Annotated in this window: 51 protein-coding genes (1 of these 51 running past the window's edge); 23 read left to right on the top strand and 28 right to left on the bottom strand. The window is 67.1% G+C overall.

Annotation, left to right across the window (positions count from 1 at the left end; genetic code table 11):
* Window positions 1–57: 57 nt before the first annotated feature.
* Window positions 58–228 carry a hypothetical protein gene (locus AC07PE_RS24680; protein WP_498769499.1) on the bottom strand — a complete coding sequence of 57 codons (171 nt, stop codon included), beginning with the start codon at window positions 226–228 and terminating at the stop codon, window positions 58–60.
* A 103-nt stretch (window positions 229–331) separates the two neighbouring features.
* On the opposite strand from AC07PE_RS24680, the gene AC07PE_RS24675 reads away from it, so the two are divergent.
* From AC07PE_RS24675 to AC07PE_RS24665, 3 genes are read left to right on the top strand one after another with little or no spacing between them, the layout of a single operon-like run.
* On the top strand, window positions 332–853 hold the full coding sequence (locus AC07PE_RS24675) for a CcdC protein domain-containing protein (RefSeq protein ID WP_498769497.1): 522 nt from the start codon (window positions 332–334) through the stop codon (window positions 851–853).
* Window positions 850–1,362, top strand: a complete 513-nt coding sequence (locus AC07PE_RS24670) for a CcdC protein domain-containing protein (protein WP_498769495.1) — start codon at window positions 850–852, stop codon at window positions 1,360–1,362. Before AC07PE_RS24675 ends, AC07PE_RS24670 begins: the two co-directional genes overlap by 4 nt.
* Window positions 1,363–1,372: 10 nt before the next feature.
* Window positions 1,373–2,542 (top strand): threonine aldolase family protein, encoded by a 1,170-nt coding sequence (locus tag AC07PE_RS24665; protein ID WP_498769493.1) that lies wholly within the window; start codon window positions 1,373–1,375, stop codon window positions 2,540–2,542.
* Here the strand turns inward: AC07PE_RS24665 and AC07PE_RS24660 are convergent.
* The gene (locus tag AC07PE_RS24660; RefSeq protein WP_498769491.1) at window positions 2,539–2,889 is read right to left on the bottom strand and encodes a DUF6404 family protein; all 351 of its coding nucleotides are present in this window, start codon (window positions 2,887–2,889) and stop codon (window positions 2,539–2,541) included. The two genes, AC07PE_RS24665 and AC07PE_RS24660, sit on opposite strands and share 4 nt — an antisense overlap.
* Window positions 2,890–3,056: 167 nt before the next feature.
* On the opposite strand from AC07PE_RS24660, the gene AC07PE_RS24655 reads away from it, so the two are divergent.
* Window positions 3,057–3,983 (top strand): DUF535 family protein, encoded by a 927-nt coding sequence (locus tag AC07PE_RS24655; protein ID WP_498769489.1) that lies wholly within the window; start codon window positions 3,057–3,059, stop codon window positions 3,981–3,983.
* Between the two features lie 126 nt (window positions 3,984–4,109).
* Window positions 4,110–7,850 carry a DUF4214 domain-containing protein gene (locus tag AC07PE_RS24650; RefSeq protein ID WP_498769487.1) on the top strand — a complete coding sequence of 1,247 codons (3,741 nt, stop codon included), beginning with the start codon at window positions 4,110–4,112 and terminating at the stop codon, window positions 7,848–7,850.
* An 80-nt stretch (window positions 7,851–7,930) separates the two neighbouring features.
* Here the strand turns inward: AC07PE_RS24650 and AC07PE_RS24645 are convergent, their stop codons facing one another.
* The 4 genes from AC07PE_RS24645 to AC07PE_RS24630 all read right to left on the bottom strand — a co-directional run bounded on the left by AC07PE_RS24645 (window position 7,931) and on the right by AC07PE_RS24630 (window position 13,312).
* Entirely contained in the window at window positions 7,931–10,759 is a 2,829-nt protein-coding gene (locus tag AC07PE_RS24645) for an ATP-binding protein (RefSeq protein ID WP_498769484.1), read from the bottom strand.
* Window positions 10,760–10,764: 5 nt separating this feature from the next.
* Complete coding sequence (locus AC07PE_RS24640) at window positions 10,765–11,514, bottom strand: hypothetical protein (protein WP_498769482.1); 750 nt, start codon at window positions 11,512–11,514, stop codon at window positions 10,765–10,767.
* Entirely contained in the window at window positions 11,507–12,880 is a 1,374-nt protein-coding gene (locus AC07PE_RS24635) for a hypothetical protein (protein ID WP_498769480.1), read from the bottom strand. Before AC07PE_RS24635 ends, AC07PE_RS24640 begins: the two co-directional genes overlap by 8 nt.
* A 225-nt stretch (window positions 12,881–13,105) precedes the next feature.
* Window positions 13,106–13,312 carry a hypothetical protein gene (locus AC07PE_RS24630; RefSeq protein ID WP_498769478.1) on the bottom strand — a complete coding sequence of 69 codons (207 nt, stop codon included), beginning with the start codon at window positions 13,310–13,312 and terminating at the stop codon, window positions 13,106–13,108.
* A 216-nt stretch (window positions 13,313–13,528) separates the two neighbouring features.
* Between AC07PE_RS24630 and AC07PE_RS24625 the strand changes: the two genes are divergently transcribed.
* From AC07PE_RS24625 to AC07PE_RS24610, 4 genes are all read left to right on the top strand, one after another.
* Window positions 13,529–13,969: a hypothetical protein gene (locus AC07PE_RS24625; protein WP_498769476.1), complete on the top strand. Its 441-nt coding sequence runs from the start codon at window positions 13,529–13,531 to the stop codon at window positions 13,967–13,969.
* A gap of 149 nt (window positions 13,970–14,118) precedes the next feature.
* Window positions 14,119–14,298, top strand: coding sequence for a hypothetical protein (locus AC07PE_RS24620; RefSeq protein ID WP_498769474.1), 180 nt, complete (start codon window positions 14,119–14,121; stop codon window positions 14,296–14,298).
* 19 nt (window positions 14,299–14,317) lie between these two features.
* A complete protein-coding gene (locus AC07PE_RS24615; protein ID WP_498769470.1) occupies window positions 14,318–14,713 on the top strand; it encodes a glutaredoxin family protein in 396 nt (131 codons plus the stop codon).
* Window positions 14,714–14,743: 30 nt separating this feature from the next.
* Window positions 14,744–14,932, top strand: a complete 189-nt coding sequence (locus tag AC07PE_RS24610) for a hypothetical protein (RefSeq protein ID WP_498769468.1) — start codon at window positions 14,744–14,746, stop codon at window positions 14,930–14,932.
* A gap of 51 nt (window positions 14,933–14,983) precedes the next feature.
* Here the strand turns inward: AC07PE_RS24610 and AC07PE_RS24605 are convergent, their stop codons facing one another.
* Both AC07PE_RS24605 and AC07PE_RS24600 read right to left on the bottom strand, forming a co-directional pair.
* Window positions 14,984–15,751, bottom strand: a complete 768-nt coding sequence (locus AC07PE_RS24605; RefSeq protein WP_498769466.1) for a DUF3108 domain-containing protein — start codon at window positions 15,749–15,751, stop codon at window positions 14,984–14,986.
* Window position 15,752: 1 nt separating this feature from the next.
* Window positions 15,753–16,895: a DUF3108 domain-containing protein gene (locus AC07PE_RS24600; RefSeq protein WP_498769464.1), complete on the bottom strand. Its 1,143-nt coding sequence runs from the start codon at window positions 16,893–16,895 to the stop codon at window positions 15,753–15,755.
* Between the two features lie 74 nt (window positions 16,896–16,969).
* On the opposite strand from AC07PE_RS24600, the gene AC07PE_RS24595 reads away from it, so the two are divergent.
* Window positions 16,970–17,680 (top strand): PhaM family polyhydroxyalkanoate granule multifunctional regulatory protein, encoded by a 711-nt coding sequence (locus tag AC07PE_RS24595; protein WP_498769462.1) that lies wholly within the window; start codon window positions 16,970–16,972, stop codon window positions 17,678–17,680.
* A 106-nt stretch (window positions 17,681–17,786) separates the two neighbouring features.
* Here the strand turns inward: AC07PE_RS24595 and AC07PE_RS24590 are convergent, their stop codons facing one another.
* The 4 genes from AC07PE_RS24590 to AC07PE_RS24575 all read right to left on the bottom strand — a co-directional run bounded on the left by AC07PE_RS24590 (window position 17,787) and on the right by AC07PE_RS24575 (window position 22,524).
* Entirely contained in the window at window positions 17,787–19,448 is a 1,662-nt protein-coding gene (locus AC07PE_RS24590; RefSeq protein ID WP_498769460.1) for a tetratricopeptide repeat protein, read from the bottom strand.
* Window positions 19,445–20,188, bottom strand: a complete 744-nt coding sequence (locus tag AC07PE_RS24585) for a sensor histidine kinase (RefSeq protein ID WP_498769457.1) — start codon at window positions 20,186–20,188, stop codon at window positions 19,445–19,447. Before AC07PE_RS24585 ends, AC07PE_RS24590 begins: the two co-directional genes overlap by 4 nt.
* 71 nt (window positions 20,189–20,259) lie before the next feature.
* The gene (gene mnmC1, locus AC07PE_RS24580) at window positions 20,260–21,939 is read right to left on the bottom strand and encodes an FAD-dependent 5-carboxymethylaminomethyl-2-thiouridine(34) oxidoreductase MnmC1 (RefSeq protein WP_498769455.1); all 1,680 of its coding nucleotides are present in this window, start codon (window positions 21,937–21,939) and stop codon (window positions 20,260–20,262) included.
* 3 nt (window positions 21,940–21,942) lie between these two features.
* Complete coding sequence (locus AC07PE_RS24575; RefSeq protein ID WP_498769453.1) at window positions 21,943–22,524, bottom strand: DNA-3-methyladenine glycosylase I; 582 nt, start codon at window positions 22,522–22,524, stop codon at window positions 21,943–21,945.
* A gap of 227 nt (window positions 22,525–22,751) precedes the next feature.
* Here AC07PE_RS24575 and AC07PE_RS24570 point away from each other — a divergent pair, with 227 nt between their 5' ends.
* A complete protein-coding gene (locus AC07PE_RS24570; RefSeq protein ID WP_498769452.1) occupies window positions 22,752–23,918 on the top strand; it encodes a hypothetical protein in 1,167 nt (388 codons plus the stop codon).
* Between the two features lie 21 nt (window positions 23,919–23,939).
* On the opposite strand, the gene AC07PE_RS24565 is transcribed toward AC07PE_RS24570, so the two are convergent.
* Genes AC07PE_RS24565 through AC07PE_RS24550 form a run of 4 tightly spaced genes read right to left on the bottom strand, consistent with a single transcriptional unit; the run spans window position 23,940 to window position 28,061 of the window.
* Window positions 23,940–24,281, bottom strand: coding sequence for a hypothetical protein (locus AC07PE_RS24565; RefSeq protein WP_498769450.1), 342 nt, complete (start codon window positions 24,279–24,281; stop codon window positions 23,940–23,942).
* Between the two features lie 2 nt (window positions 24,282–24,283).
* Window positions 24,284–26,782: a cytochrome c oxidase subunit I gene (gene ctaD, locus AC07PE_RS24560; RefSeq protein WP_498769448.1), complete on the bottom strand. Its 2,499-nt coding sequence runs from the start codon at window positions 26,780–26,782 to the stop codon at window positions 24,284–24,286.
* On the bottom strand, window positions 26,779–27,720 hold the full coding sequence (locus AC07PE_RS24555) for a cytochrome c oxidase subunit II (RefSeq protein ID WP_498769446.1): 942 nt from the start codon (window positions 27,718–27,720) through the stop codon (window positions 26,779–26,781). The genes ctaD and AC07PE_RS24555 overlap by 4 nt, the downstream gene beginning before the upstream one ends.
* Window positions 27,720–28,061 carry a c-type cytochrome gene (locus AC07PE_RS24550; RefSeq protein WP_498769444.1) on the bottom strand — a complete coding sequence of 114 codons (342 nt, stop codon included), beginning with the start codon at window positions 28,059–28,061 and terminating at the stop codon, window positions 27,720–27,722. Before AC07PE_RS24550 ends, AC07PE_RS24555 begins: the two co-directional genes overlap by 1 nt.
* A 172-nt stretch (window positions 28,062–28,233) precedes the next feature.
* Here AC07PE_RS24550 and AC07PE_RS24545 point away from each other — a divergent pair, with 172 nt between their 5' ends.
* Entirely contained in the window at window positions 28,234–29,115 is an 882-nt protein-coding gene (locus AC07PE_RS24545) for a c-type cytochrome (protein WP_498769442.1), read from the top strand.
* Here the strand turns inward: AC07PE_RS24545 and pdxR are convergent, their stop codons facing one another.
* On the bottom strand, window positions 29,116–30,594 hold the full coding sequence (pdxR, locus tag AC07PE_RS24540; protein ID WP_498769438.1) for a MocR-like pyridoxine biosynthesis transcription factor PdxR: 1,479 nt from the start codon (window positions 30,592–30,594) through the stop codon (window positions 29,116–29,118).
* Window positions 30,595–30,683: 89 nt separating this feature from the next.
* Here pdxR and AC07PE_RS24535 point away from each other — a divergent pair, with 89 nt between their 5' ends.
* The 4 genes from AC07PE_RS24535 (at window position 30,684) to AC07PE_RS24520 (ending at window position 34,271) form a co-directional block, all read left to right on the top strand.
* On the top strand, window positions 30,684–31,145 hold the full coding sequence (locus AC07PE_RS24535) for an OsmC family protein (RefSeq protein WP_498769436.1): 462 nt from the start codon (window positions 30,684–30,686) through the stop codon (window positions 31,143–31,145).
* A complete protein-coding gene (locus tag AC07PE_RS24530; protein ID WP_498769434.1) occupies window positions 31,145–31,675 on the top strand; it encodes an FMN-binding negative transcriptional regulator in 531 nt (176 codons plus the stop codon). Before AC07PE_RS24535 ends, AC07PE_RS24530 begins: the two co-directional genes overlap by 1 nt.
* Before the next feature lie 182 nt (window positions 31,676–31,857).
* Window positions 31,858–32,664, top strand: coding sequence for an alpha/beta fold hydrolase (locus AC07PE_RS24525; RefSeq protein WP_498769432.1), 807 nt, complete (start codon window positions 31,858–31,860; stop codon window positions 32,662–32,664).
* A 5-nt stretch (window positions 32,665–32,669) separates the two neighbouring features.
* Window positions 32,670–34,271: a hybrid sensor histidine kinase/response regulator gene (locus AC07PE_RS24520; RefSeq protein WP_498769430.1), complete on the top strand. Its 1,602-nt coding sequence runs from the start codon at window positions 32,670–32,672 to the stop codon at window positions 34,269–34,271.
* Between the two features lie 131 nt (window positions 34,272–34,402).
* Here AC07PE_RS24520 and AC07PE_RS24515 read toward each other — a convergent pair whose 3' ends face one another.
* Both AC07PE_RS24515 and AC07PE_RS24510 read right to left on the bottom strand, forming a co-directional pair.
* On the bottom strand, window positions 34,403–35,257 hold the full coding sequence (locus AC07PE_RS24515; protein ID WP_498769428.1) for a DUF4142 domain-containing protein: 855 nt from the start codon (window positions 35,255–35,257) through the stop codon (window positions 34,403–34,405).
* 163 nt (window positions 35,258–35,420) lie between these two features.
* The gene (locus AC07PE_RS24510) at window positions 35,421–37,094 is read right to left on the bottom strand and encodes an acid phosphatase (RefSeq protein ID WP_498769426.1); all 1,674 of its coding nucleotides are present in this window, start codon (window positions 37,092–37,094) and stop codon (window positions 35,421–35,423) included.
* A 205-nt stretch (window positions 37,095–37,299) separates the two neighbouring features.
* Between AC07PE_RS24510 and AC07PE_RS24505 the strand changes: the two genes are divergently transcribed.
* Complete coding sequence (locus AC07PE_RS24505) at window positions 37,300–38,682, top strand: S41 family peptidase (protein WP_498769424.1); 1,383 nt, start codon at window positions 37,300–37,302, stop codon at window positions 38,680–38,682.
* Between the two features lie 174 nt (window positions 38,683–38,856).
* Window positions 38,857–39,441 carry an O-methyltransferase gene (locus AC07PE_RS24500; protein WP_498769421.1) on the top strand — a complete coding sequence of 195 codons (585 nt, stop codon included), beginning with the start codon at window positions 38,857–38,859 and terminating at the stop codon, window positions 39,439–39,441.
* On the opposite strand, the gene AC07PE_RS24495 is transcribed toward AC07PE_RS24500, so the two are convergent.
* The 5 genes from AC07PE_RS24495 to modA form a co-directional block, all read right to left on the bottom strand.
* On the bottom strand, window positions 39,438–40,970 hold the full coding sequence (locus tag AC07PE_RS24495; RefSeq protein WP_498769419.1) for a CYTH and CHAD domain-containing protein: 1,533 nt from the start codon (window positions 40,968–40,970) through the stop codon (window positions 39,438–39,440). The two genes, AC07PE_RS24500 and AC07PE_RS24495, sit on opposite strands and share 4 nt — an antisense overlap.
* Before the next feature lie 97 nt (window positions 40,971–41,067).
* Window positions 41,068–41,880, bottom strand: coding sequence for a TOBE domain-containing protein (locus AC07PE_RS24490; protein WP_498769417.1), 813 nt, complete (start codon window positions 41,878–41,880; stop codon window positions 41,068–41,070).
* Window positions 41,877–42,578 (bottom strand): ABC transporter ATP-binding protein, encoded by a 702-nt coding sequence (locus tag AC07PE_RS24485; protein WP_498769415.1) that lies wholly within the window; start codon window positions 42,576–42,578, stop codon window positions 41,877–41,879. Before AC07PE_RS24485 ends, AC07PE_RS24490 begins: the two co-directional genes overlap by 4 nt.
* Window positions 42,579–42,586: 8 nt before the next feature.
* Window positions 42,587–43,255, bottom strand: a complete 669-nt coding sequence (gene modB / locus AC07PE_RS24480) for a molybdate ABC transporter permease subunit (protein WP_498769413.1) — start codon at window positions 43,253–43,255, stop codon at window positions 42,587–42,589.
* Between the two features lie 2 nt (window positions 43,256–43,257).
* Entirely contained in the window at window positions 43,258–44,016 is a 759-nt protein-coding gene (gene modA / locus AC07PE_RS24475) for a molybdate ABC transporter substrate-binding protein (protein WP_498769411.1), read from the bottom strand.
* 204 nt (window positions 44,017–44,220) lie between these two features.
* Here modA and AC07PE_RS24470 point away from each other — a divergent pair, with 204 nt between their 5' ends.
* From AC07PE_RS24470 to AC07PE_RS24455, 4 genes are all read left to right on the top strand, one after another.
* Complete coding sequence (locus tag AC07PE_RS24470) at window positions 44,221–44,913, top strand: DUF6345 domain-containing protein (RefSeq protein WP_498769407.1); 693 nt, start codon at window positions 44,221–44,223, stop codon at window positions 44,911–44,913.
* 2 nt (window positions 44,914–44,915) lie between these two features.
* Window positions 44,916–45,845 (top strand): hypothetical protein, encoded by a 930-nt coding sequence (locus AC07PE_RS24465; RefSeq protein WP_498769404.1) that lies wholly within the window; start codon window positions 44,916–44,918, stop codon window positions 45,843–45,845.
* Between the two features lie 264 nt (window positions 45,846–46,109).
* Complete coding sequence (locus AC07PE_RS24460; protein WP_498769402.1) at window positions 46,110–48,629, top strand: TonB-dependent receptor plug domain-containing protein; 2,520 nt, start codon at window positions 46,110–46,112, stop codon at window positions 48,627–48,629.
* 181 nt (window positions 48,630–48,810) lie between these two features.
* Window positions 48,811–49,581: a PEP-CTERM sorting domain-containing protein gene (locus AC07PE_RS24455; protein WP_498769399.1), complete on the top strand. Its 771-nt coding sequence runs from the start codon at window positions 48,811–48,813 to the stop codon at window positions 49,579–49,581.
* A 14-nt stretch (window positions 49,582–49,595) separates the two neighbouring features.
* On the opposite strand, the gene AC07PE_RS24450 is transcribed toward AC07PE_RS24455, so the two are convergent.
* From AC07PE_RS24450 to AC07PE_RS24435, 4 genes are all read right to left on the bottom strand, one after another.
* The gene (locus AC07PE_RS24450; RefSeq protein WP_498769397.1) at window positions 49,596–50,534 is read right to left on the bottom strand and encodes a hydroxymethylglutaryl-CoA lyase; all 939 of its coding nucleotides are present in this window, start codon (window positions 50,532–50,534) and stop codon (window positions 49,596–49,598) included.
* Window positions 50,531–51,727, bottom strand: a complete 1,197-nt coding sequence (locus tag AC07PE_RS24445) for a CaiB/BaiF CoA transferase family protein (RefSeq protein ID WP_498769395.1) — start codon at window positions 51,725–51,727, stop codon at window positions 50,531–50,533. Before AC07PE_RS24445 ends, AC07PE_RS24450 begins: the two co-directional genes overlap by 4 nt.
* Window positions 51,728–51,739: 12 nt before the next feature.
* On the bottom strand, window positions 51,740–53,077 hold the full coding sequence (locus AC07PE_RS24440) for an MFS transporter (protein WP_498769392.1): 1,338 nt from the start codon (window positions 53,075–53,077) through the stop codon (window positions 51,740–51,742).
* A gap of 134 nt (window positions 53,078–53,211) precedes the next feature.
* Window positions 53,212–54,114: a LysR family transcriptional regulator gene (locus AC07PE_RS24435; RefSeq protein WP_498769390.1), complete on the bottom strand. Its 903-nt coding sequence runs from the start codon at window positions 54,112–54,114 to the stop codon at window positions 53,212–53,214.
* A 159-nt stretch (window positions 54,115–54,273) separates the two neighbouring features.
* Between AC07PE_RS24435 and cysS the strand changes: the two genes are divergently transcribed.
* Window positions 54,274–55,428, top strand: the 5' portion of a protein-coding gene (gene cysS / locus AC07PE_RS24430) for a cysteine--tRNA ligase (protein ID WP_498769388.1). 222 nt of this gene lie beyond the right edge of the window; the window shows 1,155 of its 1,377 coding nt (coding positions 1–1,155); its start codon is at window positions 54,274–54,276; its stop codon lies beyond the right edge, outside the window.

Here is a 55,428-nt window from a genome sequence, read left to right as displayed (position 1 = left end):
TAGGCCGACAACTTCCCGCCGTCAATGCGCGGCGGGTAAGCAGAGGAGATGGGTGAATCAGTGCAGCGTGCGCGCGATGCTTGGATTCGGGTCGGTCGGTGGCTCGTCGTTCATCGGCGTGCGGATCGGCGGCTGGTGCGGGTCGGGCGTATCGAAAGGCTCCCTGGGCGGCTCTTCGATGGGCGCCGGATCGGGGGCGCGGTGCGCGTGGATAATGGCTGTTAACATGGTCGGCGTCTCCTGCTTGGGGCAGTCAAAACATTACCATGCGGGCCGGTTTGCCGACGCCCGGCTGGATTACAATGGCGGATTCGACATGAAGGAATCCGTCATGCTGCCTACTCCCGTCGTTGCCGCCGTCGTTGCTCCGCTCGTGCTGTGGCGTGTCTACAGCCGCATCAAGCGCCTGACGACGCGCCAGCGCTCCAAGACCTGGCGCCATCGCACCACCCTGGTCTTTTTCCCGCTGCTGCTCCTGCTGCTGGCCGCACTGAGCCTGCAGACCGCCCCGATTGCCCTGGCCGGCCTGGGCGCCGGGCTGGCGGTCGGCATCGTGCTGGGCCGCATCGGCAGCAAGGGCACGAAGTACGAACAGGTGGGCGGCGAATACTATTTCACGCCGCACGCGCCGATCGGCATGCTGGTCGCCCTGCTGTTCATCGGCCGCATGGCTTACCGCGCCTATGAGTTCTACGCGCTGGGCGCGGGCCAGCACCACGAGTTCGTCACCAGCCCGCTGACCCTGTGCATCTTCGGCGTTCTCGCCGGTTATTACATGACTTTCGCGGCCGGCCTGCTTGCCTGGCGCAAGCGCACTGCCGTCGCCGCCACCGCCCCCGTCACTGCCCAATGAGCATCACCACTGCCGCCCTCATCCTCCTCGTTCCCGTTCTGGTCTGGCGCATCTACCAGCGCCTGAAGACCCAGATGCAGCGCCAGCGTTCGATCCTGTCGCGCCACTACACCGGCCTGCTGGTGTTCAGCGGAATGGTGCTGGTGCCCCTCACCGAACTCCTCGACCGTCCCTTGTCGCTGGCCGCGCTGGCGCTGGGCGCGATCGCCGGCATTGGCCTCGGAAGCTACGGCCTGCGCAAGACCCGCTTCGAAGACACCCCGGAAGGCTATTTCTTCACGCCGCCCATGCGCATGGGCATCCTGGTGGCGATGCTGCTGGTGGCGCGCGTGATCTACCTGGGCATCGAGATCTACATGAACCAGGGCAGCAGCCGGCCGAACCCGCGCTTTTCGGACAGCGAGGCGACGATGTTCTGCGTGGGCCTGACCGGCGCCTATTTCGCCACCTTCTCGGCCAGCCTGATGCGCTGGCGCCAACGCCTGCGCAAGGCGGTCGACAACGCATAAAGGACAGACCATGACGCTGAACCGCCGCAGTTTCCTTGGAGCCGTACCGATCGCTTCACTGGGCCTGGCGGCGGGCAGCAGCGCCTGGGCGCAGTACGGCGCGGCGCCTGTCGCCGCACCCGCTGTGGCGCCCGCCGCGGACATGGACACCCTGGTCCTGCTGGCCGGCGACGCCCTGCCGCGCAGCCTGGCCGCCGAACCGGCCCGCCTGCAAGCCCTGCTCGACAAGCATGCGAAACCCGGCGACGGCTACCTTGCTGGCGGCGCGGTGGCGGAACTGGAAGCGAAGTTCTCGACCCTGCTCGGCAAAGAAGACACGGTCTTCATGCCCACCGGGACCCTGGCCAACCACATCGCCCTGCGCCTGCTGTGCGGCGAGAACCGGCACGCGCTGGTGCAGCAGGAAAGCCACGTCTACCGCGACGAATCGAACACCGTCACCACCCTCAGCGGCATCAACCTGGTGCCGCTGGCGCCCGGCAAGGCCGCGCCCACGCTGGAAGAAATCGACGCCGCGATCGAGCGCGCCGAGGTCGGGCCGTATCCGATCAAGGTCGGCGCGCTGGCGCTGGAAAGCCCGGTGCGCCGGGCCCAGGGCGCGACCCTCACCCCGGCACTGGTGGCCGAGATCGCGAAGCTTGCGCGCGCAAAAAAAATCCCGCTGCACCTGGACGGCGCGCGCCTGCTGCTGATGAGCGGCATGGACGGTTTTCATGTGAAGGACTATTGCACGCACTTCGACACCGTCTACGTCTCGCTCTACAAATACCTCGGCGCGCCCTTCGGCGGCGTGCTGTCCGGCGCCAAGCCGATGATGGCGAAGGCGCGCGAGCTGCGCCACCTGTTCGGCGGCACCATCTACCACGGCTGGCAAGCCGCCCTGCCGGCCCTCGACGCGCTGGACGGCGCCGAGGAACGCTACGCCCGCGTGCGCGCAGCCGGCGAACGCCTGATGGCGGCGCTGGAGCGCACCCCGGGGTTCAAGGTCAAGCGCGTCGACAACGGCAGCAACCTGGCCATGCTGGAGATGTCGACGGCGCGCCTGAACGGGCTGGACGAGCGCCTGCAGAAAGCCAACGTCAGGCTCGGCAAGCTGAATGAAGGGAAGGCGCAGCTGGGCTTCAACGAATCGATCCTGCGCCGGGATACGGATTACCTGGTCAAAGCCCTGGCCGGCTAGCGGAGCGACTCCCAGCTCGGCAAGCCGAGCTTCTCGCGCTGGCGCGCGTAATAGCTGGCCATGAACAGGCCGAAGCACAGACCGGCGATACCGGCGCCGGCCAGGGCCAGCCGGACATCGACGCCCTGGCTGTACCAGAGCATCATCCACATCACCACGCCCCAGCAGACGCCGAACCAGGCGCCGGACAGCAGCGCATTCGCGCCGAAGCCCATGAAATGCGGCGGCTTGATCTTCACGCCGCAGCGCCAGAGCAGCAGCATCATGGGCGGGGCATAGCTGCTGCTGTCGATGCCGGCCTGCGCCAGCAATTCAAGGGCGTGTTCGCGCTGCTTGTGGAAATCCATGCGTCTCTCATCGTTTAAAAATTTTTCCGCGATGATAACCGCTGGCAAGGCCCTCAAAATCCGTCAATTCTCACGCTCGCATTCCTTAGCGTACTTGTGCCACTCCAATACGCCTTACCCAGTCTGGGACAAAATTGTCGTATTTACAATATCGTCCTGGATCCCCGATGGTGTTCACCCTCCTCACCAGGCATTGGCTGGCGCGCCGCCACTATCCGCTACCCTCCTGGCTGGCCTGCATCGCGCGCAGCCTGCGCGTGCTGCTGTTCCAGCGTGCCCACCGCCGGCTGCTGGCGCTCGACGTCCACCGCCGCTACGTCGCCCTGGCCCACGACGACGTCTTCCACCATCTGAGCCACCGGCACTACCTGGCAAAAGGGATGTCGCTGCGCCAGCGGGTGCACTGCGTGCTGAGCCACTACCACTTCGAGGAACGCAGCTTCGACGCCGCCTACAAGCACGCCGTGTACCGCGACGGCGGCCTGCCGCTGTGGCAGCACGAAGACAGGGATACAGGCTGGCGCTTTGCCATCCGGCTCGAGATGGCCTCGCGCCTGAGCGCCGAGGGCGACCTGACGATCGCCATGCACGCCAACGATGTCTGCCTGCACCGCCTGTCCTTCAGCTGGGTCGAGGGCGCCTTCGCCGGCCTCGATGCACCGATGCTGCCCTTCATCGCGCGCAACCAGGGCCACCGCGCCGACGCCGCCGACGCCATTGCCGCCTTCAGCCAGGCGTTTCCCCACAACTCGCCCAGCTACTTCTGCTTCGCCGCGCTGCAGGGCATCGCGCAGGCGCTCGGTTTCCGGCAGATCGCGGCCATCAAGTCGAGCTGGCAAAGCGCCTGGACGCCTGCCGACGCCAAGCATTTCGCGAATGCCTACGACGGCTTCTGGGAGACCCTGGGCGGCGTGCCGCTGGCGGGCCGCTGCTGGCGAATCGCCCTGCCCTTGCAGCTCAAACCGCTGGCGGAAATCCCGTCGCGGCACCGCAAGCGGGCGGCGCTGCGGCGCGAGCACTGGCGCGTGCTTGGCGAGGCAGCGAGGCTGGCGCTTGAACAGAGGCTTTTACGCACAAACGTGTTTGTAAAATGATGATCACAATCAAAAAACCACAAATTTCTTTTTTTTAATTCCTTACGGTAACTTTTTATTGCTGTGCTGCTATAGTTTCGCGTTCAAGAAGTGTGCAAGCTTCTTCCACCGACCCTCAAGGAAACCATGGCAACCAATTACGGCGATACCGTCAACGCCTTCTACCTCGCCTATTACGGGCGTCCCGCAGATCCGTCCGGCCTCGCCTTCTGGACCGCCGCGCTCGAGAAAAACAACGGTGACTTCAGTACCATCGTTAGCGCGTTCGCCAACTCACAGGAAGCCACCGCGCGCTTTGCCAGCGAATCCGTGAGCGATCGGGTCAGCGACATCTACCAGCAGCTGTTCGGCCGGGCGCCGGAAAAATCGGGACTGGATTTCTGGGTGCAGGCGATCTCTTCCGGCCGCCTGACCATGGCCAACACCGCCATCGAAATCATGCATGCCGCCCAGAATGGCGACGCGCAGACCTCGACCTTGCGCCAGCAGGTTGCGGCCCAGTTCACCGCCGAAGTCAAGGCCTCGGGCGTCACCTATGACGGCGATGCCGCCGTCCAGGCGGCGCGCGTGCTGATCTCGGCCGTCAATGCCAACTCGAAGCCGGCGGACATCGACAATCTGGTCAAGGCCGGCGCCTCGCTGGTCCAGACCGCGCACGACAACCCCGCCGTGATCAAGGCGCTGGCCAATGGCGGCGACCTGAGCGCGGTACTGAACACCGCCAGCGGCAAGGCCGATCCGGTCGCCGTGGTGCAGGCCCTGGCCAGCATCGGCAAGGCGGCTTTGACCGACAGCACCGGCTTGAGCACCCTGCTGCAGGGCGGCGGCATGACCGGCCTGCTGAACTCCCTGCCGGCCGGCACCAGCGTCAAGGACGTGGCCACCGCCGTCAGCAACGGCGGCCTGTCCGCCGGCGCCGCGGCCGCCAATCCGCCGCCGGTCGAAGTCCCGCCCGCCATCACCCCGACCATCGCTTTCGTCGGACCGGATGGCAAGGACCTGCCGGCCGATACGACGCTGGTCGCGAATTCGATCTGGTACTTCATCGCCGTGCACGGCAAGCCGAGCGGCGCCAGCACCACCTTCGAGGTCTCGTCCACCGGTAACGCCAACGACTGGAAAGCGGTCTCGGAAGAAGTCGACCTGGCCGACGGCACCTACTTCGTCCGCTACACCGTCAAGGATGCCGCCGGCAACAGCGGTACATCGAACGCACTGAAGCTGGTCATGGACCACAGCGTGCCCTTCCTCAACATGTCGCTGGCCGAAGACACGGGCACCTTGGCCAACGACCGTATTTCCAGCAACGGTGCGGTCAAGATCAGCGGCATGCATGCGAACGAGACCTGGTACTACAGCTTCGACGGCAAGAGCTGGACCAGTGGCAGCACCGACGCCAACGGCATGGCCACGATCGCCGCGCCGGGCGCCGATGGCGTCAAGAACCTGACCGTCCGCACGCTCGAGAACGTGGGCGGCAAGAGCCAGTTCACCAGCACCGCGTTCAAGTACACGCTCGATACCGTCGCGCCGGGCCAGGGCCTGAAGCTGGTCTCGGTCGGCGGCACTGCCGGCAACCATAGCGACCTGGCCAAAGGCGACGTCGTGTTCAGCTACACCGGCACGATCGACGCGAGCAAGGCGGAAGCGCTGTTCTACCGCATCAACTCCAACACCTGGTCGACCGCCAACAACACGATCGTCGATGACGTCAAGAAGACGGTCACCTTCAAGGACGTGGACCTGAGCCACGGCCCGGTGCAGATCGTCATCCAGACCAAGGACGCAGCCGGCAACGTGCTGGACCTGAGCACGACGGTGACCGGCCAGGCCGATACCACGCCACCGGCCGCGCCGGTCGTCGCCCTCGCCGTCGACAGCGGCGCCAGCGCCACCGACAACATCACCAACAACACCGCCATCAAGGTGTCCGGCCTGGAAGCAGGCGCCACCTGGGAATTCAGCTACGACAAGGGCGTGAGCTGGAAGACGGGCACGTCCCCGGTCGTGAACGGTAGCGCCACGCTGGACACGGGCGCAACCGGCGCCCAGACGCTGATGGTGCGCAGCACCGATACGTCAAAGAACGTCAGTGCGGTCACGACGCTCGAGTACACGGTCCAGAAGCTCTACGGCGGCTACATCAGCAGCGTCGGCGGCAAGTTCGGCACGGAGTTCACGACCAACAGCAAGGGCCTGGTGTTCAATGTCACCCTGAGCGGACACAGCGATGGCGTAAGCAAGCTCACGCAGATCTCGTCGACCGGCAAATCGGATGACTTCCACGACTTCGATGCGAGCCAGGCGCTGGCGGACGGCACCTATTATTTCCGCGTAACCGGCGGCGACCTTGCCGGCAATACCTACACCACGAGCGCGGTGACGGTCCACCTCGACAACACGGCACCGCCGGCGCCCACTGGCGTGAAGCTGGTCCAGGATACCGGCATCGACGGCGACGGCATCACCAGCAATGGCGGCTTCGTCGTCAGCGGCCTGCAGCAGGGCGTCGCATGGCAGTTCAGCAGCGACGGCAAGACCTGGTACCAGGGCGCCACTCCCGGCGCCGACGGCACCGCGACCGGCTATGCCCAATCGACCGGTGAACAGACGCTGCAAGTACGCACCTTCGACCAGGCCGGCAACACCAGTGAGCCCGTGTCCCTGCACTTCACTCTCGACAACAACCTGCCCATGCTCGGCCTGTCGCTCAATGGCGCCGATCCGACCACGCACGGTCTCACGACCTCGGCGTCGGCGCCGGACCTGGTCTTCAGCTATACCGGGACGATCGATGCAGGCGATACCTTCGACTACACACGGGAGTTCACGGGCGATGCCACGTCCACCTGGAACAAGATCGACAGCTCAATGATCGATACCGTGAACAAGACGATCACGATCAAGAATTTCGACCTGAGCGGCGCGGACGTCTTCCTCACCCTGCGCGGCACCGACGTGGCAGGCAATATCCATTACCAGACCAGCATTGACGGTCCCTACACCAGCTTCTTCACGACCGATTCGTCGTACTCGGCAGCAGGCTTGAGCGTGATCCTGAGTGCTCAGTTCACGGCCAAGGCCTACCTGACCGACGGCAGCAACGCACCGGTCCAGTTGAAGACGCTCGACGCCAGCGGCAATCTGGTCAACGGACCGACCATGATCGGTGTGCAGGCCACCGCGGTGAAGGGCGTGCTCGGCGCAGGTAACGATACGAGCGCCATCACCGTGGGGGACAGCGCCAAGATCCATGCCTTTGGCACGGCCGGCAGCGACAGCCTGAGCGGCACCCACGTCTGGGGCTTCGGCGGCGACGATACCATCAACGTGACCGGCAGCAGCACCTACAGGAGCGCCTGGATCTCGGGCGGCGCGGGCGCCGATGTGATCCACACCGAGACCTCGTCCAGCCAGCTGATGTACGCAAGCAGCACCGAGTCCTTCCTCGCCGCGGATGGCGCCGTAGCGCATGGCTTCGATACCGTCTACCTGGCCGATATCGGGACGACCAAGTTCACCGAGGTGCTGAACCTCGAGGACATCAAGCTGGGAGATTTCTACAAAGTGACGGGCGCCGCAAGCTTCAGCGGCAGCGAAACCGGCAACGCCTTGCTGGCTGCGCTGGATGCGGTAGTCACTGCCCCCAACACGTTCAAGACTGCTCAGTCCCTGTCGCAAGCGGCGCTCGTCAGCTTTGGCGCTGACGGCAATGGCCATAACGTGAATTTCCTGGTGGTCGATGCCGACAAGGATGGCCACGTCACCAGCGCCGACTATGTCGTCAAGATTGTCGGTTCGATCGGCTCGATCGGCGCCGGTTACCAGAACGGTATGTTCTTCATCGATACCGCCACCCTTGCCTGAGGATCGGGCATGAAGTAAAGGCCGGCATTCTCGCGAATGCCGGCCTTTTTTTCTTGGCGCTGCGTTTGGAGAGGAAAGGCTTACGCCGCCTTCGCCTCGTCCCCCGCCTGCCTGCGCTGCAGCACGAAGATCGGCTGCGCCCACTGGGTGTCCTTCTTCTTCTTGCTGGTGATGAGGGTCAGGTCCGACGGGTCGTAGACGTCCGTGTTGTGGGTCAGCGGCGTCGTCATCAGGTACTGGGCGTCGGTGTTCTTCAGGAACTCGCCGACCAGCTGGATGTTGCGGATGTCCAGGTGGGCGAAGGGTTCGTCGATGAACACGAAGCCGCCGGAACCTTCTTCCGACTTCAGCAAACCAATCAGCAGCACCAGCGACTTCATGACCTGCTGGCCGCCCGAGGCTTCGCCGTCGTTCATGCCGATCTGGCCCTTGCCGTCGAACTTGAAGCGCACGTGCAGGCCGGCCTGGGCCAGCTGCAGGTCGTCGTTCTCCAGGCGCACCGGGTCGACCGTGACCTCGATGTTGGCCAGCTCGCCCAGTTCGCGGATGTTCTTCGTGTAGGTCTTGATCGTGTAGCGCAGGCGCTCGATGTAGGCGCCGCGCGCATTGTCGGTGGCCTCGATCGCGCGGTTGTTCTGGTAACGGCGCTCCTCGGTCTCGTTCTGGCGGTTCGACAGCTGGTCGTTCAGGCGCGCGTACTGGTCGATCACGGTCGGGTCGTGTTCCCAGTCGGCGCGAGCCAGTGTCTGGTCGAGCGAACCCACGCGCAGTTTGACCTGGTGCGTGTTCTGGTGCGCGGCCACCAGGGCGGCGCGGCGCTCCGGATTCCGCCACGACTTCGGCACATGGCGCCAGCTGCGGCGCAGTTCAAGGAGGACGCTGGCGTGCTCGCTGCGCTGGTCGATCTGGCGGCGGTGGTTCAGGCGCATGCCGGCTTCCGCTTCCGACAGGGCCATGCGGGCGTTCTGCCACACGGTGTCGGCGCGGGTGCGGGTGACGGTTGCGTTCTTGGTCAGCACCTGCAGTTCGCCCAGGCGCGCGCCGACTTCCAGGCGCTCGGCCTTGAGCGGCTCGATGGCGCGCACGGCTTCTTCGAACTCGGCCTGGCGCGCGGTCAGTTCCTTGACGGCGTCGACACCGGCGATGCGCACGCGCAGCGCCGACACTTCGGTTGCCAGCTTGCTGATGGCGAGGGTCAGCGTGTCTTCCTGGGCTTCCAGCGCCGGCAGCGATTTCTGGATCGCTTCCAGGCGCTGGGTCTTGCCGGCCGCGCCGAAGCGGTAGCGCGACGGTTCGACGAACAGCGAGCGTCCGCCGCGCCGTTCCCTGTGATACGCGTCCGGGGTGATCCACTCGTCGGCATCGCTCTTGAAGCCGGCATCGACGGACTCGACGCGCTCGATGCGTTCGAGCTGGTCGATCAGCCAGCCTGGCGCCTTCGAGCTGAAACGCACCACCGACAACAGGGTGTCGTCCTTGACCACCGGCGCGCTGACGCAATCCGGCACGATGAAGTGGCGGTAGCGCTCCTTCTCGGCCAGCTTGTAGGCGGCCGGCGCATCCTTGGCGCTTTCCAGCAGCACCACCGAGGCATAGCCGCCCAGCACGCCCTCGACGGCGCCCTGCCATTTCGGATCCGTCACTTCGACGATATCGGACAGCATGGCGTGGCGGATGTTCGCATCGTTCAGCGCGCGGCGCATCAGGCGCTGGGCTTCCGGTTCCGGCATCGAGCTCTTGCCCTGCAGGGCCGAGATGGTCGACATCGCCTCGGCGATGCGTGCGCCCAGGTTGTCGCGCTCGGTCTTCTTCTTGGCGAGCTGCGCCTCTTTCTCTTGCAGCTGGGCGGACACCTCGGCGATGTCGGCGCCGGAATCGGCGGCCAGCTTCTGCAGGCGCTCCTTCTGCTCCAGCAGGCTTTCCAGCGGCTTCAGCTTGCGGTTGACTTCCGTGAGGCGGCCAGCGAGGGTGTTCGCTTCCTGCTCCAGCTGCACTTCCTGCTGCTGGGCTTCGGTCAGCGCGCGCTGCTGGGCCGCCAGCGCGTGGCGCTTCTCGGCCAGCAGGCTGTCGGCCTGCACCAGCGGCTTCTTCGCTTCGCGCAGGGCGCGGCTGGTCTGCGCCGCCTTTTCGCGCGCTTCGTGGTATTCGAGGCTGGGCAGCGCTTCTTCCACCAGGGCCTGGCGTTCCTTGTTCAGGTCTTCCCACTGGTGATAGTTGGCGACGCGCAGGCGCAGGCCTTCGAGGTTGATGCGCGAGGTTTCCAGCTCGGCCTCGAAGCGCTTCAGTTCCGTCTCGGTGTCGCGCTGGTGGCGCTTGGCTTCGTCGTAGGCGTCCAGCACCTCTTTGTCACCGAAGACCTGGAACACCAGGTCCAGCAGCTGGCGCGGCGAGTATTCGCACAGTTTATCCGTCTCGCCCTGCTCCAGCGCCAGCACTTTGGACATGGCCGGCGACAGCCCTGCTGAAGCTAAGCGTTTCCTGTAGTTCTCGACGCCCAGCCAGTCGGTGGCTTCCGTCACTTCCTCGATGTCGATGTTCCCGGGGCGCATCAGGTACTGGCGCTTCCAGTCGCCGCCGTTCTTCTGCACCTGGCAGAACAGCGTCACTTCGTCGTCGCTGAAGAAGCCGCTGTGGCGGAACGGCCGGTTCGACAGCTGGCGGCCCGAAGCCTTGTTGTCGACCACGGCGCGGATCCAGGCGCTCTGCTGGCCCGAGTGGCGCGCATAGTGCTTGTAGGTGCGGCCCATCGAGCAGTCGAGGCCGAACAGGGTGCGCAGCGCGTCGAGCAGCGTGGTCTTGCCGGAGCCGTTCTGGCCGGCGATGGTGATGATCTTGGCGTCGAGCGGGATGTTCTTGATGCGCTGCCAGTAGTCCCAGTGGACCAGCTCGAGAGATTTAATGTGGAACATGCGCTTTACTCCTGGGATTCGGGTGCTTCGACTGCCACGGGCGCTTCGACCGCCACCGGTTCGGCCGATGCGGGTTCTGTGGAACCCGCATCGTTCGCCGCTTCACTGACCACGCGGCGCACGACGGCGGTCGGCGCGCGCTTGAACACGTCGGCCAGGGCGCCGTTGATGATGCGCTCCTTCAGCAGGTCGGTGTCCATCAGCAGGTCGAGCAGCGGGCCTTCCAGGATCACGTCGCCGCGGCGCTCGATGAAGCCGAGCTTCGAGAGCAGGCCCAGGTTCATGTCCATGCGGGTCTTCTTGCCCAGCTTGTCGCCGAAGTCGGCCAGCAGCGCGGTGTAGGAGATGCCGATCGAGGTGTCCTCGGCGCGCGGGATCGGGTTGTCCTTGTCGAACATGTCCGACTGGTCGACGTCGATCGCCTGGTGGGTTTCCTGGCGCTGGCGCTTGGGCAGGATGATCTGCGCCCACAGCACCACCAGCAGGGCCACGCCGTCGCGGGTCAGGCCGAAGTTATTGTTCTGCCAGATGTCCTTGGCGCCGAAGATCTTCGGTTCGACGTTGCGGTGCAGGGCCAGCGTGACGTGGTCGGCATACACGTTGTCGATCAGCTTCAGGCCGGATTCCAGCAGGCGCTTGTCGATCTCGGCGCGGAAGGTATCGTCGGACAGCGCGCGCTTGACCATCTTGTCGTCGCGGCGCAGGGTCTGGTGCGTGAGCAGTCGCGCGATCAGGATCTGTGCGTCGTCATTCATCTTCTTTACTGTCCAAATCTAGATTCAATGAGAGGGTCGCGCGCGACATCGCCATCACGTGCGGATCGTCCAGCTGGACCATTTCGTCCTCGGACGAGAAGACCACCGGCAGGCGCGCCAGTTCGGCGGTCGGGCCCTGCAGGCTGGCCTCGGCGGGGTCGCCCAGCAGCGGCAGCAGCGAGGCGCGGTAGGACGCCACCGCAAAGCTGGCCGGCAGCAGCGAGTCCTGGATCGCCACGCTCTTTGGCGCACCCTCGGCCATCACCGGGAAGTTATCGAGGTTGGCAAAGTCGGCCAGGCGCTTGATCCAGTCGTCGAGCTCCGCCTGCATCGCCGGGTTGTCGTTGATGGTGGTCGGGGCGTCTTCGCCGCTCGGCAGGCCGCCGGGGGCGACGTTGACGACGCGTTCCGTCATCAGCTCGGTCTCGGCGACGTCGATCATCTCGGCCGGCGTGATGAACAGCGGCAGCACCGGACGCTCGATTGCTTCTTCGGCCAGGCTGGCCAGGTCTTCGTGGGCTAGCAGCCAGCGCTTGATGTCGGTGGTCGACAGGCCCGACTGGCCCAGGTGCACGCGCTGGCGCTCGATCTGGTTCAGGGCGCGCGAGAACATGCCCTGCATGTTCAGCAGCGAGGACTGGGCGCGGCCGATCGCCTGCGCCGCCTTGTGCGTGGCCGAATCGGCGCGCTCGTCGGAAGTGATCGCGCGCAGGATCGCCGAGCCCTTCTCGACCCAGTCGCAGGCCATGTGCCACTTGGCCTGCGAGGCGCGCAGGCGGAATTCGGAACCCGAGGCGATGGCGTCGCGGAACTCCTCGTGCAGTTCGACCAGGCGGCCCAGCAGGTGCTTGAGCTGCTCGACCGTCACGCCGCCCACGGCCTGGGCGCCCGCCACCTGCGACAGCAGGAAGCCCATCTCGGCCTCGTCCTCTTCCGGACGGCCGAGGGCCAGCAGGGTATCGAGCGCGGCCAGCACGTTGCGCGCCAGCGGCGTGATGCGGTACACGGCGGCCGGATTGTCCCAGGCCAGCAGGCCGTGCGAACGCAGGCGGCCCAGCACCGTCTCCAGGCTTTCCGGGATCAGGTAGGCGAACTTGGTGTTGATGTCGGCGCGCGAAAACGCGGATTCGCCGGTTTCGGCGGCCAGCTCGCGCAGCACCAGCAGGCGCACGATCACGCCGTCCTGGCCGCCGTGGAACAGGGCCGTAAACGCCTGCAGCATGGGCTGGGCGCGCTTGAGGTGATAGACCTGCTCGATCTCGTCCGGCGCCACTCCCTCGTGGAAGTGGGCTTGCAGGGGATCAATCTCGTCCGGCGCTATGGAATGGAGGTCGGCGGCTGCGGCGCCTGCCAGGTTGTCGATCATCGTAAAGGCTTACCAGTCTGTCGCGCGCAGCGGCCATGAAGGCGGGCGCGGGGTCGTCAGTATAACAGTTAAGACTAAGCAACTAATAAGAAAGGACCGATGAGGACTTTATGTCTGGCTGAAGCAACGGATGTGAAACAAGGCTTGACTTGCAAAAGAAGCAATACATTCTGCCGGCTGAAGCGCGCGTTCATGGCGAACGCGCGCGCACCGTTCAGCGATCGGTCACACGTTGCAGCTGATGGCTCCCTGGTCGCCGTAGCGGGCACAGCCGAGCTGCTCGAAATAATGGCATGCGCTCTGGTCTCCCGCGTCGCACTGCTGGCTCATGTTCAGGCAGGCCAGGCAGCCCGGAGCCGCCCAGGAATTCATGGAAGCCGCCATGCCGATACCGAGGCCCAGGGCAAAAATCGCTTTTTTGAAGCTGATCATTCTGTTATTCCTTTCAGAAGATTGTTTCGAAAAGAGCTGCAAACCTGTTTTCAGGCTTCACAATGTTACCTGCAAGACATTATGTGATGAGGGTATATGCATCGAATCCGGATGAATATGCATGGTGCATTCCCTCGCTCAGCCGCGCGCCCCTTCTCTTCCCGCAGCAGGATAATTGATGTTGCAATATTTACATCGGAAAACAAGGAGAATGCCATGCAACGATTTGCGAACACGGCCCTGCCTTTAGCTCTGGCGCTGGCCGTCTGCCTGATCTCACCGGCCATTGCCGCCGCCCAGCCGAAAGAGCAGAACGGCGTCACCTACATCAACGGCGGCGTCGGCACCGACGAGCAGAACGCCATGAAGGCCTTGAAGGCCGACTACAACCTGCGCCTGACTTTCGCTACCAAGCAGACCGGCGCCTACCGCTCCGACGTCCAGCTCGACATCGCCGACGCCAAGGGCGCCAGCGTGCTGAGCGTGGCGAATACGGGCCCGATGTTCTTTGCCAAGCTGCCGCCGGGGACTTACCGGATCAGCGCCGCTGCAGAGGGCAAGACCTTCAAGCGCAGCGTCAGGCTGGGAAGTGCAGCGAAGGAGATGACCCTGCACTGGGAGAACGATTCGCCGGACGATCCGGGCGTGCAGGATTAATTTTTATTAAGTATTCACCATGCATTGACTCTAGAGCAACAATGTTAGATGTTACTGAACACAGCTTAGCATGTCACATCAAGTGAAACATTTTGATTTGGCAACAGCTGGGGGTTCACTATCAGATCAACATCATCCGGAGACAATGCATGAACAAGAAACTCGCTCTTCTGCTGTTCGCTATCGGCGTTGGCGCTACCTCGGCCCAGGCTGCGGACAGCTGCGGCTGGACCTGCCTGCGCACTTACCAGGCCTGCGTTGCCGCCGGCACGCCGACACTGGATTGTGAGCTGGACCGCGAGGACTGCTACGCCCGCTGCGGCATCTGATTGCCAGCGAGGGACGCGCATGTTCGCCAAAAAAGCAAAGAGCCTTGCTCTCTACGCGCTGATCCTGGCCGGCGGCCTGGGTATCGGGCATTACATACCCCAGGTCGTAAGGATGCTCAAGCCAAGCTACAGCGAAGGCAATTTCGCGGCTTATTATCCGAACGCCCAGACCCAGGTTGTCGTGTATGGCACCGCCACCTGTCCTTTCTGCGCCAAGACGCGCGCCTACCTGAAGGAACGCAATATCGCCTTCGGCGACTTCGACGTCGACAAGACGGACAAGGGCAAGCGCGATTTCGGCCAGTTGGGAGGTGAGTCCGTGCCGGTCATCCTGATCGGCAACCGGAAGCTGGTCGGCTTCAACCAGAAGGCGATCGATGCGGCCCTGGATCAGCTGAAATCGAAAAGCATGTAAAGCGTTTTTCTCACCACGAAGGAGCGTTGCATGAACAAGAAACTGGCTACCCTGCTGTTTGCAATCGGTGTCGGCGCCTCGGCCTCGGTCGTGGCGGGCCCGTGCGAGTACTGGTGCCATTATGGCCGCACGTCCTGCCTGAACAGCCCGGGCATCGACCCGGCCACCTGCGACCAGAACTATCTAGACTGCATGGCGGATTGCCCGGGTTCGGTGTAAGCGCAAGGCCCGCGCAGGCGGGCCTGTTTTTCGGCCGGCCTCGCGCCGGCCTTATTTTTTGCTGATCTTCTCCAGCGTCTGCTCCACATAATCGCGGTCGTTGTCGACGAAGCGCAGCTTGACCGGATACCACTCCAGCGAAGGCGCCAGCCAGATGTCCAGGGTCTGGTCCTTCGAGCCGGGCGGCGGTTCGCGCAGCACGTGGACGGTGTCGACCGTGCCGATGGCGGCGCCGGCCTGCACCTTTTCGCGGCCGATCACGCGGAAGGTCCAGGGGTCGGCGTCATGCGGGCCGACCACGAAGAAGTCCCATTCCGAGCCTGTCTTGAACTTGTCCTTCGCTGCGCGCGCGATGGCGACCAGCTGCCACGAGACCGACACCCGGTCCTGCTCGCCGCCCTTGATCGGGTAGCTCTTCTTGCCGTCGCTGAAGCCGATGGTCCTGGCCTCGCGGTCGAAACTGGCCGTGACCGGGTCCTTGCGGAAGCGCTTGTCGTAGTACTCGTTCGGGGCCAGGCCGAAGCTGTCGATCGTGCCCTGGCTGCGGTTTTCCGTCAGCTTGCCCAGCAGGGCCACGCGCGAATCGGTGTTGATCGTGTACTTGCCCTCGCCCTGGCGCCAGCTCAGGGTGGCGTCGCCGTTCAGGGTGAAGCCGCGCTGGCGGGCGCTGATCGAGTAGGCCAGGTCGGCCGAGGGCGGCAGGTTGAAGGGGCGCACCACCGACGGGTGCTCGTCCGCCGCCGGCGCCGCGTTCGTCATCGTTGGCGCCATCGTTGCCAGCAACAGGCCTACGCCGGCCAGTTTCCACATCTTGTTCATGTCAGCTTCCTGAATTCTTCATTACGATATTGTTCACGGTCTGGGTCGTCACCGCCCCGCTGGCTTCCAGGTTACGGATCTGCACCGGCATCCAGCCGTGATCGGGCGCCAGCCACAGGTCCAGGCGCGAGTTGTACGAGCCGGGCTTGGGCGGGCGCGCCAGGTGCCAGGTGGCGATCCTGCCCATGCGCGTGTCGATCTGTTCCTGACCCAGCACCACAAAGCTGAAAACGCTCGCGTCGCGGTCTTCGCCGACAAGGATGTCGATATTTCCCGACAATTGCTGCGGATCGCCGCGCGCGATCGCCGTCAGCTGCAGCGGCACGCTGGCCTTGTCCTGGGCGCCCCACACCAGAGGATAGTTCGCTTCGGACGCCGAAAAACTCAGCCGGCCATCCTTGCGGTTGAAGTGGGTGGCCGTCATCGAACGGCCGCGCCGCTTTTCCGTCATCAGGGCCGGCATGAAGCCCTCCTCGCCGACCGTGCCTTCGCTGGTGAGCGTGAGCAGGTTCACGCGCGCGAACACGACCGTGATGCCGGCCTCGACCCGGATCTTGTACGAGGTCGGCGTGAGCGTCCACGACAGCAGGGCGTCGCCGCTCCAGCGGGTGCCGTTGGCATCCGTGCGCGCGACGTCCAGCAGGATGTCGGCCGCTGGCGGCAGGTCGACCTTGTAGCGGCGCGCCTCCGGCGCCGGCTTCGCTGCCGGCTCCACGGCCTGCTGCGCCGGCGTACCGGCCTGGGGCGATTGTACGTCGGCCACGGCGTCGGCGGCGCGCCCCTGCCCGGCTGCCTGCTCGCCCGGCGCGGCATCCGGAACCGGCGCCCGCGCGCCATCGCCTTCGCCGGCGGCGGCAGATGCATCGCCGGCCTGCGCCACCTCCACCGGTTCCAGCGGCAGCGGCGGCATGGGCGGCGGCGCTTCCAGGACCGGCTGCGGCGGCGGCACGGGCTGCGGCTGCGCTTGCGGCCTGGCGGCATCGAGCAGCTGCGCCTCGACCGGCGGCGCCTCCTGCATCGCCTTCTCGCGCGGCTTGCCGAGCTGGCCGCTGAACCAGTCCAGCACCAGCAGGTGCAGCAGGACCGTGAGCGCGCCGAACACGATTTTCCGGCGGCGGCGGTTCGAGGCGATAGCGAGGCTCATCCGGCTAGTGTAACGTCTATGAGCAGCATGCGTTATCTGATAGTCTTCATCGACACCGATAACAGGAGACTCTGATGTTGAAACCACCTGCCGCCAACATGCCCGGGATGACGGACACGCTGGACTTCGTCAAGAACCTGTGGGGTTCGATGAACCTTCCGGGCACGAACATGTCCGGCATGGCCGCCCCGCCGATGTCCGTGGAAGACCTCGACAAGCGCATCGCCGACCTCAAGGCCGTCGAATCCTGGCTGAACATGAATCTTGCCATGCTGCGCGGGACCATCCAGACCATGGAAGTCCAGCGCTCTACCCTGTCCACCCTGAAGGCCATGGGCGCCTCGATGGCCGAGGCCATGCGCCAGTCGGGCGTGAGCGCCGAGAAGATGGCGTCCATGCCTTTCGGCCCTTTCTTCGGGCAGCCGGCGCCGGGCGCCTCGGCTGCACCGCCGGCATCGGCCCCAGGTCCGGGCAGCGGCGGCGGCATGGGCCAGCCCGGCGCGCCGGCGGCGGACCAGCAAGCGGCACAGGGCGCCGCGCAGGACCCAGCTGCGGCGATGGGCATGCCGGCTGCGCTCGCTTGGTGGAATATGCTTCAGGAACAGTTCACGCAGGCAGTTGCGACCGCGATGAGCCCGGCGGATGGGGCGGGCAAGGCGGAGGCGAAAACCGAGACGCCGGCGCCGGCGCCGGCAGCACAAGCGCAGGCCGCGCCGGAAGCCGGGGCGCAGCCGAACGGCAATGGGCGAGCGCGGGCAGGCAAACCGAAAGCCGATAAGTCGTGAATCGTATTTCGTAATTCGTAGAGTGGGGTAAATCAGTCCGGGGGACTGATTTACGAGCCCACGCGAACGCTAAGCTAAGGCCGGACGTGGGCACCGGGTGCCCACCCTACGCAGCCGTCTCTTCCGGCGCCGGCTGCAAAGCCGCCAGCAGCTCCATCAACTGCGCAAAGCGCTGCTGTCCCGGCAGCAGGCGATCGACGTGGTGCAGCACGTCGCAGGCTTCGGCCCAGAGGTCCGCATCGTGGCCATGCTGCTGCATGTGCGAGACCATGATCTGGGCCGCATTGAACAGGATGCGCTGGTTGTTCGGCACCGCCTTGCGCGCATTGCGCATCCACTCCACAGCCTCGGCCAGCTTGCCGGTCTTCCACAGCAGCACGCCCTGGTTCATCAGGTCCGCGGCTTCCTTTTTCGAACTGCGGATCAGGGCCATGCCTTCATCGCCCATGCGCGCCTTCTCGAAGATCGCCTGCACCTCGTCCAGCAGCAGCGGGTTGTCGTGGTTGTTGCGGATCACGTAGCACAGCAGCTCCACCGGCGCATCCTTCACGCCCACCGCGAACAGCAGGGTCGCCAGTTCCAGGCAGGTGGCGGTGTCGGGGCGCTGCGGCGTCAGCTTGAGCATCTCTTCGAGTTCGTCGCCGGCCTTGCGCGCACGCCGGTAGTCGCCGCTCTCGTGGTAGACCAGGCCCTCGGTGATCTTGGCGCGCAGCGCGATGTCCGGATGCTCCTGGCCGAACTCGCGCTGGGCCACCAGCAGCAGCTGCAGCGCTTCCTTGGTGTCGTTCTTCTGGCCGCAGACGCGCGCCAGCCCGAGGTAGGCATCCGGCGTCTTCATGATCGAGTACTCGCCGATCGCGATGCACTTGCGGAAGGCCTTCTCGGCCATCTGCACATTGCCCAGCTTGAGCGCGATATTCCCCAGGTTGCGCTGGCGCGGCACGGAGTTCGGCGAGAGCTTGGCGGCGCGCTCCAGGATGGCGCCGGCTTCTTCCATCTTGCCCATGTTCTGGTAGGCGGCGGCCAGCTGGTCGTAGGCGTCGATGTAGTAGCGGTTCTCCGCGATCACGCTCTGGAAGATCTGGCGCGCCTGCTCGAACTCGCCGTTGGCCATGCGGATCTTGGCCAGGCCGGCGCGCGCCCACTGGTATTCGCGCTGTTCCAGCACCTGCTCGTAGACTTCGCGCGCCCGGGCCGGCTGGCCGCTCTTTTCCATCAGCCTGGCCTTCATGCGCAGCAGGTCGAGCTCGTGGACCTTGTCGCTGCCGATGCGGGCGTCGCACAGCCTGGCCGCACGCAGATAATCCTTTTCCGCATAGGCCTGGTCGATCATGCGGAACACCTGCTTCTTGTGCCACACGCGGTTCAGGCGCGTCAGCAGCACACCCTCGGTGATCGGCTTGATCAGGTAGGCGTCGGGCTGGTGCTCGGCCGCGCCCATCACCGATTCGACGCTCTTCTCGGCCGACACCATCAGCCACACGGTGCTCGGGTTGACCAGGTTGCGCACGCGCGCCTCTTCCAGCACCTGCTGGCCGTTCTTGCCGTCGCCCAGGTTGTAGTCGCACAGGACCACGTCGTAGCGCACGCGGGACAGCAGGCCCATCGCCTCGCCGCCGCTGGATGCCTGGTCGATGTTCTTCGCGCCCAGGCTGCGCAGGCTCTCGCGCAGCAGCTGGCGGATGCCGACGAAATCGTCGACCACCAGGTAGTTCTTGTCGGCCCAGTCGATCTCGGCGACGGCGGCGCCCCTTGCAAGGGCGTTCATGGCAGCCTCAGGATGAAACAGCCGCCGCCATATGCCCCTCCATTCTCGAGGCGCAGGCTGCCGGCCTGGCCGCGGTGACGGTGCATCTTCGCGACCTTGCTGGAAAAGTAGAGGCCCAGGCCGGCGCTGTTGGTCAGGAAGTTGACCCCGCCCACCACTTCGCGCGTGGCGATGGCGCCGGCTTTCAGCAGGGCCGGCGGATAACCGGGGCCGTTGTCCTCGACGCGCAGCTCGAGCCAGCCTTCGCTTTCACGGATCGCCAGGCGCACGCAGTCGCAGGTGTAGTGGATGGCGTTGTTGATCGCATGCGAGAGCACGCCGACGACCAGGTCTTCGTCCAGGTGCCAGATCAGGCTGGGGTCGTAGTCGAGTTCGAGCCGGATGCCGCGCGACTTCAGCAGCACGCGGCCGATCGCCACCACCTGTTCGACCAGCTGGCCCAGCTCGACCGGCTGCAGGTCGAAGGGATAGTCGGGCTTGCCGACCTGCTTGTACAGGGCCAGCAGCTGCATCAGGTTGTCGTTCAGGCGCTTGGTCTGGTACAGCATGTGCGCCATTTCCGGGTAGGCCGAGTCGCTCTTCGGCGCAGACAGCGAAGACTGCGCGACGAGCAGGCGCTCCAACGTGCCGGACAGGACGCTGAGCGAGTTCTTCATGTCGTGCGCAGTCGATGCGAGAAACAGGAACAGGTCGTGGGTGTCGGGCGTGTCGGGAGGCGTCTCGGCCAATAGGTCGTCCATCTCAACCTTTCATATGTGAAATGTTGCTGGTCGTTAATTGTACCTTTTTTGTTGAAATTGCTTACAAGAAATCAAATATCGGCGAGTTGCGGCCCCCGCGAGGTGCGGCGTGCGCGCAACACGAAGCGGGCCGGGTCGAGGGCGTCGACCAGCGCGGATTCCAGCGGCAGCGGCTCGCCCTCGAGCTGGGCGGCGAGCAGCTCGGCGGCCCAGCCGGCCCAGATCAGGCCGCGCGAGGCATAGCCCAGCAGCGAATACAGTCCCGGATGGCGCGGCACGTCGCGCAGGCGCTCGGTGGCGCCGGCCGCATCGAAGTCCGGCAGGCGGCCGACCAGCGGCAGGCGGTCCGGCGCGATGCAGCGGAAACCCACGCGGCCCTGCAGCGGCGCGCCTTGCGCGGCCTGCGGATCGGACAGCAGGCCGCGCAGGCGCTGCAGGTTTTCCTCGTGGCTGGCGGGCGAGAGCGCGGGATCGCCGTCGACGTCGTAGGTGGCGCCGGCGCTGGCCACGCCGTGCGCGGGCGGCGTCAGGTAGGCTTCGCGGCACAGCACCACCGGCAGCGCCGGAACCATGTCGGCCGGCACGTGGCTGACCTGGCCGCGCATCGCCGTCAGCGGCAGCTGCGCCGCATGCGGCACCTGCATCGCGCCGGCGCCGTTGGCCAGGATCAGGGTCGGCGCGCGCGCCACCACGGCGCCCTGCGCGTCGCGGACTTCCCAATGCCCATCGACGTAATCGATGCCGACGTTGCCGACGCCGAAGCGCTGCTGCAGGCGTCCGCCGCAGGCCGCCAGCATGGCGTCGCAGACGCTGCCGGGCCGGGCCCAGCCGCCCTGGCGGAACAGCCAGCCGCCATCCGGCGCCGGCAGTCCGAGCAGGCTTTCCGCCTGCGGCCGTTCGAGCCACTCCGCGAAATCGGCGGGCAGTGCGCCGCCGGCGGCGATCGCGCGCTGCACCTCGGCGTGGCCGGGGTCGCGCGCCAGCTGCAGCACGCCGCAGGCCTGTCCTTCGATCGCACGGCCGGGGCCGATGCCGCCCAGGCGCTCCCAGTGGCGCAGCGCGTACAGGTAGGCGGCGCGGGTCAGGCGGGTCGGGATGTTGTCGTCCCTGGACACCAGCGGCATGAAGATGCCGGCACGGTTGCCCGAGGCTTCCATGGCCGGGTGCGGGTGGCGCTCGACCAGGGTGACTTCCCAGCCGCGCGCGCACAGGCGCTCGCAGGCCGCGGAACCGGCGATGCCGGCGCCCAGCACGATGGCGCTCCGCTCCGGCAGCGGCGGCGCCGGGGGGCGCGGCTTGCGGCTGGCAAAGCGCGCCTTTTGCTTGTCCGGCTCAGGACAGGCTTCGAACACGAAGCCCTGCACTTCCAGCGCCGCCACCTGCTCCGGCGTCAAACCTTGTCCCAGCAGGCGGGCCTGCGGTGTGGCCACCCGCGCCAGCGCGCGCGCAAAGCCGGCGCCAGCCTGTTCCAGGCCGTGCAGGCGGAACAGGTCGACCCGTGCCGTCAGCTGGGCCAGGGCATCGTCGATCGTGGCGCTGAGCAGGTCCAGCGTCAGCCCGGGCTCGGCTTGCGGGATACGGTGAAAACCCGGCAGCAGCAGGCCGCTCAGGGCGATCACATGCAGGTGCGGCGAGCGGTGCGGGTCGGTGCGCCAGACGTCGGCCAGCACCTTGAACCCGCCGCCGTCGCCATAGTCGGCGTCGAAGACGGTGCAGCGCGCCTGGCCATGCCATGCGTCCCGGTAGTCCATGATTCAGGCCCTTCGTGCTTCCCGCTGGCGCTGGCGGCACAGGCAGCCGCGGTCGTGGTCGTCCACCATGCCGATCCCCTGCATGTAGGCGTAGACGATGGTCGAGCCGACGAACTTGAAGCCGCGCTTGCCGAGATCCTTCGAGATGCGGTCGGACAGCTCGGTGCGCGCCGGGCGGCCGCCATCCGGCCAGTCGTTGACGATCGGCTCATGATCGACGAAAGACCACAGGTACTGGTCGAGGCTCAAGCCCTCCTCGCGCATGCGCAGGTAGGCCTTGGCGTTGGTGATCGCCGCCGCCACCTTCAGGCGGTTGCGCACGATGCCGGGATTGGCCAGCAGTTCGGCCACCTTGAGCTCGTCGTAGCGCGCGATTTTCCCGGCATCCCAGCCGTCGAAGGCGGCGCGGTAGCTGTCGCGCTTGTTCAGGATGGTCTCCCACGACAGCCCGGCCTGCGCCCCTTCGAGGTTCAGCATCTCGAACAGCGTGGTCTCGTCATGGCAGGGCACCCCCCACTCATGGTCGTGATAGGCGATGTAGCGCGGATTGGCCATGTTGGCCCAGGTGCAGCGGATGATGTCCATGCCATAGTATAAACCCGTGCGCCCAAGCGATACATGGCCCGCAATTCTCTCGGCGGTGTATCTAAATGTCTACATTGCAATAAAAATTTCCTATAAAAATGTAGATTTGCCAATTACAAAGAGTTAGCCTGTAGGACCTATCCTACTTTCACTTTTTGAACATGGACCTCCGCCGGGCTTATATCAGGAGAAGCGTCAAGCAAGCACGCCTTCAAAAGCGCTTGGCCGTGGCGGCCATGCTCACCGTGTCGTGCTGCGCAGCCTTCCTGCTGCGCCAGGAACCACCCCAGATCCAGGATGCGCTGACGGCCACGGTCTCGGACGGGCCGGCCCGGCTGTCGCCGATGGTGCTGCGCGTTTCCGCCCAGTCCGAGCCCGCGGCAGCGCGGCGTGTCTATCCGTTTTCGATCGTGCCCGGCGGCGTGACCAGCCGCGCCGAACTGGCCCATGCCGTCCTGGCGGACAAGACCGTGGCCGCGCATTACGCCGGCTTTGCGGTGGCCAAGGCCAGCCTGCAGACCGTCGGCAAGGCGCGCGCCGTGTACGTCTCCTACCGCAAGGGCGACCAGGTGTACTGGACCGCGCGGCCGGTGACGCTGGCCGAAGGCGAGGCCGTGCTGTCCGACGGCCAGAGCGACATCCGCGCGCGCTGCGGCAACCGCATCTCCGACACGCCCCGTCTGCCGGTCGAAGCCAAGGGACCGGCCGAACAGGAACTCGACACGCCGGTCGCGCAGGCCGACGAAGGCCGACTGCTGCAGACCTCCCTCGGCCTGGACGACGAGGCCGGCGAGGGCCAGCCGTTCACGCCGCAATCCTTCCCGAACGGGGCCGGCCTGCTGGTGGCGACCCAGGTCGCGTCCAGCCTGAGCCAGTCCGGCTTCAACAACGGCAGCCTGGGCCTGAACATGCCTGGCAGCGCGATCGACGCCGACCGCACCAGGCTCGTCGGCATGTCGAGCACGGCCTCCGGCCTGGGCAGCAGCACGACGGGCGGCAGCACGACGGGCGGCACAGCGGCCAACAGCGATGCGCCGACGCCGGCCGGCGATGCGCTCAGTTACGGCAGCGACAGCGGCGGCAGCGGCAAGGGCGGCGATCCGGCCCTGGCCGGCTCCCTCAGCGATACTGCCGGCGGCAGCGGCACGCCGACAGGCAGCACCGGCGGCACGACCGGCGGCGCCGGCAGCGGCACCGGTACGACTGGCGACAAGCCCGCCAGCGGCGACGCACCGAAACCGCCCCCGCCCACGCTGCAGACCGAGCCCGTCACCGGCGGCAAGACCCCGACCAAGCCCCATGAGCTGCCGGAACCGGGCAGCCTGTGGCTGACCGGCGTGGCCGCAGCCGCCCTGCTGCTGCATCGCCGCCTGCGGCCGCGCACGCCGCGCTGATTCCGCCTGGCGCCTGGACACTCAGGCGCAGCCGTCCACCAACAGCAGCGGTATGCCGGCCCAGGCGATCGCAATCGCGGCCAGCAGCGCTAGCAAGGCGCCGGCCCGCTGCGCCAACCCGGCATGGCGGTCCTGCAGCGCCCCGCGCCGCCGCCAGGCCATCAGCGCGCAGGCGGCGAAGGCCGCCACCGTCACCACGCCCAGCAATAAGCGATCCGGTCCACCGGCACGCAGGCCGCGTGGCGCGCACTGCGCCGCCGTAAGCCCGTAGCTGAAGGCGAAATGAAGAATCCAGACCAGCAGCGGCAGCGTCACGTACAGGGCGCGCCGCCAGAAGCCTTCCTTGTGTGCCAGGGTCGCCAACTTCACTCCATCAGCAGGGGCATCAGCCGCACCACCGCCACCGCCGCGATGCCCTGCAGCGTCGTGTAATGCCAGACCAGCGCGATGTTGTCGAGCGTGGCGCGGCTGCGCGGGCCCAGGTGGCCGCGCCAGGCGCGCAGCGCCAGGTAGGGCGCCAGCACCAGCAGCAGGACGATGTGCAGGCCCTGGTAGCTGGCCAGCGCGGCGACTGCGGCGGCCCAGGCGCTGGAGGCCGGATCGAGGCCGCCGCGCCAGCCCTGCAGGTCGAGCGCGAAGGACGCCAGCGCGCACGCCAGCGCCGCCAACACCAGCCACGGCAGCCGGCGCTTGCCGAGCCCACGGCCGGCCAGCCACACCAGCAGCGAGCCGAACGCCAGCAGGCCGCAGGAAGCCAGCGCCTGCGCCAAAGGCGGCAGCTCCGCGCCCGGTGGCGGGCACACCATCAGCCGCATCGACACGTGCACGTAGGCGAAGGCAAAGGACGCGAAGATACTGGCGTCGACCACCAGCATGATGATCGTGGCCCACCAGGAATGCGATGCCCTGCCGACGGCGCCCACCGGCAGCAGCTCGCCATCGAGCGCTTCCACCTGCTCGATGTCGGGCGGCGGCCGGTCCGATTCCCACATCCATGCCAGCACCGCGCCGACCGCGACCAGGCCGCTGATCCAGGCCAGTGCATACAGCTTCACGGTCAGCAGCAGGAAGAAGGCCGAGGTGCCGAAGGCGCCCAGCAACGGCAGCCAGCTGTCGCCCGGCAGCACCAGCAGGTAGCGCGGTTCGGCCGCGATCGGGCTGGTGGCGATGGTCTCGCGCAGGCCGGTGGCCGTGTGCGGCAGGTAGTGCCTGCCCTCCTCCACCTCGCGCGCCAGCTCGGGTTCGTCCCACAACGGATGGTGCGAAGCGATGCGCGGGATGCTGCGGTTGCCGTAGTCCTCGGAAGGCAGCCATTCCAGCGTCGATGCATTCCAGGGATTGCCGACCGCGCGTTCGGGCCGGCGCAGGGTGCGGAAAGCGTCGACGGCGAACAGCGCCACGCCGGCCGCGAACAGGAAGGCGCCCACCGTCGACACCAGATTCAAGCCGCTCCAGCCCATCTCCGGCGCATAGGTGTAGACCCGGCGCGGCATGCCCAGAAGGCCGGTGATGTGCATGGGGAAGAAGGCGACATTGAAGCCCACGAACATCAGCCCGAACACCCAGCGCGCCAGCGATTCCGACATGCGGTTCCCGTTCACCAGCGGCAGCCAGTAATACATGGCGGCGAACACCGGAAACACCATCCCGCCGATCAGCACGTAATGAAAATGGGCGACGATGAAATAGGTGTCGTGCACCTGCCAGTCGAAGGGGATCACCGCGACCATCACCCCGGTCAGCCCGCCCAGCACGAAGATGAACATGAAGCCGAGCAGGAACAGGGTCGGCGCGTTCCAGCTCACCTTGCCCTTCCACAGCGTGGCGATCCAGGCGAATATCTGGATTGCCGTCGGCACCGCCACCGCCATGCTTGCCGCCGACACGAAACTCATCTCCAGCACGCCCAGGCCGGCGGTGAACATATGGTGGGCCCACAGGCCGAAGCTGAACACGCCCACGCCCAGCAGGGCCGCGACGATGGCGCGCCGGCCGACCAGCTTTGTGCCGGCAATGGTCGGGATCATGGTCGACACCATGCCGGCGGCTGGCAGGAAGATGATGTAGACCTCGGGGTGGCCGAAGAACCAGAACAGGTGCTGCCACAGCAGCGGGTCGCCGCCGCGCTCTGCAATGAAGAAGGGCCAGTCGAAGGCGCGCTCCAGCTCCAGCAGGGCGGTGCCGGCGATCACGGCCGGGAAGGCGAACACGATCATCAGGCCGACCACCAGCATCGCCCAGGCGTACACCGGCATGCGGCCCAGGGTCATGCCGGGCGCCCGCGTAAACAGGATGCCGACGATCAGTTCGATGGCGCCGGCGATCGCCGAGATCTCGATGAAGCCGATCCCCAGCAGCCAGAAGTCGGCGTTCAGGCCCGGCGAATACCTGGTGCCGGTGAGCGGCGGGTACATGAACCAGCCGCCATCCGGCGCCAGGCCGAAGAACAGGGTGCAGAAGAAGGCCAGGCCGCCGAAGGCATAGGCCCAGTAGGCATAGGCGGACAGGCGCGGGAACGGCAGGTCGCGCGCGCCCAGCATGTTGGGCAGCAGGTAGACGCCGATCGCCTCGACCACCGGAATCGCGAACAGGAACATCATCACCGTGCCGTGCATGGTGAAGACCTGGTTGTAGGCTTCGGCGCCGAGCACGGTATTTCCGGGCACGGCCAGCTGCACGCGTATCAATAGACCCAGCACCCCGGCCAGCACGAAGAACAGCAGGGCCGTGCCGATGTAGAGCAGGCCGATGTTCGTGTTGTTCACCGAGGAGAAGAAGCGCCAGCCGCTGCGGGTGCGCCAGACTTCCTCCAGCTTTTCCAGTTCGCCGTCGGGACGCGGCGCGGGATTGGAGGTGGTCCTCATTGCAGCCCCTCGAGGTAGGCCGCAAGCGCCTGCAGCGATTCGCCGTCGATGCCGGTGGCGGCCGGCATGAACACGCCGGGTTTCAGGGATTGCGGGTTGGCGATCCAGTTGGCCAGCGCGCCGCCGTGGGTGCGCAGCAGGCCGGCGCCGATCTGCATGCGGCTGCCGACGTGGGTCAGGTCCGGCCCCAGGCGCGCGATCTCGGCCACGCCGCGGATCGTGTGGCAGTTCTGGCAGCGCTGCTCGAAGAAGACGGCGCGCCCGCGCAGCGGCAGCGCGGCTTCGGGTGCGCGCGCGGGTTTGGCCTGGTTCGCCAGCCAGGCCTCGAACTCGGCGGGCGCCAGCGCCACCACGTGCAGCGCCATGTGCGCATGCTGGGCGCCGCAGTATTCTGCGCACTGGCCGCGGTAGACGCCGGGCTTGTCGGCGCGCAGGGTCAGGCCCGTCACGCGGCCCGGGATCATGTCGCGCTTGCCCGCCAGCGCCGGCACCCACAGGCTGTGGATCACGTCGGCCGCGTTCAGGCCCAGGTAGATCGTGCGCCCGACCGGGATGCGGATCTCGTTGGCGGTGGCGATCTCGCGTCCGCTGGCCGGGTCGCGGTACTGGACTTCCCACCACCACATGCGCGCGGTCACGGAAATCGCCAGCGCCTTGCCCGAGCTTTGCGGCACCAGCTGGGCGCTGCGCCAGGTGCTCCAGCCAAGCAGGATGGTGAGCACCAGCACCGGCAGGGCGATGCCGCCGCCTGCGATCCACAGGCCCGGACGCAGCGGCCCGGCATGGCGGCGCAGGCTGAGCGCCAGCAGCGCCATCACGGCCAGGAAGATGAGAAAGCCGGCGCCGAACAGCACCCAGGCGAACTGGCCGATCAACTCGGCATCGGCGCCGGCCGGGTGCAGCACCGACTGCAGCGGCTCGCTCCCGCCGGCACCCATCACTTCGATGACCGCAAGGTGTACAGGAAGGCCGCCATGTGGCGCGCCTCCTGCTCGGTCAGGCCCATCGCCGGCATCGCCGTGCCGGGCTTCATGGCCGGCGGATTGAGGAGCCAGGCGGTCAGCTGGTCCGGCTGGTTGGGAATGCCGTTGGCGATATAACTCAGCTTGCCGAAGCCGTCCAGGCTGGGGCCCACCTCGCCGCCGGCGCCGCGCACCTCGGGGATCTTGTGGCAGGCGCCGCACTGGTACTGGGCCACCAGCTCCTTGCCCAGCTTGGCATCGCCGCCGGGCACCTGCTTTTCCTTGATCTTGTCGCTACAGGCGGCCAGCAGCAGCATGCACAGGGCAGCGCAGGCAATTCGGCGGAGATGAAAGGGCGGCATAGTCATCGCTGGATCGGAGTCTGGGTAGAGCCACACGCTTGAAATCGCGGATCGGGCCGCTTGAGCGGATGACTTTTATAATACCGGAAACGATGCAATTTTTTTAACACGATACGTCTAGCGAATCATGGCCCCCGACCGCACCCGCCTGATCATCAAGACCGCCGTATTGACGCTGCTCGCCGCGGCAAGCATCGGCGCGGCCGCCGGTTACACCGTCTACCAGGCCGGCTGGTACGACATCGGCGCCAGCGCCCAGCACCTGCAGCCCGTGTACAGCCTCCTGGAACAGGCCATGCACAATTCGGTGCGCCACCATGCGAAAACGGTCGTCACCCCCAGCCTGGACGATGCCGGCCAGCTGCGGCGCGGCGCCGGCCTGTACCGCGAGCATTGCGCGCAATGCCACGGCGGCCCGGGTGTCGCGCCCTCGGCGCACGGCCAGAGCATGCAGCCGGTGCCGGGCCCGCTGGTCGACGCCGCCGAGCGCTGGAAGCCGCGCGAGCTGTACTGGATCACGCGCCACGGCATCAAGATGAGCGGGATGCCGGCCTGGGAAGTGCGCCTGGGCGAGGCCGACACCTGGGCGCTGGTCGCCTTCCTCACCCGCCTGCCGGGCCTGGATACGGGCGCCTACCGTGAACTGTCGGCCGGCGCCGTCGCCACGGCGCCCGACAGTCCGCCCTCCTCGGCTGTCACGGCCGGCAATGCCACCGGCGGCGCCGTGCTGCGGGGCGACGCCGGCCGCGGCAAGAAGATCATCGGCCAGTACGCCTGCCAGTCCTGCCACAAGATTCCCGGCGTGACCGGCTCCGACGTCGACGTCGGCCGCCCACTGGACGGGCTGGCGCGGCGTCCGGTCATGGCCGGCAAACTGAAGCCCACCCAGGACAACCTGATCGCGTGGATCCGCAACCCGCAAGCCATCGATCCGCACGCGGCGATGCCGGCCATGGGCGTCACGGAAGGCGATGCGCGCGACATGAGCGCCTATTTGCTCAGCAAGTAATCAGCAAATGGCTTGTTCGAGGCGCTCGATACCGGCGCGGATCTGCGCCGGCGTGAAGGCCGAAAAACCCAGCAGCAGGCCGGGCGGCACTGCGCAATCGGGGCCGGCGGCCGGGTTCGTGTAATAGGCCAGCGGCCGCACGTCGACCCCGCCCGCGCCCGCGCGCGCCGCCGCGTCCGCCTCGCTCAAGCCATTTGTGACTCCCACGCACAAATCCAGGCCGGCGTCCGAAGGACCGCAGGCCAGCGCGCCCCGCATGCGCGCTTCGATCGCGTCCAGCAGGGCGATGCGCCGTTCACCGTAGGCGTCGCGGGTGCGCCGGATGTGGCGCGCAAAGTGGCCCTCCTGGATGAAGTCGGCCAGCACCGCCTGCGGCACGATCGGGCTGTGGCGGTCGACCACGGCCTTGGCGCGCGCCAGCGGCTCGGCCAGGGCCGGCGGCGCCACGATGTAACCGAGGCGCAGTCCCGGGAACAGCACCTTCGACAGGGTGCCGACATAGATCACGCAGCCAGTGCGGTCCAGGCTTTGCAGCGATGCCAGCGGCGGGCCGGTGTAGCGGTACTCGCTGTCGTAATCGTCCTCGACGATCCAGGCGCGCTTCGCCTGGGCCCAACGCAGCAGCTCCAGGCGCCGGGCCAGGCTCATGGTCACGCCCAGCGGCAGCTGGTGCGAGGGCGTGGCGAAGGCCAGGCGCGCATCCGGATAATGGGCGGCGGCATAGGCGACATCCATACCCTCGGCATCGACCGGCACCGGGCAGATGGTCGCGCCTGCCACCGCGAAGGGCGCCAGCGCACCCTGGTAGCCGGGCGACTCCAGCCACACGCCCTCGCCCGGCGCCAGCAGCAGCTGGGCCAGCAGATATAAAGCCTGCTGCGAACCGGCGGTGATGACGATCTGCTCCGGCGTGCAGCGCACCCCGCGCGAGGCCCGCAAGTAGGCGCACAGCAGTTCGCGCAGCGGCGCGTGGCCGGCCGGGCCGCCATAGCCCAGCGGGACCTGGCGGCGGCGCCAGTGGCGCGCCTCGAGCTTGCGCCAGACCTCGAAGGGAAACAGGTCCAGGCCCGGCATGCTGATGCGGAAGCTGCGCAGCGGGCCGTCGTGATGGCGCACGCGCACCATCGCCGCCGCCATCGCCTCGCCGCGCGCGGACAGCGGGCGCGCCAGCGGCGGTGCGGCTTCATCGGCGGATGGCGTCACCCTGGCCGCCGTCGGCAGCGAGGCGCTCACGAAGGTCCCCTTCCCCACCGCCCCTTCCAGGTAGCCCTCGGCCATCAGCTGCTCGTAGGCGGCCAGCACGGTCTGGCGCGAGACGGCAAGCAGACGGCCCAGCTCGCGCGTGGCCGGCAGGCGCGCGGACGGCGCGATGCCGCCGGCCAGGATCGCTTCCTTCAGCTGCAGATAGAGCTGGCGGAACAGCGGCGTGGCGGATTCGCGCTCGAGCGGCATGGCGGCGAGGATGTCGTGGACGTGCATGGCTCCCTGGAGGGCGATGAAATTGGTACGCCCATCTTCGTCCTTATTGGCTATTCCGGCAAGCCACTGGCAAGCCTATGATGGCCCCCATGAAAACCTTCGACGCCAGTCTTTCCTGGGAACGCGGCGCCCAGCCCTTTACCGATCAAGCCTACAGCCGCGCGCACAGCTGGCAGTTCGACGGCGGCCTCTCGGTGCCGGCCTCGTCCTCGCCTTTGTCGGTGCCGCTGCCGATGTCCGATCCCGCCGCCGTCGATCCGGAAGAGGCGCTGGTGGCGGCCGCGAGCAGCTGCCACATGCTGTTCTTCCTGTCGCTGGCGGCGGCGCGCGGCCTGGTGGTCGACAGCTACCGCGACCAGGCCACCGGCTACCTCGACGCCGACGAGCAGGGCCGGCTGGCGATCGTCCGCATCGTGCTGCGGCCGCAAATCGCTTTCGCGGGACAGGCGCCGGACGCCGATGTGCTGGCCCGGCTGCACCATGAAGCCCATGCGCGCTGCTACATCGCCAGTTCGCTGCGTGGCGAGGTGGTAGTCGAAGGAGGCGTCTGATGTACCTGCCCGCCCGCTTCGCCGAGGAGCGCCTGGACGTCCTGCACGGCCTGATCGAAGCCCACCCGCTGGGCGCCCTGGTGCGGCTGGACGAAGACGGCCTGGCCGCCGACCACATCCCCTTCGAGCTGGTGCCGCCATCGGACGATGCGCCGCAGGGCCTGCTGCGCGCCCACGTGGCGCGCGCCAATCCCCTGTGGCGCCAGGACGGCGCGGCGGTGCTGGCGATCTTCCAGGGCCCGTCCGGCTATGTCTCGCCCGAGCGCTACGACCTGCAGGCCATCGGCGGGCGCGCGGTGCCGACCTGGAATTACGCCGTCGTGCATGCGCACGGCCGCTTGCGCGTGATCGACGATGTGGAATGGCTGCTGGCCCACATGCGCCGGGCGACCCGCCGGCAGGAAGCTGCGCACGGCCACGGCTGGTCGGTCGACGACGCGCCGCGCGACTATATAGACAAGCTGGTGCGGGCGACGGTGGGCATCGAGATCGCCATCGGGCGCCTGCAAGGCAAGTGGAAGGCCAGCTAGAAACCTGGTGCGTAAGTACGGGCGCGCATGACCCATGCAGCTGGCATAAGCTCCTGGCAGCTGCATTTTGTACTAGACATGGCGCCGGATTGCGGCGCACAATGGGACCGCTTTTTTATTACACGGCTGCAATTCCCATTTAACAGAAATCCTTTCTGCCGCCGGGGCAAATGGAGGGAGTCATGTCCGTACAGATCCGCCACCACGTCCACACCACCGGTGAAGGCGCGGCGACCATGGTGTTCATCCATGGCTTCGGCTGCGACCAGACCATGTGGCGTTTCCTGGCGCCTGCCTATGAAGACCGCTTCCGCGTCCTCACCTGGGACCTGGCCGGCTGCGGCCAGTCCGACCTGTCCGCCTACGACCGCAACAAATACGCCAGCCTGCACGGCCACGCCGCCGACCTGCTCGAAGTCGTCGATGCCGCCGCCGGCGCCGGGCCGGTGGTGCTGGTCGGGCATTCGGTGGGCGCCACCATCGGCATGCTGGCCGCGATCGAAGCCCCGCAACGCTTCGCGGCCCAGATCATGGTCGGCCCCTCGCCCTGCTACATCAACGACGGCGACTACGTGGGCGGCTTCAACCGCGAGGACATCGACGGCCTGCTCGACACCATGGACGCCAACTACCTCGGCTGGTCGCGCAAGGTGGCGCCGATGATCATGGGCGCGCCCAACCAGCCGGCGCTGGGCGAGGAACTGGTCGACCGCTTCTGCCGCAACGATCCCGAGATCGCGCGCCACTTCGCGCGCGTGACCTTCTATTCCGACCACCGCGCCGACGTCCCGCGCTCGCAGGTGCCGGCCCTGATCCTGCAGTGCAGCGACGACCTGATCGCGCCGCGCCAGGTCGGCGACTGGCTGCAGCGCCACCTGCCGCGCAGCACCCTGCGCGTGATCCGCAACGTTGGCCACTGTCCGCACATGAGCGCGCCCACCGAAAGCTCGCGCGTCATCGACGGCTTCCTTGCGCAGGTCCTGCGCTGAGCGTCGTGGACACCCTGCTGCCCGACGCCGACGCGCTGTTCGAACAGGCCGCCTGCGGCCTGCTGCTGACCGATGCCGACGGCCTGATCCTGCGCGCCAACGCCACCCTGCGCGGCTGGCTCGGCTACGAGGAAGACGAGCTGGCCGGCAAGCTGCGCATGTTCGAGCTGCTGCCCATGGGCGCGCGCCTGTTCCACCATACCCACTGCATGCCCATGCTGCAGGACCGCGGCATGGTGGCCGAGATCCAGGTCGACCTCTGCCACCGGGACGGCCGGCACCTGCCGGTGCTGGTCAACATCGTGCGCAGCCTGCAGGCCGGCCAGGTGGTCGACCAGTGGGCGGTGTTCCAGTCGGCCGACCGCCACGCCTACGAACGCGAGCTGCTGGCGGCGCGCAGGACGGCCGAGGCGGCGCTGGAGGCGCACGAGCGCGCCGAAGCGCGGCTGCAAGTCCTGAATGCCCAGCTGTCGGCGGCCGACCGCCGCAAGGACGAGTTCCTGGCCACGCTCTCGCACGAGCTGCGCAATCCGCTGGCGCCGATGCGCAACGCGCTCGACGTCATGCAGCTGCTCGATAACCGCAGCGACGGCCGCGCCCCGGATGGCCGCCTGCTGCAGGCCTTCGACCGCCAGCTGCGCCACCTGACCCACCTGGTCGACGACCTGATGGAAGTCTCGCGCATCACGCAGGGACGCATGCAGCTGCGCCGCGCACCGGTCGAGCTGGGGCCGCTGGTCCAGGGCGCGGTGCAGGACCTGTCCGGCGCCCTGCGCAACGCGCGCCATACCCTGCGCCTGGACATCGCCGGGCCGCCGCTGATGGTCGACGGCGACGCCACGCGGCTGTCGCAGGTGGTCGTCAACCTGCTCAACAACGCCATCAAGTACACGCCGGACGGCGGCGTCATCGAACTGCGCCTGTGCGGCCGGCTCGGCTTCGCCGAACTGAAGGTGCGCGATTCCGGGATCGGCATCCCGGCGTCGAACCTGGAAAGCGTGTTCGACATGTTCTCGCAGCTGGAACCGGCGCTCGACCGCGCCAAGGGCGGCCTGGGGATCGGCCTGGCGCTGGTGCGCGGCATCGTCGAGCTGCACGGCGGCGGCATCCAGGCGGCCAGCGCGGGACCGGGCCTGGGCAGCGAATTCACGGTGCGCCTGCCGCTGCTGGCGACGGCGTCGTGCGCGGCGGACGCGCCCGAGGGCCAGGATGCGCAGGCCGGCAGCCCAGAGATGCCCGAGGCGATGCGCGTGCTGGTGGTCGACGACAACCCGGATGCCGCCGAGGCGCTGGCGATGGCGCTGGGGATGTACGGCTGCGACACGCGGATGGCGCACACGGCCCAGTCGGCGCTGGCGCTCACGCCGAGCTTCGGCCCGGATGCGGTGCTGTTGGATATCGGCCTGCCCGACCTGAACGGCTACGAACTGGCGCGCCGCCTGCGCAGCCTGCCCGGCGGCGCAGGCATGACCGTGATCGCGACGACGGGCTGGGGCCAGGACAAGGACCGGCAACGCGCCTTCGAGGCGGGCTGCGATCATCATCTGACCAAGCCGATCGATGTGGAGAGGTTGCGGGGATTGCTGGTGCAGAGAAGCTGCGCTTGAGGGACAGCTTACGCTGAACAAGGTCATCCCCGCGCAGGCGGGGATCCATACTGAGCGTCCTTAGCCAGCTCAGCATGGAGGAAAGAGCCTGGGGGGCTCTTTCCGCTTTCGCGGCAACGACGTGTATGGGCTTACTTGCCGGCAGCCGTACCCGACTTAGCCGACGGCATCTGCTCCGCCGACTTCAGGTGCTGCGCCACGACCGGCTCGGTCTTTTCCACCAGGGCCTTCACGTCCGCATCCTTGGCCTTCTTGGCAGCGGCCATCAGCTTGCTGTGGACGGTCTTGTGGTCCTGCACGCCGGCCTGCTTCATGTAGGCCTTGTCGAAGTCGGCGCCGCTCATCTTTTCGAGCTTGGCGGCCATGGCCTTGTGCTTGGCGTCCGGCTCGGTCGGCAGGGTCACGCCGTGCTTCTCGGCCAGGGCCTGCACTTCCTTCAGGTTGGCGGAGTGGTCGTCGATCATCTGCTGGCCGAAGGCCTTCACTTCGGCGCTCTGGCCTTTGCTCTGGGCCAGCTTGCCGCCTTCGATCTCGGCCATGTTGGCCATTGCCATGTCCTTCAGGATGCCGGCGTCACCGCTGCTCAGCTTGGCGCCCGAAGCCGTCGCGCCGGCTGCACCGCTGGCGCCGCTGGAGCGGTGTTCCATGCCCTGGCTGTTGGTGTTGCCGGTCGTGCCATCCTTGGTCGTCTTGCCGGTCATGCCGGCTGCGCTCGAGCTGGAGCCCGACTGGCCGGAGGAGCTGGACCCCATGGCCTTGTCGGCCTTGGTCGCCTGGTTGCCGCGGTTTTCCATGCCGGTGCTGTTGGTGTTGTCCATCGTCCCTTCCTTGGTCGTCTTGCCGGCCTGGTTGGGATTGGTGCTGCTGGTGCCGGTCTGGGACGGGCTGGAGCTGACAGCGGTCTGGGCATGCACGCCGAAGGCGCTGAACATGGCGGCCACGGCCGAAACGGCCAACAGCCCTTTCAAGGTTTTATTCTTCTGCATATCGCTCTCCTGATCTCTTATGGTGAAGTTTGGGCCGTGTTCAAATGACAACGGTAGGCCCAGAGTGTATCGCCGTGTTTAGCGGTACAGCGCGCGTTAGCCGTCAGGAAATTATTCGAAAAAAAGCGGCCTCAAGAGGCCGCTTGCAGAGGGTCTGAAGCGCTCAGCGGAAACTGAGCGTGGCCGTCAGATCGCCCGGCGGACGGGCGCCGCGCGCTTCGAAGGCCGCGTTGCGCGCGGCCAGGCCCTCCAGCAGCGGCAGGCCGTGCAGGCGGGTCAGGAAGCGCAGGACCGAGGTCGTGTCGTAGAAGTTGTGGTCGACCGCGCCCTTCCTGGCGAAGGGCGACACCACGATCGCCGGGATGCGCGAACCCGGGCCCCAGCGGTCGCCCTTGGGCGGCGCCACGTGGTCCCACCAGCCGCCGTTCTCGTCGAAAGTGATCACGACCACCATGTTCTTCCACTGCGGCGACTTCTTCAGGTGCTCGATCACGTTGGCCACGTGGGCGTCGCCCGATTCGATGTCCGAGTAGCCGGCATGCAGGTTCAGGTTGCCCTGCGGCTTGTAGAAGCTGACCGCCGGCAGGCGGCCCGCCACCACGTCGGCGATGAACTTGTTCGAGATCGGGCTGTCGCCCAGGCCGCCATCGCGGATGTGGCGTTCACGCGCGGCGGTGCCCGGCGCGAACTGCTTGAAGTAATTGAAGGGCTGGTGGTGGTGCTGGAAGTTCGGGCGCGAGCCTTCGCCGCGGCCGTCCAGCGCTGCCTGCCAGGCGCCGCCGTACCAGGCCCAGCTGACGGAACGCGCGGACAGCAGGTCGCCGATGGTGTCGTAGCTTTGCGGCGGCAGCACGGACGGGTCCATCGGGTCGGCCATGCTTGCATCGCCGCCCGGCGCCGGGCGCACCCAGCTCGGCTGGTAAGGCGGGGCCATGGTGTTGACCGCGTAGCCGTCCGGCGTGATGGGGCCGTTGTTGACGAAGTGCGGCTTGCCTTCCAGCGCAGACTTCGGCGAGTCCGGCGTCACCGCCAGGCGCACGCCCTGCGGCCCGTCTTCCAGCACCGCGATCTTTTTCTTCGCCGGGGTCTCGGCCGCGTTGAAGAATTCCGGCGTGCGGCCGCTGATCAGGAACTGGTGGTTCAGGTAGGAGCCGCCGAAGGCCGCCATGAAGAAGTTGTCGCACAGCGTGAACTCGCGCGCGATCTGATACAGGCCCAGGTTCTTCGGGGTCTCGCCGTAATGGCCCATCACCAGCGCGCCGCTGTCGCCCCAGGCGACGAAGCCGTCGTTCTTGCCGCCGTTGATCTGCATCTGGTTGTGATAAAAATTGTGCACCAGGTCGCGCGTGACCAGGCCTTCCGGCAGCGGCTTGCCCTGCGCGTCGCTCAGTTTGAACGGGGCGTTCGGCAGGTGCTGGATGTCGTCTTCCTTGATGAGGTAATCCTTGCCGCCCAGGTTCTGGCGCGCCGGCACCATGCCGCCCCAGATCTTCGGCAGTTCCCGCAGCACGCTGCCGTCGCGGTCTTTCTGCGCGGCCGCCGCCGCGGGCAGCTCGGCCAGCGGCTGGGCCAGGCCCGGGAAGTCCGCGAACAGGTTGTTGAAGCTGCGGTTCTCGAGATAGATCACGACCACGTTCTTGACGTGCTCCTTGAGCTTGGCGTCGAGCGAGCCCTTGATGACTTTGGCGGCCTTCGGATGGGCCGTCGCTGCTTCACTGGCGGCCGGCAGCGTGGTCGACAGGCCGACCGCGGCGGCAGCCTGGAAGATCTTGCGGCGCGAAGGATTGGCGGGCGGGCCGGCTTCCGGCTGTTCCTGGTCGTGATGCTTTTCTTGCACGAGGCTCTCCTGGACGGGGCGGCTGACGGGGCCGCCAAAACGCTGATTATCGGCGTTTTTTTCCAGGTGGAAAAGATTTACACGGCAATATCAGCTATATGCGTGGCCATGCTTCCATGCATGACCCGCCTTTACCTCGTTTTACGGCCGCCCTACACCGGTTAACACCTGAACAAGCCAGAATGGTCCGCGAAAGGAGTGCACGATGACGAAACGAAGATGGATGGCGGGCGTGGCAGCGTTCTGGCTGGCCATGGCCCCGGCGGCCAGGGCGCAGGACGAGGCGGTGACCATACCGCGCGCCAAGATGGAAAAGCTGCTTGAAACCTATGCCCTCATCAAGCGCAACTATGTGTCCCAGGCCGACGACGGCAAGCTGTTCGAGGGCGCGATCGCCGGCATGCTGGCCTCGCTCGACGCCCATTCCGAATACATGAACAAGGACGCGATGCGCGAGATCGATCGCGAAAACACCGGCAGCTATGTCGGCATCGGCATCGAAGTCGAAGACGACCATGGAAGGCTGCGCGTGGTCGCCACGACCCCGCAGGGGCCCGCCGACAGGGCCGGCATCCAGGCCGGCGACCTGCTGGTCTCGATCGACGGTGCGCCGGTCGCCGGCTTGCAGTCGAGCGAGGCCGCCAGGCGCATGAATGGAGCCGCAGGCTCGGCGGTGGCGGTCGGCACCGCGCGCCGCGGCAAGCTGCGTACCCTGCGCATCGTGCGCGAGGCGATGCACAACGACACGGTGCGCATGAGCATGACGGCAGCGGGTGTCCCCTGGATCCGTATCTCGGAATTCGGCAGCGCCACCGGCGCCGACCTGGCGGCCATCCTGAAGAAGCTCGATGCCCAGGGCGCGCCGCGCGGGCTCGTGCTCGACCTGCGCAACGATGGCGGCGGGCTGGTGTCGGCGGCGGTGGCGGTGGGCGGCGCCTTCCTGCCTGCGGGCGCGACGATGTTCACGGCGCGCGGCAGGGACGCCAGTGCCGAAGCCAAGGTGACCGTCGACCAGCGCTACTACCGCGAAGCGAACAGCGCCGACGTGCTCGCCGGCCTGCCGGCCTGGACCCGCACGGTGCCGCTGACGGTGCTGGTGAACGGCGCCTCGGCCTCGGCGGCGGAACTGCTGGCGGGCGCGCTGCAGGACAACCACCGCGCAACCATCGTCGGCAGCCAGACCTTCGGCAAGGGCTCGATCCAGTCCGTCATTCCGCTGGACGAGGACGCCGGCATCAAGTTCACGGTCGCGCGCTACTTCACGCCGGCCGGGCACGAGATCCAGGCGCGCGGCGTCACGCCCGACCTCGTGGTGCGCCCAGGCGGCAGCGCCGACGACGAACTGCAGCTGCGCGAATCGGACCTGGCCAAGCACCTGGCGCCCACCCAGGACACGCCCGGCGATGCGGCGCAACGCGCGGTACCGGAAAGCACCCGCATGTTCGGCACCCGCGACGACAAGGCGCTGCAGGCGGCGGTCGGGCTGCTGGTCCCCAATGCCAGGCCGGGCGCGGCGCTGGCCGGCATGCTGCGCAAGTGGACCTCGGTGGCCAAGGGCGCGGCGACCGGCGCCGGCGGCGCGCCATAAGCGGAGGCGCGTCAAATCCCTGTCATATTCCAGGCTCAGAATAGACATCGCTCCTAGGGAAAAGAGCACGGCAGCCCAGCTGCCCTACCGGCGCCGGCGGTCGGGAAATATACCGGCACCAATTCAGCAAAGCGTGCTCCGATGTGGCAAGATGAATCCACAAAGGAGAACGTCTTGGACAACAAGCTGCACACCCTGCTCGCCGAGCTGGCGGCCTTCGGCGACGCCCACGACGGCGACGCCGCCAACCGCGCCACCCGCATGCTCAACATCACGCCCGACACCGGCGACTTCCTGGCGGTGCTGGTCAAGGCGATGCGCGCGCGCCATGTCCTCGAAATCGGCACCTCGAACGGCTATTCGACCTTGTGGCTGGCCGATGCCGTGGCCAGCATCGACGGCGATGTCACGACAATCGAGATGTCGCCGCAGAAGATCGCGATGGCGAGACAGAATTTCGAACGCGGCGGACTGGAAGACCGCATCAGCCAGCTCGAAGGCGACGCCGGCGGCCACCTGGCGAAATTCGGGGATGGGGAATTCGACCTGGTCTTCCTGGATTCCCAGCGCAGCGCCTACCTGGACTGGTGGCCGGACCTGAAGCGCATCTTGCGCGGCGGCGGCCTGCTGGTGGTCGACAACGCCACCTCGCACGCGGAAGAGATGGCTGCCTTCACCGAGGCCGTGCGCGCAGACGGAGAATTCACCACCAGCCTGGTTCCGGTCGGCAAAGGCGAATTCCTCGCCGTAAAAGCTTAAAAACCCGCCCTTGCCCGCAGCTTGCGCCGCACATGCTTGCCGGCGCGCGGCAGCGTATCGGCGGCGCGTTCGGCCAGCACCCCTTCGATGAAGCCGAGCAGCGCGCTCTCCTGCGGCACGCGCTCGCGCAGCTGGCCGACCAGTTCGCGCGCCACCACGCCGTCGTTCAGCAGGCCCAGTTCGTCCTGCATCCCGGTCAGCATGTCGTGGCGGCGCGCTTCCTTCTTGCCCGCAGTTTTCCCATGCGTGAGGGCCTCGAAGAACTCGCGCGCATAGCGCTCCTTCTTGGCGGCGATCCGCACCCGGTGCAGGGTTTCGGGATGCTGCAGGTCGACGCCGCGGGCGCGCTTGCGCACGCGCGCCGCAGCGTGCCGCACCAGGGTCGGCGCGGTCTTGCTCACCTTCCGCTCCAGAGCGGCGACAGGCGGGCCCTCGGCGCGCCAGCCTTCGCCGGCGATCCAGGCGCCCAGGCCCAGCATCAGGCCCGTATAGCGCGGGCTGCCGACCGCTGCGCGCACGCGGGCGCGGTGCCGCTCCGCCTCTTCACGCGCGGCCACCTCGACGCGCGCCAGCGCCGGCTTGTGCTGGTCCGGCACCGGCAGGCCGGGCAGCAGCGAGTCGATGAAGACGTCCCAGTTGCGGGCGTCGCCGAGCTCCCCCGCCAGCCATTCGACGTCGCCGGCCAAGGGTTCCGGCAGCTGCACCATGTCCCTGACCATCGCCATCGCGGCACGCAGGCGGCGCAGGCCGACCCGCATCTGGTGCAGGCTCTCGACCTCGCCCGCCAGCACGCCCTGTTCGTTGGCCTGCATCTGCTCCAGGCAGTTGCGCAGGATGCCGGCCAGCGCCTCGCCCATGCTGGCCTTGCGCTTCAGCGCCACCGCGGTCGCCTTGACGGCGCGCGGGGCGACGGAACCGGCCATCGCATAGCCGCGCTCGGCCTTGCTGACGTTCTCGATCCGCACCGGCACCGCCTCGTGGACCTGGCGCGCCAGGTCGTACAGGCGGGCCGGATCGCCTTCCTTCATCTCGAGTTCCAGCTCGCGCACCGGCAGCGCGCGGTCGCCGCGCTGCAGCTCGCCCGTGTCCAGCGCGCATTCGACCTTCACGCCATCCGCCAGGTCCAGCACCCAGGCGGCGCGCTTGACCTTGTTGACGAAGACCGGCTCGAGCGCCGCGGCGTGCGCGCTGAATTTCTTCGCCAGCGCCGGCAGGGCCTCGCGCAACTGGCGCGCGAACAGCTCGCGGTCGGGCTCATCCGAGCTGACCTCCCCTTCCAGCTCGACGCGCTGGTGCAGGCCGGCGACGACCGTGCCGCCGCCCTTCAGCGTCTGCACGTGGCGCGTGCCTTCGCTGCGCACGCGCAGGGCGAAGCCGTGCTGCCACAGCGTGAAATCGGCGGTGTCGAAATAGCGGTCGACGTGTTCGTGCTCCACCGGCTTGGCGGCGCCGGGCGGGCGCAGGAGCGGCAGCTTCTTGATCTGGTTGACGCTGGCGGTGTCCAGGGCCAGCTTGATTTCGCATTCCATTGCATCTCCTTTGAACATCGTCACTGTAGCGCTTCCCGCGCGAGGCGGGCACACGGGTCGCCGCGCCATGCTAGCGGCGCGATGTGACACGATGATGTCAGGCCGGCACGCCGACGATGACGCTGGACGCTTTAAAAATGGCCGCTGCTTGCCCGCCGACGGCCAGGCCCATGCTCTCGCTGCTTTCGCGGGTGACGATGGCCGCCACCGAGCCGCCGCCCGCCAGGTCGATCACGACTTCGGTGTTGACCGCCCCCGGCTCGACGCGGGCGATGGTGCCGGCCAGGCGGTTGCGCGCCGAATAGCGGGCCTGGTCGTCGCCGCTCACCAGGATGATGGACGAGGACTTGACCAGCGCAAAGGCTTCCGCGCCCACCTGCAGACCCAGGTTGTCGACGCTCTCGTGCGTCACGATGGCGACGATGGCGTGGCCGCCCGCGACTTCCAGCGTGATCTCGTCGTTGACGGCGCCGCGCTTGAGCTGCGTGACTTTCCCCAGGAACTGGTTGCGTGCGCTGGTTCTCATGCTCATCTTCCTGACCAATAGATAATCGTCGGCGATGCCGTCCGCGTGCTCGCTCAGGCGTTTGACGAAATTACGGTGCTCACGTTCGATCAGCGCGAAGTTCGCGACCAGCTGCGCGCCGCGCGCGGTCAGGCGCGTGCCGCCGCCGCCCTTGCCGCCGGCCAGGCGCTCCACCAGCGGCTCGCCCGCCAGGTTGTTCATCGCATCGATGGCGTCCCAGGCCGCCTTGTAGCTCATCCGGATGGCCTTGGCCGCCTGGGTGATCGAGCCGCATTCGGCGATCTTCGCCAGCAGCGCAATCCTGCCCGGGCCGCCGAGGTTCTCGCCGCCGACCGTCATCCAGATTTCGCCATCCAGGCCGATGCCCATATTGTCCGCTGTCATGCCGTCCCCGTTCCTGCGATGCGGAAGCCGGCGCCCGGATCGAGCCGGCCGTCGCGCAGGTCGAGCACGTGGTCGCCGAACACCGCGGCATCCTCCGGATCGTGGGTAATGAGAACCATCGGCACCTGCAGGCGGTGCTGCAGCTCTTTCAGCTCGGTGCGCATGCGGGCGCGCAGGACCGGGTCGAGGGCGGCGAAAGGCTCGTCCAGCAGCAGCGCGCGCGGCTGCGTCACCAGGGCGCGCGCCAGGGCCGTGCGCTGCTTCTGCCCGCCCGACAGCTCGTGCGGATACTGGTCCGCCACCTGGCCCAGCTGGAAGGCCTCGAGCCAGTAGTCGACCTGCGCGTGCGCGTGGTGGCGCCGTGGATTCAACCAGCCGCGCACCAGCGGAAAGGCGATGTTCTGGCGCACGCTCAGGTGCGGGAACAGCGCATAGTCCTGGAACACGTAAGCCAGTTCGCGCCGTTGCGGCGCCAGGTCGATGCCTTGAACCGCATCGAACAGCACGTGCTCGTCGATGCGAATGTGGCCGGCGTCGGGACGCAGCAGGCCGGCGATGGCTTTCAAGGTCAGGCTCTTGCCGGCGCCGGACGGGCCGAGGATGACGATGCGCTGGCTGTCCGTTTTCAGGCGCACGTCCAGCTGGAAGCTCTGCTTGCCGGCTGCCAGCGTCTTGCGGATGTCGAGATCGAGCAGCATCGCGCCTCCTACCGGCCAACCAGGCGGCCCGGCGCCAGGCGCCCCGCGGTCAGCAGCACGGCGATGCAGACGAAGGAGGTCAGCAGCACCATCAGGTTGGCGCTATCGTCCTGCCCGGCCTGCACGGCTTCGTAGACGGCGATCGACAGGGTCTGCGTCCGGCCGGGAATGCTGCCGGCCACCATCAGGGTCGCGCCGAATTCGCCCAGCGCGCGGGCGAAGCCGAGCAGCACCCCGGCCAGGATGCCGCGCCAGGCCAGCGGCAAGGTCACGCGGAAGAACAGCGCCGCTTCCGACACGCCCAGCACCCGCGCCGCCTGCTCCAGCTGGCCGTCGACGGCCTCGAAGGCGGCGCGCGCCGGCTTGAACACCAGCGGGAAGATGACGATGGCGGCGGCGATCACGGCGCCCTGCCAGGTGAAGATCAGGTTGATGCCGAAGCTGTCGTGCAGCCAGGCGCCGAGCCAGCCGTGGCGGCCGATCAGCACTAGCAGGTAGTAGCCGAGCACCGTCGGCGGCATCACCATCGGCAGGGTGAGCAAGGTGTCGAGCAGCTCACGTCCCGGAAAGCGCTTGCGCGCCAGCAGGAAGCCGACCGCGACGCCGAGCACGATGTCGATCAGCGTGGCGCAGCCCGCGACCTTCAGCGACAGCGCCAGCGCCGACCATGCGTTCATGCTCAAGGCCTGAGGAAGCCGTACTTCGCCAGCACCGCCTGCCCCGCCGGCGACAGCACGTAGTCGACGAAGCTTTTCGCCTCGGCCGCGTTGCTACTGCCGGCGGTGCGCGCGATCGGATAAGCGATGGCAACGTCCAGCGGCACCTCGAACGCGACCTTCACTTTATCCTTCATGACGGCGGCGTCGGTGCCGTAGACGAAGCCGGCATCGACTTCGCCGCGCGCCACGTAGTCGAGCGACTGGCGCACGTTCTGGGTGTTGATGGCCTTGGCGGCGAGGCCGGGCCACAGTTTCGCCGCTTCCAGCGCGTGCTGGGTATAGCGTCCGACGGGGACGCTGGCCGGGTTGCCGATGGCGATCTTCCGTACCGCCGGCTGGCCGAGGTCCTGCAGGCGGGTCAGGCTTTGTTTGCTCTCGAGCGGCACGATCACGACCAGGCTGTTGCGCACGAAGTTGCGGCGCTCGCCGGCGGCGACCAGGTTCTGCTTCTCGGCCAGGTCCATGGTTTCCATGTCGGCGGAGGCGAACACGTCGACCGGCGCGCCCTTGGCCATCTGCTGCAGCAGCGCGCCGGAGGCGCCGAAGTTCAGCAGCACCTTGGTGCCGGCATGCTGGGCTTCGTAGCCCTGGGCGATGTCCTGGAAGGCATTCGTCAGGCTGGCCGCCGCGGAGACGTGCAGGTCGCCGGCCTGGGCCAGGGTGGCCGCCAGGATCATGGCCGCGGCTGCAGCCAGTTTTTTCGGCAAAGAGTTCTGCATGGAAAAGATCCAGTTCGTGGTCAATACCGCAATATACCTGATTATATAACGCTTCGTGGCGCAGCGCTGATGCAGAGCAGACCCATCCAGCGCGCATAGGTCTACCGTACGGATGCGCATCCAGCATGCATTCAAAGGAGATTCCACCATGGCACGTTTCGGTGTCGAGGCAATCCGCTTTTCAACCACGCGCGCGCGGCGAACGTGGACACGGCGGGCGACCTGACCTACACCTTCAACCGAAGTAATGGCCTCGATGCCAGGCTGCGTTCGGCCGGCCACACCCGCGCGTTCTACTGGGCGAACACCAACGTGTTCGAGACCGACCTGCGCGACAGCGACCGTGGCGGCGGCGACCGCAACTGGGCCGACGACGTCGACCTGTTCTGGATCGAGACCCACGGCAACCACGACGAAGCCGGCCACGCGGTGCTGCTGTACGACACCCCGGCCACCGAGTGGTACGCCAACTCGTCCAACTGGCAGCTGGGCGAGGACTGGAACAACGAATGGGTGATGGCCTATTCCTGCGACACCGCCGCCCTGCCCACCATCGCCGGCCTGTGGAACATCTTCGCGCGCATGCACATCTACTGCGGCGCCTGGGACCTGATGTGGGACGGCATCACCACCGACGAATGCGGCGAGGACGTCGGCGACAACCTGATCTCCGGGGACACCGTCTCGCGCGCCTGGCACGACGGCGTCTCGGACTGGTGGGTCGACAACCACCCGGTCACGGTCTGCGTGGGCGATGCCGACACCTGGAACGACGGCGACATCCGTTGGGAGCGCAGCACGATCAACCGCGATCACCTGTGGGGCCACGGCAACGTGGACCCGGACCTGGCGCCTGCCCGGCAGGCCTGCCTGCTGTGGTACTGGACGGAGGGCTAATCATGGACGTGCACACCCTGGCGGCATCGCTGCTCGAAGCGGACTCGCAACAACCCCCAACGCAGGCCGACGTGCTGCTGCTGCAGCAGCTCTCGCGCGAACAGCTGCAGGCGCGCAGCCGCCGCTTCGTCAGCATGCTGCGCGAGCAGGACGGCTGCCCGCAGATCGATGCCGGCAGCTGGAAGCAGAGCGGCGAGCATACCGTCATCCACCTGGCCGGCGGCGCCCGCGCGGTGCTGTACCACGCGTCCGGCGCGCTGCGCTATGTCTCCGGCTTGGCGCCGGCATCGAAGCCCTTCGCCCGCGGCACCGGACAGGAAGCGCTGCTGCGCCTGGTGCAGGAACGCGCCCTCAAGCTGCAGCTGGCCGAGTGGGCCGGCGCCAAGGGCGAGCTGCGCTTCGAGCACCTGTTCCGCACCCTGGGCCGCGGCGCCGACCGCGCCGGCCGGCAGTCGGAAGCGACGCTGTTCCGCGCGATCGGCGCCTACCGGCAGTTCATCGGCGGCATCCCGGTGCTGGGCGCCGCCTCCGCCGCGGTGCAGGTGGCCGGCGACGGCCAGCTCGACACCCTGGCCATCCTGACCCGTCCCGGCAACGGCGAAGTGCTGGAACGGGCCGCGCTGATCGATCCGCGCGCCGGCGCCCGCCAGCTCCTGCTGCAGCTGTCGGCCCTGCTCGGCCAGCGCGAGATTCCCTCGGATACGGTCGAATCGGCGACGATGCAGTTCGGCTACCTGGACCTGGGCAAGCGCAAGCCCCAGCGCGTGCTGGCCCCGGCCTACGTGGCGAAGATCGTGCTGCGCCATCGTCAGGTGCGCCAGGCCTACGTGCTCGCGGTGGCGGCGACCGAGCGGCCCTACATCGACATTCCGGTGTATGGCAGCGAGGCGGTGGTGACGCGCGGCAGGACGGATGTGGGAAGGTGCAGGTGAGCGGCCCGGCGAGATGTGAAAATCTCGCCAAATGTCACAATTGCGGATGAGCTCGCCATTCCGGGCGCAAGCCGGGAATGGCGCAGTTCTCTCTAAGAATAGCCGAGTTCTGCATGGCTATACAAGTAATATTGGCTTATTGGCACATAACTACAACATATACGCCGTTAACAATTGTCCATATCCTGCCGACCTCGCTAGACTGGACCGGGCGCGCCACACCGGCGCCGCCGGCACCCGAACAATATCAACGAGAGACACAGGATGAGAAAACAGACTGCATTGCCCTGCTTTACCCGCACCCTCCTCGCTTCTTCCCTGCTGCTGGCCTTTGCGCCGGCCTGGGCCCAGGACACCGCCACCGAACAGACCACCCAGCAGCCCGCCCAGGAAGCCACCGAACAGGCTGCGCCGCAGGCCAGCGACAAAGGTATGAGCTCGGTGGTGGTGCTCGGCTCGCGCGGCGCGGCCCGTACGGCGCTCGATGCCTCGGCGCCGGTCGGCCTGATCAGCGCCAAGGACATGCAGATGGCGGGACCGCTGGAACTCGGCAAGCTGATGCAGACGCTCGACCCATCCTTCAACTTCTCCTCGACCTTCATCAGCGACGGCACCGACATCATCCGCCCGGCGACCCTGCGTTCGCTGGGCCCGGACCAGCTGCTGGTGCTGGTCAACGGCAAGCGCCGTCACCAGCAGGCGCTGGTCAACGTGCAGCAGACCATCGGCCGCGGTTCGGCCGGCACCGACATCAACGCGATCCCGATGTCGGCCATCCAGCGCATCGAGGTGCTGCGCGACGGCGCCGCGGCGCAGTATGGTTCCGATGCCATCGCCGGCGTAATCAACATCGTGCTGAAGCAGCAGACCAATGAAACCCAGCTGTCGGGCACCGTCGGCGGCACCAGCGAAGGCGGCGGCCAGCTGTATTCCGGCAGCGCCAACAAGGGCTGGGCGATCGGCGACGGCGGCTACGTCAACCTGACCGTCGAAGGCCGCCACCGCGGCGAGACCAACCGCGCCGGCGTCGACACCCTGCGCGTCAATCCGCCGCGCGTCACCCAGCGCATCGGCGACAGCCTGGCCAAGGACAAGTACTTCTGGTGGAACGCGGCGCTGCCGGTGGCCGAAGGCGCCGAGTTCTACAGCTTCGGCGGCATCTCGCACCGCACCGGCGATTCGGCCGGCTTCTTCCGCTCCACCGGCGACGGCCGCAACGTGCCTTCGGTGTACCCGAACGGCTTCCTGCCGAACATCCGCACCACCGTGAAGGACGAGTCGCTGGCGGTGGGCTACCGCCGTGACCTGGCGGACCAGTGGAAGTTCGACGTCTCGCTGAACCATGGCCGCAGCGAGCTCGATTTCCACGAAAAGGAAACCATCAACATCAGCTACTGGTACGAGCCGAAACCGGGCGGCGGCATCTACGCGCAGTCGCCGTTCGAGGCCGATACCGGCAAGCTGCATTTCAAGCAGACCACCGTCAACGCCGACCTGCGCGGCCCGCTGAACCTTGGCGGCCGCGAGGTCTCCTTCGCCACCGGCTTCGAGTACCGCCGCGACGGTTACGCCATCGACGCCGGCGACCCAGTCTCCTACCAGTACGGCCGTACCAACAACCCGGCCATCGTGATCCGCGACCAGACCGGCGGCGTCGCCGCTTCCGGCACCCAGGGCTTCCCGGGCTATACGCCATCCACCGCGGTCGACGACAGCCGCCACAACATCGCGCTGTACGCCGACCTCGAACACAAGCTGACCAGCGAGCTGCTGCTGGGCGCAGCCGTGCGCTGGGAAAAATACTCGGACTTCGGCAGCACCACCACCGGTAAACTCAGCCTGCGCTACGATCCGTCGAAAACCGTGGGCGTGCGCGGCACCCTGTCGACCGGCTTCCGCGCGCCCAGTGTGCAGCAGAAGTTCTACAGCTCGGTCTCGACCAACCTGAACGCGGCCGGCGTGCTGACCGAGACCCTGACCGCGCGCGAAGGCAGCGCCGTCACCAAGGCCTTCGGCATTCCGAACCTGAAGGAAGAGAAGTCGAAGAACGCCAGCATCGGCCTGGTGTTGCGCCCGGCCTCGAACTTCTCGCTGACCGCCGACCTGTGGGGCATCAACATCGACGACCGTATCGTGTTCTCGTCGAACATCGCGCCGGAATCGGGCGCCTGCGCCACCGCCGCCGCCTGCCCGATCAAGGCCATCCTCGATCCGCTGAAGGTGGGCCAGGCGCAGTTCTTTACCAACGCCATCGACACCGAAACGCGCGGCCTGGACATCGTGGCCGAGCACACCACGCGCTGGCCGGGTTCCACGCTGGTGCTGTCCGGCCAGCTGGACTTCAACCGCACCAAGGTGGCGGGCCGCCACTCCGATTCGCCGGTGCTGAGCGGCACCCAGCTGTTCGACGATTCGCAGGTGACCCTGATCGAACGCGGCCAGCCGCGCCAGCACCACGTGCTGTCGGCCGACTACACCACCGGCGCCTGGAACGGCAACGTGCGCGCCAACTACTACGGCGAAGTGCAGGGCCAGGGCTTCACTGCACCCTTCGTGCAGACCTGGGACGCCAAGTGGATCGTCGACGCCACGCTGCGCTACAACTTCAGCAAGGCGGCCAGCGTGACGGTCGGTGCGAACAACCTGTTCAACACCTTCCCGACCAAGTGGGATCCGGTCAAGGCCGCCCCCTTCCCGCAGCTGGGCTTCACCTACTGCTGGGAGACCTGCCCGTTCGGCATCAACGGCCGCTCGTGGTATGCGCGGGTGGACGTGGCGCTGTAATTCTGCGCGATGCAGACCGGCGCTTGCAGCCGGTCTGCATTTTTGTCGAAAAATCTTACATGGCGCGTGACAACAAGCTTGATCTCCTAGCTAATCAATTGATTTTTAAGGAAAATATGAGCATGGCACGATTGTTGCTATAATTCAATTATCGTTAGTATTGAATTATTAAAGGATCATCATGCATATCGAACTCAAACAAGCAGCCGCTGCGCTGCTGGCAATGTCGGCAATCGCCTCGGCACACGCCACCGTCGTGACGGTCACGCCCGGCTCGACCTCGTGGGTGAACCCGGCCAGCGAAAATGCCAACGGCGGCAGCAGCACTATTACCGACACCAAGGCACGCTCGGGCAACGGCTCGCTGGAAATGACGGGCGACCGTACCCGCATGTTCGGCCTCGGCAATCCCTACTCGGCCGCCAGCAACCTCGGCCTGCTGGACCAGCTGAGCCGGCTGACCTTCGACTGGGCAATCGCCCAATCCGGCACCGCCTACAACCCCGACTACACTCCGGCCCTGCGCGTGACGGTGTTCGACAAGGGCGTGCGTAGCGAACTGGTGTGGGAAGGCGCGTACAACGGCACCTACGGCCATACCACGCTTGGCGCCTGGAATAGCACCGGTGTCAATGACCTGTTCTGGCGCAATGTGTCTGGCCAGGGTGTCACGCTCAACAACGGCAGCCAGGTGAACATGTCCCTGTCGGCCTGGGAAGCCAGCAATTACTACAGCGACGCTGCCTATATCTCCGGATTCAGCGTCGGTGTCGGCAGCGGCGCCAGCAAGGACTACCTTGCGTTTGCCGACAACATCACCATCGACCTGAAAGGCGTGTCGACCACCTACAACTTCGAGACCGCCGACGTGCCGGAACCGGGTTCGTTGGCCCTGCTGGCCCTAGGCCTGGCAGGCGCCGCGGCGGCACGCCGCAAGCGCGTCGAGAAGTAAGCCTGTTTGACCTCTCAGACCGCCGGCGCCGGGTGCAGATCCAGGCGCCGGCCGGCCTTGAGGATCTGGCTCGGCAGGGCGTGGCCGAGCAAGGCTTCCAGCTCGTGGGCGGCCAGCAGCAGCTGGCCCAGGTCCACGCCGGTGTCGTAGCCCATCAGTTCCAGTGCGTGCACGATCTCTTCGGTGCACACGTTGCCGGTGGCGCCGGGCGCGTAGGGGCAGCCGCCGATGCCGCCCAGCGAGGCGTCGAAGCGCTCGGCGCCGGCGTCGATCCCGGCCAGCACATTCGCCAGGCCCATCCCGCGCGTGTTGTGGAAGTGCAGGGTCAGTTCCAATGCCGGCCAGCGCCCACGCACTTTTTCGGTAAGCTCGCGCACCTGGCTCGGATAGGCCATGCCGGTGGTATCGCACAGGGTGATGCCCTGCACCTGCAATTCGTCGACAAAGCGTTCGCACCAGTCCAGCACCGCCTGCTGCGCCACATCTCCCTCCATCGGGCAGCCGAAGCTGCAGGACAGCGAGACGTTCACTTTGACGCCATGGCTGTGCGCCAGCGCCGCCACGTCCTTCAAGCCTGCAAAAGACTGCGCGCGCGTCATGCGCAGGTTGCTCAGGTTGTGGCTTTCGCTGGCCGACATCACCAGGTTCATCTCGTCGACGCGGGCGGCAATCGCACGCTCGGCGCCGCGCAGGTTGGGCACCAGGGCGCTGTAGACCACGCCCGGCTGGCGCGCTATGCCGCCGAAGACCTCGACCGCATCGGCCAGCACCGGCACCGCTTTCGGCGAGACGAAGGAGCTCACTTCCAGCTTGGCCAGGCCCGCCTTCGACAGCGCATCGGCCAGGGCGATCTTGTCCGCGGTCGGCACGAAGCGGACTTCCGCCTGCAGGCCGTCGCGCAAGCCGACTTCCTGGATATGGATGCGGCGGCCATGCCCGCTCCAGGCGCTCATGCCACCACCTTGCGTTCGCGCAGCGCCACGATCTGCTCTTCGGTGAGGCCGATCTCGCGTAGCACAGCATCGGTATCCTCGCCCAGGCGCGGGGCGGCCGAGCGCACCGCGCCGGGTGTGCCCATCAGCTTGGGCACGATGCCCGGCACCTCGACCTCGTAGCCCTCGCGGGTCTGCTGGGTCACGATCATGTCGCGCGCCCGATAGTGCGGGTCATCAAAGATGTCCTGCGCGGTATAGACCTTGCCCGCCGGGACCTTGGCCTCGCCCAGCGCCGCCAGCACCTCGGCCACGCTGCGTTGCAGGGTCCAGGCTTCGATCGCGGCATCCAGCTCGGCCACGCGCTTCACGCGGCCGGCGTTGTCCGCCAGGTCCGGCGCCTCGGCCAGGTCGGCGCGGCCGATCGCCAGCATGAGGCGCTTGAAGATGCTGTCGCCATTGCCGGCCACCAGCACGTAGCCGTCGCCGCAGCGGTAGGCGTTGGACGGCGCGATGCCCGGCAGCGCACTGCCCGCCGCCTCGCGCACGGCGCCGAACGCGCTGTACTCGGGGATCAGGCTTTCCATCACGTTGAACACCGCTTCGTGCAGGGCGACGTCGATCACCTGGCCTTTGCCGCCATTGACCTTGCGGTGATACAGCGCGGTCAGCACGCCGATGGTCCCGTGCAAGGCCGCCAGGGTGTCGCCGATCGAGATCCCGCAGCGCACCGGCACCCGTCCCGGTTCGCCGGTCAGGTGGCGCAGGCCGCCCATCGCCTCGCCGATCGCGCCGAAGCCCGGCAGGTCGCGGTAAGGGCCGGTCTGGCCGTAGCCGGAAATGCGCAGCATGACCAGGCCCGGGTTCAGTTCGGACAGCAGCTCATAACCCATGCCCCAGCTTTCCAGGGTGCCGGGCCGGAAGTTCTCGACCAGCACGTCGGCTTCCGCGATCAGCTTGCGCGCGATCTCCTGGCCTTCGCTGCTGCGCAGGTCGAGCGCCACCGAGCGTTTGTTGCGCGACTGGACCTGCCACCAGACCGAGGTGCCGTCCTTCATCATGCGCCAGTTGCGCAGCGGGTCGCCCGCGCCCGGCGCCTCGATTTTGATGACGTCGGCGCCGAATTCGCCCAGGGTCTTGCCGGCGAAGGGACCGGCGATCAGTTGCCCCATCTCGATCACGCGCACGCCTTGTAATGCCTGATGCGTTGTCATGGTCTACCCTCTTCAATTGTCGGAATGTTCGCGCTGGCGCAGCTGCTGCGGCAGGCCGAAGGCCAGCACCGCCGCGCACACCAGGCTGAGAAGCGCGATCGCATACAGCGCCGGCGTGGTGCTGCCGGTGAGGTCCTTGATGCGTCCCACCATCACCGGGCTGACGATGCCGCCGAGCTGGCCCAGCGTATTGATCAGCGCGATGCCGCCCGCCGCGCCGGCGCCGGTCACCAGCTTGGGCGGCAGCGCCCAGAAGGCCGGGATCGAGGCGACCACGCCGGCGCCCATCACGGCCAGCGCCGCCAGCAGCATGCCCGGCCGGTGGTCGAACAGGCCGGCGCAGCAGAAGCCGATGGCGCCCAGCACGACCAGGCCGATCACGAACTTGCGGCGCTCGCCGCTGGCGTCCGACAGGCGGCCCACCGCCACCATCGCGATCGCGCCGCACAGGTAGGGCACGGCGGTGAGCAGGCCGATCATGGTCGGGTTGGTGGTGCCTGCGCTGCGGATCATGTGCGGCGCCCAGAAATTCAGGCCGTAGGAACTCACCTGGATCAGGAAGTAGACCAGGCCCAGGGTCAGGAAACCGGGCGTCTTGAGCGCACCCAGCAGCGAATGGTTGCCGATATGGCGGTTCTGCTCGGCGATGCGCGCCGCCAGCAGGCTGCGCTCCTGGGGCGCCAGCCAGGTCGCGTCCTCGACCCGGTCCTTCAGCGTCAGGTAGACCACGGCGCCGAGCAGGATGCAGGGCAGGCCGCCGACCAGGAACAGCCAGTGCCAGCCGGCCATGCCGAGCGCGCCGTCCATGTGCCCCAGCACCAGGCCGGCGGCCGGCGCCCCGACCAGGCCGGAGAAGGCCGAGGCCAGGAACAGCATCGAGGTGATGCGGCCGCGGAAGGCGGTCGGGAACCACAGGGTCAGGAAATACAGCACGCCGGGCGCGAAGCCGGCCTCCATGGCGCCGATGAGGAAGCGCAGCGCATAGAACTGCCACTCGGTCTGCACCAGCGCCATCAGGGCGGTGGCGATGCCCCAGGAAACCATGATGCGGGCGATCCAGCGCCGTGCGCCGACCTTGTACAGCATCATGTTACTCGGCACTTCGAACAGCACGTAGCCGACCGAGAACAGGCCGGCGCCGAGGCCGTAGGCGGTGTCGGACAGCGACAGGCTGCTCTGCAGCGCGAACTTGGCGAAGCTGATGTTGATGCGGTCGAAGAAGGCGAACAGGTAGCAGATCATGATCAGGGGCATGATGCGCCATGCGACCTTGTTCACGATCCGCGCCAGTTCCGGGCTGGCGGTGGTGGCGGCGCTTGCCGTGCCGCGCCCCGATAGGGTCTTGTCCATGAATGTCTCCGTGTGAATGCCGGTTGCGACGTTCTACGACGTCATGCTGGAATTCTGGCACCGGCCATGCATGGATAGAAGCGCAAAGGCATGAAGCCAGCTTTCGTGGATCGCGAAAGCTCGCATCGCGCTGCTCAGGCTTGCTGGGGCTGCGCCAGGTGCTCGACCAGCTGGCGCGCGTGGCGCGGCAAGCTCTCGAGGTCGCGCACGCCGATCAGCAGCTGGCGCCGCGCCCAGGCATCCTGCAGCGGAATCTGGCGCAGGTCGAGCGAGCGCACCAGCGCGCGCACGGCGTCGGCCGGCAGCACGGCCACGCCCAGGCCGGCGGCCACCATCTGGCACATGGCGTCGAAGCTGCGCACCTGAATGCGAAGCTTCAGGCGCCGTCCCATGGCCTCGGTCTCGGCCTCCAGGCGGCGCGCCAGCGAGGTGCCCTGCGACAGGCTGACGAAATCGTAGTCGACGGCCTCGTCGAAGGCCAGCGCGCGGCGCCGCGCCAGCGGGTGCCTGGCCGGCACCACCAGCACCAGCCGGTCCTCCCGATACGGCATCAGCTGCAGCCCGAGGGCCGGCGTGCGGTCGGCAAAGATGCCGATGTCGGCCCTCCCCTCCAGCACGCCGAGCACGATTTCGCTGCTGTTCAGTTCTTCGAGTTCGATCCGGATCGCCGGATTGGCGGGCGAAAAGGCGGCAATATCCGCCGGCAGGAACTGGGTGATGGCGGAAGTGTTCGCCCACAGCCGCGCCACGCCGACGATGCCGCTGGCGTGATCGTGCAGCTCGGCCGCCAGCAGGTTGACGTCGCCCAGGATGCGCTGCGCATGGCGCGCCAGCGCGTCGCCGGCGGCGGTGGTGCGCACGCCGCGCGCATGGCGTTCCAGCAGCGCGGTGCCGACCGCCGCTTCGAGGTCCGAGATGCGCTTGCTGGCGGCGCCGACCGCCAGGTGGGCCGCCTCCGCGCCCTTGCTGATGCTGCCCGAGCGGACGATGTGGCTGAACAGGGACAGAGAGACGAGGTCGAGACGGTGCAGGTTCATGGCGACATGCTACACTCATCCCATGTTGAAACGCCTCTTCCAAACTGGAGCATGTCACGGCTGGCCTTAGAAGCTAGCCGATCGCGTTTTCACATCCATAGTTTCCAAAGGCCGCACGAGAACTCTTCTCCTGCGGCCTTTGTCATTTCCGGAGCCCCGATGAGCCTGACCTTGTACGACACCTACGAGCGCCGCCTGCGCCCCTTCGACGCCCTGCATCCCGGCCGCGCCGGCCTGTACGCCTGCGGCCCGACCGTCTACGACTACGCCCACATCGGCAACCTGCGCACCTATCTGTTCGGCGACACCCTGCGCCGCGTGCTGCAGCTGAACGGGGTCGAGGTCAAGCACGTCGTCAACATCACCGACGTCGGCCACCTGACTTCGGACGCCGATTCCGGTGAAGACAAGATGGAAAAGGGCAGCCGGCGCACCGGCCGCACGGCCTGGGACATCGCCGCCTTCTATACCGAGGCATTCCAGCGCGACCTCGAGCGCCTGCGCATCCTGCCGCCCACCATCTGGGCGCGCGCCACCGACCACATCCCCGAGCAGATCGCCTTCATCGCCGACATCGAACGCCAGGGATTTGCGTATCGCCTGGCTGACGGCATCTACTTCGACACCGCGCGCCTGGAACGCTACGGCCACCTGGCGCGGCTCGACATCGCGGGCCTGCGCGCCGGCCACCGCGTCGAGCTGGGCGACAAGCGCTCGCCGACCGACTTCGCGCTGTGGAAGTTCAGTGGCGACGAACGACGGCAGATGGAATGGGACAGCCCCTGGGGCCGCGGCTTCCCCGGCTGGCACATCGAATGCTCGGCCATGTCGACCCGCTACCTGGGCGCGCTGTTCGACATCCACATCGGCGGCGAGGACCACGTGCCGGTGCACCACTCGAACGAGATCGCCCAGCACGAGGCTTGCCATGGACATCCGCCGGCGCGCTACTGGCTGCACGGGTCCTTCCTGCGGCTGGCGGACAGCGAGAAGATGTCGAAGTCGGATGGGAGTTTTATCCGCCTGGAGACGCTGCTCGAACGTGGCTTCGATCCGCTGGCTTACCGCTATCTGGTGCTGACAGCACACTATCGGTCGAAACTGGTGTTCTCGTGGGCGGCCCTGGAGGCAGCGCAGACGGCCCTGGGGCGTTTGCGGCTTGCCTATCACCGGCTGCCGGCCGGCGGCGCGCCCGATCCGGCTTATCGGGAAAAGATGCTGGCGGAGCTGAACGAGGACCTGAATACGCCGCGGGCGCTGGCGCTGGCGTGGGAGCTGCTGAAGTCCGGGCTGCCCGGCGCCGTGCAGAAGGCG

The organism is Telluria sp. GW821-FHT07G12 (genome assembly GCF_059418525.1).
The sequence above is the reverse complement of the archived record's forward strand: the minus strand, read 5'-3'. Positions and strand labels throughout refer to the sequence as shown.

What these genes read in the sequence shown, in the direction of transcription:
- AC07PE_RS24530 (WP_498769434.1), top strand. Translation starts at nt 31,145, where the DNA reads ATGTACCTGCCCGCCCGCTTCGCCGAGGAGCGCCTGGACGTCCTGCAC.
- AC07PE_RS24595 (WP_498769462.1), top strand. Translation starts at nt 16,970, where the DNA reads ATGTTGAAACCACCTGCCGCCAACATGCCCGGGATGACGGACACGCTG.
- AC07PE_RS24525 (WP_498769432.1), top strand. Translation starts at nt 31,858, where the DNA reads ATGTCCGTACAGATCCGCCACCACGTCCACACCACCGGTGAAGGCGCG.
- AC07PE_RS24495 (WP_498769419.1), bottom strand. Translation starts at nt 40,970, where the DNA reads ATGGAATGCGAAATCAAGCTGGCCCTGGACACCGCCAGCGTCAACCAG.
- AC07PE_RS24440 (WP_498769392.1), bottom strand. Translation starts at nt 53,077, where the DNA reads ATGGACAAGACCCTATCGGGGCGCGGCACGGCAAGCGCCGCCACCACC.
- AC07PE_RS24605 (WP_498769466.1), bottom strand. Translation starts at nt 15,751, where the DNA reads ATGAACAAGATGTGGAAACTGGCCGGCGTAGGCCTGTTGCTGGCAACG.
- AC07PE_RS24435 (WP_498769390.1), bottom strand. Translation starts at nt 54,114, where the DNA reads ATGAACCTGCACCGTCTCGACCTCGTCTCTCTGTCCCTGTTCAGCCAC.
- AC07PE_RS24485 (WP_498769415.1), bottom strand. Translation starts at nt 42,578, where the DNA reads ATGCTGCTCGATCTCGACATCCGCAAGACGCTGGCAGCCGGCAAGCAG.
- AC07PE_RS24590 (WP_498769460.1), bottom strand. Translation starts at nt 19,448, where the DNA reads ATGAACGCCCTTGCAAGGGGCGCCGCCGTCGCCGAGATCGACTGGGCC.
- AC07PE_RS24445 (WP_498769395.1), bottom strand. Translation starts at nt 51,727, where the DNA reads ATGACAACGCATCAGGCATTACAAGGCGTGCGCGTGATCGAGATGGGG.
- AC07PE_RS24650 (WP_498769487.1), top strand. Translation starts at nt 4,110, where the DNA reads ATGGCAACCAATTACGGCGATACCGTCAACGCCTTCTACCTCGCCTAT.
- AC07PE_RS24680 (WP_498769499.1), bottom strand. Translation starts at nt 228, where the DNA reads ATGTTAACAGCCATTATCCACGCGCACCGCGCCCCCGATCCGGCGCCC.
- AC07PE_RS24515 (WP_498769428.1), bottom strand. Translation starts at nt 35,257, where the DNA reads ATGCAGAAGAATAAAACCTTGAAAGGGCTGTTGGCCGTTTCGGCCGTG.
- AC07PE_RS24620 (WP_498769474.1), top strand. Translation starts at nt 14,119, where the DNA reads ATGAACAAGAAACTCGCTCTTCTGCTGTTCGCTATCGGCGTTGGCGCT.
- AC07PE_RS24635 (WP_498769480.1), bottom strand. Translation starts at nt 12,880, where the DNA reads ATGATCGACAACCTGGCAGGCGCCGCAGCCGCCGACCTCCATTCCATA.
- AC07PE_RS24550 (WP_498769444.1), bottom strand. Translation starts at nt 28,061, where the DNA reads ATGCTGCTGCTGGCCGCCTGTAGCGACAAGATCAAGGAAAAGCAGGTG.
- AC07PE_RS24455 (WP_498769399.1), top strand. Translation starts at nt 48,811, where the DNA reads ATGCATATCGAACTCAAACAAGCAGCCGCTGCGCTGCTGGCAATGTCG.
- AC07PE_RS24545 (WP_498769442.1), top strand. Translation starts at nt 28,234, where the DNA reads ATGGCCCCCGACCGCACCCGCCTGATCATCAAGACCGCCGTATTGACG.
- modA (WP_498769411.1), bottom strand. Translation starts at nt 44,016, where the DNA reads ATGCAGAACTCTTTGCCGAAAAAACTGGCTGCAGCCGCGGCCATGATC.
- AC07PE_RS24670 (WP_498769495.1), top strand. Translation starts at nt 850, where the DNA reads ATGAGCATCACCACTGCCGCCCTCATCCTCCTCGTTCCCGTTCTGGTC.
- AC07PE_RS24610 (WP_498769468.1), top strand. Translation starts at nt 14,744, where the DNA reads ATGAACAAGAAACTGGCTACCCTGCTGTTTGCAATCGGTGTCGGCGCC.
- AC07PE_RS24645 (WP_498769484.1), bottom strand. Translation starts at nt 10,759, where the DNA reads ATGTTCCACATTAAATCTCTCGAGCTGGTCCACTGGGACTACTGGCAG.
- pdxR (WP_498769438.1), bottom strand. Translation starts at nt 30,594, where the DNA reads ATGCACGTCCACGACATCCTCGCCGCCATGCCGCTCGAGCGCGAATCC.
- AC07PE_RS24555 (WP_498769446.1), bottom strand. Translation starts at nt 27,720, where the DNA reads ATGGGTGCCGGCGGGAGCGAGCCGCTGCAGTCGGTGCTGCACCCGGCC.
- AC07PE_RS24600 (WP_498769464.1), bottom strand. Translation starts at nt 16,895, where the DNA reads ATGAGCCTCGCTATCGCCTCGAACCGCCGCCGCCGGAAAATCGTGTTC.
- AC07PE_RS24660 (WP_498769491.1), bottom strand. Translation starts at nt 2,889, where the DNA reads ATGGATTTCCACAAGCAGCGCGAACACGCCCTTGAATTGCTGGCGCAG.
- AC07PE_RS24465 (WP_498769404.1), top strand. Translation starts at nt 44,916, where the DNA reads ATGGACGTGCACACCCTGGCGGCATCGCTGCTCGAAGCGGACTCGCAA.
- AC07PE_RS24505 (WP_498769424.1), top strand. Translation starts at nt 37,300, where the DNA reads ATGACGAAACGAAGATGGATGGCGGGCGTGGCAGCGTTCTGGCTGGCC.
- AC07PE_RS24640 (WP_498769482.1), bottom strand. Translation starts at nt 11,514, where the DNA reads ATGAATGACGACGCACAGATCCTGATCGCGCGACTGCTCACGCACCAG.
- AC07PE_RS24665 (WP_498769493.1), top strand. Translation starts at nt 1,373, where the DNA reads ATGACGCTGAACCGCCGCAGTTTCCTTGGAGCCGTACCGATCGCTTCA.
- AC07PE_RS24535 (WP_498769436.1), top strand. Translation starts at nt 30,684, where the DNA reads ATGAAAACCTTCGACGCCAGTCTTTCCTGGGAACGCGGCGCCCAGCCC.
- modB (WP_498769413.1), bottom strand. Translation starts at nt 43,255, where the DNA reads ATGAACGCATGGTCGGCGCTGGCGCTGTCGCTGAAGGTCGCGGGCTGC.
- AC07PE_RS24625 (WP_498769476.1), top strand. Translation starts at nt 13,529, where the DNA reads ATGCAACGATTTGCGAACACGGCCCTGCCTTTAGCTCTGGCGCTGGCC.
- ctaD (WP_498769448.1), bottom strand. Translation starts at nt 26,782, where the DNA reads ATGAGGACCACCTCCAATCCCGCGCCGCGTCCCGACGGCGAACTGGAA.
- AC07PE_RS24655 (WP_498769489.1), top strand. Translation starts at nt 3,057, where the DNA reads ATGGTGTTCACCCTCCTCACCAGGCATTGGCTGGCGCGCCGCCACTAT.
- AC07PE_RS24585 (WP_498769457.1), bottom strand. Translation starts at nt 20,188, where the DNA reads ATGGACGACCTATTGGCCGAGACGCCTCCCGACACGCCCGACACCCAC.
- AC07PE_RS24630 (WP_498769478.1), bottom strand. Translation starts at nt 13,312, where the DNA reads ATGATCAGCTTCAAAAAAGCGATTTTTGCCCTGGGCCTCGGTATCGGC.
- AC07PE_RS24675 (WP_498769497.1), top strand. Translation starts at nt 332, where the DNA reads ATGCTGCCTACTCCCGTCGTTGCCGCCGTCGTTGCTCCGCTCGTGCTG.
- mnmC1 (WP_498769455.1), bottom strand. Translation starts at nt 21,939, where the DNA reads ATGGACTACCGGGACGCATGGCATGGCCAGGCGCGCTGCACCGTCTTC.
- AC07PE_RS24615 (WP_498769470.1), top strand. Translation starts at nt 14,318, where the DNA reads ATGTTCGCCAAAAAAGCAAAGAGCCTTGCTCTCTACGCGCTGATCCTG.
- AC07PE_RS24450 (WP_498769397.1), bottom strand. Translation starts at nt 50,534, where the DNA reads ATGAGCGCCTGGAGCGGGCATGGCCGCCGCATCCATATCCAGGAAGTC.
- AC07PE_RS24460 (WP_498769402.1), top strand. Translation starts at nt 46,110, where the DNA reads ATGAGAAAACAGACTGCATTGCCCTGCTTTACCCGCACCCTCCTCGCT.
- AC07PE_RS24575 (WP_498769453.1), bottom strand. Translation starts at nt 22,524, where the DNA reads ATGGACATCATCCGCTGCACCTGGGCCAACATGGCCAATCCGCGCTAC.
- AC07PE_RS24490 (WP_498769417.1), bottom strand. Translation starts at nt 41,880, where the DNA reads ATGACAGCGGACAATATGGGCATCGGCCTGGATGGCGAAATCTGGATG.